At 32.4% G+C, this 57,671-nt stretch carries 50 protein-coding genes, 1 tRNA gene, 8 pseudogenes and 1 riboswitch (1 of these 60 running past the window's edge); of the genes and pseudogenes, 15 read left to right on the forward strand and 44 right to left on the reverse strand.

Features of this window, described 5'->3' with window-relative positions; genetic code table 11:
* Nucleotides 1–33: 33 nt before the first annotated feature.
* A pseudogene (locus HMPREF3046_RS10285) lies at nt 34–345 on the reverse strand (recombinase family protein); the annotation flags it as partial.
* Nucleotides 346–563: 218 nt separating this feature from the next.
* Here HMPREF3046_RS10285 and HMPREF3046_RS10290 point away from each other — a divergent pair.
* Nucleotides 564–1,259 (forward strand): ABC transporter ATP-binding protein, encoded by a 696-nt coding sequence (locus HMPREF3046_RS10290; RefSeq protein WP_070719324.1) that lies wholly within the window; start codon nt 564–566, stop codon nt 1,257–1,259.
* A 1-nt stretch (nt 1,260) separates the two neighbouring features.
* Nucleotides 1,261–2,031: an ABC transporter permease gene (locus HMPREF3046_RS10295; RefSeq protein ID WP_070719326.1), complete on the forward strand. Its 771-nt coding sequence runs from the start codon at nt 1,261–1,263 to the stop codon at nt 2,029–2,031.
* A gap of 108 nt (nt 2,032–2,139) precedes the next feature.
* Here HMPREF3046_RS10295 and HMPREF3046_RS10300 read toward each other — a convergent pair whose 3' ends face one another.
* From HMPREF3046_RS10300 to HMPREF3046_RS11260, 3 genes are all read right to left on the reverse strand, one after another.
* Nucleotides 2,140–2,331, reverse strand: coding sequence for a hypothetical protein (locus HMPREF3046_RS10300; protein ID WP_070719328.1), 192 nt, complete (start codon nt 2,329–2,331; stop codon nt 2,140–2,142).
* A 33-nt stretch (nt 2,332–2,364) separates the two neighbouring features.
* A complete protein-coding gene (locus HMPREF3046_RS10305) occupies nt 2,365–2,571 on the reverse strand; it encodes a TM2 domain-containing protein (protein ID WP_029376785.1) in 207 nt (68 codons plus the stop codon).
* A 732-nt stretch (nt 2,572–3,303) separates the two neighbouring features.
* Complete coding sequence (locus HMPREF3046_RS11260) at nt 3,304–3,399, reverse strand: type I toxin-antitoxin system Fst family toxin (protein ID WP_141755540.1); 96 nt, start codon at nt 3,397–3,399, stop codon at nt 3,304–3,306.
* Nucleotides 3,400–3,898: 499 nt separating this feature from the next.
* Between HMPREF3046_RS11260 and HMPREF3046_RS10310 the strand changes: the two are divergent.
* Nucleotides 3,899–4,048: pseudogene (locus HMPREF3046_RS10310) on the forward strand (alcohol dehydrogenase); the annotation flags it as partial.
* A gap of 83 nt (nt 4,049–4,131) precedes the next feature.
* On the opposite strand, the pseudogene HMPREF3046_RS11660 reads toward HMPREF3046_RS10310, so the two are convergent.
* Together HMPREF3046_RS11660 and HMPREF3046_RS10315 are read right to left on the reverse strand one after the other, a co-directional pair.
* Nucleotides 4,132–4,242: pseudogene (locus HMPREF3046_RS11660) on the reverse strand (winged helix-turn-helix transcriptional regulator); the annotation flags it as partial.
* Between the two features lie 80 nt (nt 4,243–4,322).
* Nucleotides 4,323–6,581 carry an ATP-binding cassette domain-containing protein gene (locus HMPREF3046_RS10315; RefSeq protein ID WP_070719332.1) on the reverse strand — a complete coding sequence of 753 codons (2,259 nt, stop codon included), beginning with the start codon at nt 6,579–6,581 and terminating at the stop codon, nt 4,323–4,325.
* A 572-nt stretch (nt 6,582–7,153) separates the two neighbouring features.
* Between HMPREF3046_RS10315 and HMPREF3046_RS10320 the strand changes: the two genes are divergently transcribed.
* Nucleotides 7,154–7,762, forward strand: coding sequence for a stage II sporulation protein M (locus HMPREF3046_RS10320; protein ID WP_070719334.1), 609 nt, complete (start codon nt 7,154–7,156; stop codon nt 7,760–7,762).
* Nucleotides 7,763–8,457: 695 nt separating this feature from the next.
* On the opposite strand, the gene HMPREF3046_RS10325 is transcribed toward HMPREF3046_RS10320, so the two are convergent.
* Both HMPREF3046_RS10325 and HMPREF3046_RS11580 read right to left on the reverse strand, forming a co-directional pair.
* Nucleotides 8,458–9,078, reverse strand: coding sequence for a hypothetical protein (locus tag HMPREF3046_RS10325; RefSeq protein ID WP_053091519.1), 621 nt, complete (start codon nt 9,076–9,078; stop codon nt 8,458–8,460).
* Between the two features lie 57 nt (nt 9,079–9,135).
* Nucleotides 9,136–9,324, reverse strand: coding sequence for a hypothetical protein (locus HMPREF3046_RS11580; RefSeq protein ID WP_002454655.1), 189 nt, complete (start codon nt 9,322–9,324; stop codon nt 9,136–9,138).
* A 307-nt stretch (nt 9,325–9,631) separates the two neighbouring features.
* On the opposite strand from HMPREF3046_RS11580, the gene HMPREF3046_RS11405 reads away from it, so the two are divergent.
* On the forward strand, nt 9,632–9,796 hold the full coding sequence (locus HMPREF3046_RS11405) for a hypothetical protein (RefSeq protein WP_176746084.1): 165 nt from the start codon (nt 9,632–9,634) through the stop codon (nt 9,794–9,796).
* Between the two features lie 47 nt (nt 9,797–9,843).
* Here HMPREF3046_RS11405 and HMPREF3046_RS10335 read toward each other — a convergent pair whose 3' ends face one another.
* Nucleotides 9,844–10,362, reverse strand: a complete 519-nt coding sequence (locus HMPREF3046_RS10335; RefSeq protein WP_070719337.1) for an immunodominant staphylococcal antigen IsaB family protein — start codon at nt 10,360–10,362, stop codon at nt 9,844–9,846.
* 761 nt (nt 10,363–11,123) lie between these two features.
* Here HMPREF3046_RS10335 and HMPREF3046_RS11410 point away from each other — a divergent pair.
* The gene (locus tag HMPREF3046_RS11410; RefSeq protein ID WP_176746085.1) at nt 11,124–11,267 is read left to right on the forward strand and encodes a hypothetical protein; all 144 of its coding nucleotides are present in this window, start codon (nt 11,124–11,126) and stop codon (nt 11,265–11,267) included.
* Between the two features lie 78 nt (nt 11,268–11,345).
* Here the strand turns inward: HMPREF3046_RS11410 and rarD are convergent, their stop codons facing one another.
* From rarD to lpdA, 10 genes and pseudogenes are all read right to left on the reverse strand, one after another.
* Nucleotides 11,346–12,251 (reverse strand): EamA family transporter RarD, encoded by a 906-nt coding sequence (gene rarD / locus HMPREF3046_RS10340; RefSeq protein WP_070719339.1) that lies wholly within the window; start codon nt 12,249–12,251, stop codon nt 11,346–11,348.
* A 152-nt stretch (nt 12,252–12,403) separates the two neighbouring features.
* The gene (thiC, locus tag HMPREF3046_RS10345; RefSeq protein ID WP_070719341.1) at nt 12,404–14,146 is read right to left on the reverse strand and encodes a phosphomethylpyrimidine synthase ThiC; all 1,743 of its coding nucleotides are present in this window, start codon (nt 14,144–14,146) and stop codon (nt 12,404–12,406) included.
* Nucleotides 14,147–14,343: 197 nt separating this feature from the next.
* Nucleotides 14,344–14,448: riboswitch (TPP riboswitch) on the reverse strand.
* Between the two features lie 187 nt (nt 14,449–14,635).
* Complete coding sequence (locus tag HMPREF3046_RS10350; RefSeq protein WP_002449335.1) at nt 14,636–14,851, reverse strand: zinc ribbon domain-containing protein; 216 nt, start codon at nt 14,849–14,851, stop codon at nt 14,636–14,638.
* Nucleotides 14,852–14,857: 6 nt separating this feature from the next.
* The gene (locus tag HMPREF3046_RS10355) at nt 14,858–15,631 is read right to left on the reverse strand and encodes a hypothetical protein (protein WP_070719343.1); all 774 of its coding nucleotides are present in this window, start codon (nt 15,629–15,631) and stop codon (nt 14,858–14,860) included.
* The gene (locus HMPREF3046_RS10360) at nt 15,621–15,959 is read right to left on the reverse strand and encodes a PadR family transcriptional regulator (protein ID WP_002449459.1); all 339 of its coding nucleotides are present in this window, start codon (nt 15,957–15,959) and stop codon (nt 15,621–15,623) included. The genes HMPREF3046_RS10355 and HMPREF3046_RS10360 overlap by 11 nt, the downstream gene beginning before the upstream one ends.
* Nucleotides 15,960–16,112: 153 nt before the next feature.
* A pseudogene (locus HMPREF3046_RS10365) lies at nt 16,113–17,054 on the reverse strand (dihydrolipoamide acetyltransferase family protein); the annotation flags it as partial.
* A 174-nt stretch (nt 17,055–17,228) separates the two neighbouring features.
* Nucleotides 17,229–17,396: pseudogene (locus HMPREF3046_RS11665) on the reverse strand (biotin/lipoyl-containing protein); the annotation flags it as partial.
* 14 nt (nt 17,397–17,410) lie between these two features.
* Nucleotides 17,411–18,451: an alpha-ketoacid dehydrogenase subunit beta gene (locus HMPREF3046_RS10370; RefSeq protein WP_070719346.1), complete on the reverse strand. Its 1,041-nt coding sequence runs from the start codon at nt 18,449–18,451 to the stop codon at nt 17,411–17,413.
* Nucleotides 18,452–18,523: 72 nt separating this feature from the next.
* Nucleotides 18,524–19,477, reverse strand: coding sequence for a thiamine pyrophosphate-dependent dehydrogenase E1 component subunit alpha (locus HMPREF3046_RS10375; RefSeq protein ID WP_070719348.1), 954 nt, complete (start codon nt 19,475–19,477; stop codon nt 18,524–18,526).
* Nucleotides 19,478–19,518: 41 nt separating this feature from the next.
* Nucleotides 19,519–20,871: a dihydrolipoyl dehydrogenase gene (gene lpdA, locus HMPREF3046_RS10380; protein WP_070719350.1), complete on the reverse strand. Its 1,353-nt coding sequence runs from the start codon at nt 20,869–20,871 to the stop codon at nt 19,519–19,521.
* Between the two features lie 261 nt (nt 20,872–21,132).
* On the opposite strand from lpdA, the gene HMPREF3046_RS10385 reads away from it, so the two are divergent.
* A complete protein-coding gene (locus HMPREF3046_RS10385; protein ID WP_070719353.1) occupies nt 21,133–21,750 on the forward strand; it encodes a CadD family cadmium resistance transporter in 618 nt (205 codons plus the stop codon).
* A 51-nt stretch (nt 21,751–21,801) separates the two neighbouring features.
* Here the strand turns inward: HMPREF3046_RS10385 and HMPREF3046_RS10390 are convergent.
* The 3 genes and pseudogenes from HMPREF3046_RS10390 to HMPREF3046_RS10400 all read right to left on the reverse strand — a co-directional run bounded on the left by HMPREF3046_RS10390 (nt 21,802) and on the right by HMPREF3046_RS10400 (nt 24,106).
* A pseudogene (locus tag HMPREF3046_RS10390) lies at nt 21,802–22,203 on the reverse strand (carboxymuconolactone decarboxylase family protein).
* Nucleotides 22,204–22,219: 16 nt separating this feature from the next.
* The gene (locus HMPREF3046_RS10395; RefSeq protein ID WP_070719354.1) at nt 22,220–23,416 is read right to left on the reverse strand and encodes a 3M3SH-releasing C-S lyase; all 1,197 of its coding nucleotides are present in this window, start codon (nt 23,414–23,416) and stop codon (nt 22,220–22,222) included.
* Nucleotides 23,417–23,593: 177 nt separating this feature from the next.
* Nucleotides 23,594–24,106, reverse strand: a complete 513-nt coding sequence (locus tag HMPREF3046_RS10400; protein WP_070719356.1) for a DUF308 domain-containing protein — start codon at nt 24,104–24,106, stop codon at nt 23,594–23,596.
* A gap of 303 nt (nt 24,107–24,409) precedes the next feature.
* Between HMPREF3046_RS10400 and HMPREF3046_RS10405 the strand changes: the two are divergent.
* Nucleotides 24,410–25,094: pseudogene (locus HMPREF3046_RS10405) on the forward strand (type 1 glutamine amidotransferase domain-containing protein).
* A gap of 74 nt (nt 25,095–25,168) precedes the next feature.
* Here HMPREF3046_RS10405 and HMPREF3046_RS10410 read toward each other — a convergent pair.
* Nucleotides 25,169–25,990: a LysR family transcriptional regulator gene (locus tag HMPREF3046_RS10410; RefSeq protein ID WP_070719359.1), complete on the reverse strand. Its 822-nt coding sequence runs from the start codon at nt 25,988–25,990 to the stop codon at nt 25,169–25,171.
* 114 nt (nt 25,991–26,104) lie between these two features.
* Here HMPREF3046_RS10410 and HMPREF3046_RS10415 point away from each other — a divergent pair, with 114 nt between their 5' ends.
* Nucleotides 26,105–27,100, forward strand: a complete 996-nt coding sequence (locus HMPREF3046_RS10415; protein WP_070719361.1) for a YeiH family protein — start codon at nt 26,105–26,107, stop codon at nt 27,098–27,100.
* A gap of 75 nt (nt 27,101–27,175) precedes the next feature.
* Here the strand turns inward: HMPREF3046_RS10415 and HMPREF3046_RS10420 are convergent, their stop codons facing one another.
* The 10 genes and pseudogenes from HMPREF3046_RS10420 to HMPREF3046_RS10465 form a co-directional block, all read right to left on the reverse strand.
* Nucleotides 27,176–28,033, reverse strand: coding sequence for an ABC transporter substrate-binding protein (locus HMPREF3046_RS10420; protein WP_070719362.1), 858 nt, complete (start codon nt 28,031–28,033; stop codon nt 27,176–27,178).
* Nucleotides 28,034–28,166: 133 nt separating this feature from the next.
* On the reverse strand, nt 28,167–29,510 hold the full coding sequence (locus tag HMPREF3046_RS10425; protein WP_070719365.1) for a dihydrolipoyl dehydrogenase family protein: 1,344 nt from the start codon (nt 29,508–29,510) through the stop codon (nt 28,167–28,169).
* A gap of 17 nt (nt 29,511–29,527) precedes the next feature.
* Nucleotides 29,528–29,968, reverse strand: coding sequence for a MarR family winged helix-turn-helix transcriptional regulator (locus HMPREF3046_RS10430; RefSeq protein WP_064206856.1), 441 nt, complete (start codon nt 29,966–29,968; stop codon nt 29,528–29,530).
* Between the two features lie 369 nt (nt 29,969–30,337).
* On the reverse strand, nt 30,338–32,041 hold the full coding sequence (locus HMPREF3046_RS10435; RefSeq protein WP_070719368.1) for an ABC-ATPase domain-containing protein: 1,704 nt from the start codon (nt 32,039–32,041) through the stop codon (nt 30,338–30,340).
* Nucleotides 32,042–32,141: 100 nt separating this feature from the next.
* Nucleotides 32,142–33,485: a glucose transporter GlcP gene (locus HMPREF3046_RS10440; RefSeq protein WP_064206854.1), complete on the reverse strand. Its 1,344-nt coding sequence runs from the start codon at nt 33,483–33,485 to the stop codon at nt 32,142–32,144.
* A 152-nt stretch (nt 33,486–33,637) separates the two neighbouring features.
* A complete protein-coding gene (locus tag HMPREF3046_RS10445) occupies nt 33,638–33,862 on the reverse strand; it encodes a hypothetical protein (protein ID WP_256278233.1) in 225 nt (74 codons plus the stop codon).
* Between the two features lie 464 nt (nt 33,863–34,326).
* Nucleotides 34,327–35,106 (reverse strand): (S)-acetoin forming diacetyl reductase, encoded by a 780-nt coding sequence (locus HMPREF3046_RS10450; RefSeq protein ID WP_070719369.1) that lies wholly within the window; start codon nt 35,104–35,106, stop codon nt 34,327–34,329.
* 297 nt (nt 35,107–35,403) lie between these two features.
* Nucleotides 35,404–36,798 (reverse strand): YfcC family protein, encoded by a 1,395-nt coding sequence (locus HMPREF3046_RS10455; RefSeq protein WP_070719371.1) that lies wholly within the window; start codon nt 36,796–36,798, stop codon nt 35,404–35,406.
* Nucleotides 36,799–37,102: 304 nt separating this feature from the next.
* Nucleotides 37,103–37,609, reverse strand: a pseudogene (locus HMPREF3046_RS10460) (ArsB/NhaD family transporter); the annotation flags it as partial.
* A gap of 52 nt (nt 37,610–37,661) precedes the next feature.
* Nucleotides 37,662–38,537 (reverse strand): hypothetical protein, encoded by an 876-nt coding sequence (locus tag HMPREF3046_RS10465; protein WP_070719374.1) that lies wholly within the window; start codon nt 38,535–38,537, stop codon nt 37,662–37,664.
* Nucleotides 38,538–38,741: 204 nt separating this feature from the next.
* On the opposite strand from HMPREF3046_RS10465, the gene HMPREF3046_RS10470 reads away from it, so the two are divergent.
* Nucleotides 38,742–39,422, forward strand: coding sequence for a M15 family metallopeptidase (locus HMPREF3046_RS10470; RefSeq protein ID WP_070719377.1), 681 nt, complete (start codon nt 38,742–38,744; stop codon nt 39,420–39,422).
* 126 nt (nt 39,423–39,548) lie between these two features.
* Here HMPREF3046_RS10470 and HMPREF3046_RS10475 read toward each other — a convergent pair whose 3' ends face one another.
* The 4 genes from HMPREF3046_RS10475 to panB all read right to left on the reverse strand — a co-directional run bounded on the left by HMPREF3046_RS10475 (nt 39,549) and on the right by panB (nt 42,346).
* Complete coding sequence (locus HMPREF3046_RS10475) at nt 39,549–40,145, reverse strand: hypothetical protein (RefSeq protein ID WP_064206839.1); 597 nt, start codon at nt 40,143–40,145, stop codon at nt 39,549–39,551.
* 149 nt (nt 40,146–40,294) lie between these two features.
* Entirely contained in the window at nt 40,295–40,678 is a 384-nt protein-coding gene (gene panD / locus HMPREF3046_RS10480; protein WP_002449536.1) for an aspartate 1-decarboxylase, read from the reverse strand.
* A 5-nt stretch (nt 40,679–40,683) separates the two neighbouring features.
* Nucleotides 40,684–41,535: a pantoate--beta-alanine ligase gene (gene panC, locus HMPREF3046_RS10485; RefSeq protein WP_064206840.1), complete on the reverse strand. Its 852-nt coding sequence runs from the start codon at nt 41,533–41,535 to the stop codon at nt 40,684–40,686.
* Entirely contained in the window at nt 41,519–42,346 is an 828-nt protein-coding gene (gene panB / locus HMPREF3046_RS10490) for a 3-methyl-2-oxobutanoate hydroxymethyltransferase (RefSeq protein WP_064206841.1), read from the reverse strand. The genes panC and panB overlap by 17 nt, the downstream gene beginning before the upstream one ends.
* Nucleotides 42,347–42,428: 82 nt before the next feature.
* On the opposite strand from panB, the gene HMPREF3046_RS10495 reads away from it, so the two are divergent.
* Together HMPREF3046_RS10495 and HMPREF3046_RS10500 are read left to right on the forward strand one after the other, a co-directional pair.
* Nucleotides 42,429–43,283 (forward strand): oxidoreductase, encoded by an 855-nt coding sequence (locus HMPREF3046_RS10495; RefSeq protein ID WP_070719378.1) that lies wholly within the window; start codon nt 42,429–42,431, stop codon nt 43,281–43,283.
* 118 nt (nt 43,284–43,401) lie between these two features.
* Nucleotides 43,402–44,277, forward strand: coding sequence for an HTH domain-containing protein (locus HMPREF3046_RS10500; protein WP_070719380.1), 876 nt, complete (start codon nt 43,402–43,404; stop codon nt 44,275–44,277).
* Between the two features lie 26 nt (nt 44,278–44,303).
* Here HMPREF3046_RS10500 and HMPREF3046_RS11670 read toward each other — a convergent pair whose 3' ends face one another.
* The gene (locus HMPREF3046_RS11670; RefSeq protein ID WP_371093864.1) at nt 44,304–45,146 is read right to left on the reverse strand and encodes a hypothetical protein; all 843 of its coding nucleotides are present in this window, start codon (nt 45,144–45,146) and stop codon (nt 44,304–44,306) included.
* 614 nt (nt 45,147–45,760) lie between these two features.
* Complete coding sequence (locus tag HMPREF3046_RS10510) at nt 45,761–46,633, reverse strand: trypsin-like serine peptidase (protein ID WP_070719384.1); 873 nt, start codon at nt 46,631–46,633, stop codon at nt 45,761–45,763.
* Between the two features lie 217 nt (nt 46,634–46,850).
* On the opposite strand from HMPREF3046_RS10510, the gene HMPREF3046_RS10515 reads away from it, so the two are divergent.
* Nucleotides 46,851–46,941: transfer RNA gene (locus HMPREF3046_RS10515), tRNA-Lys, on the forward strand.
* A gap of 569 nt (nt 46,942–47,510) precedes the next feature.
* Nucleotides 47,511–49,811, forward strand: a complete 2,301-nt coding sequence (gene lip / locus HMPREF3046_RS10520; RefSeq protein WP_070719387.1) for a YSIRK-targeted triacylglycerol lipase — start codon at nt 47,511–47,513, stop codon at nt 49,809–49,811.
* Between the two features lie 251 nt (nt 49,812–50,062).
* On the opposite strand, the gene HMPREF3046_RS10525 is transcribed toward lip, so the two are convergent.
* The 3 genes from HMPREF3046_RS10525 to HMPREF3046_RS10535 form a co-directional block, all read right to left on the reverse strand.
* Nucleotides 50,063–50,317 (reverse strand): hypothetical protein, encoded by a 255-nt coding sequence (locus HMPREF3046_RS10525; RefSeq protein ID WP_070719388.1) that lies wholly within the window; start codon nt 50,315–50,317, stop codon nt 50,063–50,065.
* Between the two features lie 336 nt (nt 50,318–50,653).
* Nucleotides 50,654–52,663 (reverse strand): catalase, encoded by a 2,010-nt coding sequence (locus tag HMPREF3046_RS10530; RefSeq protein WP_070719390.1) that lies wholly within the window; start codon nt 52,661–52,663, stop codon nt 50,654–50,656.
* Nucleotides 52,664–52,871: 208 nt separating this feature from the next.
* Nucleotides 52,872–53,492, reverse strand: coding sequence for a nitroreductase family protein (locus HMPREF3046_RS10535; protein ID WP_070719393.1), 621 nt, complete (start codon nt 53,490–53,492; stop codon nt 52,872–52,874).
* 306 nt (nt 53,493–53,798) lie between these two features.
* Here HMPREF3046_RS10535 and HMPREF3046_RS10540 point away from each other — a divergent pair, with 306 nt between their 5' ends.
* Entirely contained in the window at nt 53,799–55,175 is a 1,377-nt protein-coding gene (locus HMPREF3046_RS10540; RefSeq protein ID WP_070719394.1) for an amino acid permease, read from the forward strand.
* A gap of 77 nt (nt 55,176–55,252) precedes the next feature.
* Here the strand turns inward: HMPREF3046_RS10540 and HMPREF3046_RS10545 are convergent, their stop codons facing one another.
* A complete protein-coding gene (locus HMPREF3046_RS10545) occupies nt 55,253–56,554 on the reverse strand; it encodes an NtaA/DmoA family FMN-dependent monooxygenase (protein ID WP_070719396.1) in 1,302 nt (433 codons plus the stop codon).
* Between the two features lie 95 nt (nt 56,555–56,649).
* Nucleotides 56,650–57,671: the 3' portion of a 5-methylcytosine-specific restriction endonuclease system specificity protein McrC gene (gene mcrC / locus HMPREF3046_RS10550; protein WP_070719398.1), read on the reverse strand. 13 nt of this gene lie beyond the right edge of the window; 1,022 of the gene's 1,035 nt are visible here — the last part of the coding sequence; its start codon lies off the right edge, out of view; its stop codon occupies nt 56,650–56,652.

The following is a 57,671-nucleotide window of genomic DNA, read 5'->3' on the forward strand; positions in this document are numbered from 1 at the left end:
TTATACTATAAATTCAACTTTGCAACAGAACCATAATGGATTACCAATGACTTCATTCATCATTGGTAGACTGGTAATCATCAATTGTACTTCTTTCTCTTTAAGATAATTAACGGTATTAATGACTTCATCATAATTACGACCTAAACGATCAATTGATTCCACGACAAAACGATCTCCCATTCTCACAAAGTTCAATGCTTCTTGAAAGACGGGTCTGTTTTCTATAGATTGACCTGATTGTTTTTCTGTAAAAATTTTTTCAGCACCAAATGTTTTTAAATTTTCAAGTTGTCTTTCTAAATTTTGATCTACTGATGATACCCGCGCATAGCCCACAATCATTTAGTTTCACCTCATAATTAATATACACCCTAATCATACATTTTAATTGCTGTAATTTCAACAATTCATTTTGTATGATTAGGGTGTACCTATAACCTACAATATCCCGCAATTTTATATCTATGTTATTTTATGTAAATTTAACTTAGTTCCTTTTTATGATAAATTAAGTTTAGATTTATATTAAAAATTTTAATAACTTAGAAGGAGATTATCATATGAATGTTTTAACAGTAGAACATTTAACCAAAAAGATAGGTAAAAAAACTATTCTTGAAGATGTTTCATTAAAGTTAGATCGGGGTCAAATTGCTGGTCTTGTAGGAGCTAATGGAGCAGGTAAAACAACTTTAATGAAAGTTATATTGGGTTATTCAAGTTATCAAAAAGGACAATTTAATGTTATTGAAAATAAACATAAAAAGAGTAATATTGGCGCGTTGATTGAAAGTCCGGGAATATATCCATTCATGTCAGGCTACGACAATCTAAAGCTTTTAAATGAATCTAAAAATTCTAATGACATTGATACTATTGTCTCACAACTCAAAATGAATGAATATATACATAACAAAGCAAAAACATACTCCCTTGGTATGAAACAAAAATTAGGTATCGCAATAGCTTTCTTGAATCAACCTCAATTAATTATTTTAGACGAACCTATGAATGGTTTAGATCCTAAAGCTGTACGAGATGTTAGAGAACTTATCATTAAAAAGGCACAAGAGGGTGTTACTTTTTTAATTTCTAGTCATATCTTAAGTGAATTAGTAAAAATCACCAATTCTATCTTTATTATCAATAAAGGGAAAATTGTAACAGAAACTACAGAAGAAGAATTAAATAAATACGAGGATAATGATTTAGAAAATGTATTATTAGATATTATAGATAAGGAGGAGCAATCATAAAATGAGTACGCTAATCAAACAAGAGTGTTTCAAGTTATTCAAAAAGAAATCAACATTTATTATACCTATTATTATTATATTATTAATGCTTGCTCAAGCAGTAGTTTCAAAAAATTATGAAGATGTTTTTTCTCCAAAATTAGCTATTTCATCAGCATTTAGTGGGTTTTCATGGTTCATCTTCTTATTAATTATTCAAGCCAGTACAATCATTTCAATGGAATTTTATCATGGTACAATTAAAAATCTGCTTTACCGTAAATATACAAGATCAAGTATCATTATTAGTAAAATCGTAACCTTAGTTATTTTTTCGTTAATTTATTTTATTATTACAATAGCTATAGGTATTATTTTATGGGCTATTTTCTTTAACGATATTAATTTACTTGAGAGTAAAGGTAGTGAATTATCACTATTAAGTAAATTGTTATTAACTGGATTAGGTACATTCGTTGGAACTTGGTTAGTTTTAAGCATTACTTTATTAATCTCATGTGCAATGAAAAGTCCAGGTGTTTCTATTGCAGTCGGCATCGTCTTTTATTTTGCTACTTCTATTTTATCGGGCTTACTAACAATTGTTATTGATAAATGGGAATGGTTAAAATGGAATCCAATTAACATGATGAATATCATGGTTCAAATTATTGATAAAAGTTTTAAAGAAATTACAAAATTAGAATTACATGAATTATTTATTGGTAATATTGTTTATATATTTATTTTCTTAGTTCTTGTTGTATTTGTCTTTAGAAAGAAAAATATCTAAATAAGTTCAATGTATCTTGTGATTAACAAATAATATATTAACCCCCTCACAATAACAATAGTGAGGGGGTTAGAATGTATTCAAATAATACAAAAGTAAATTTAAATGTCATGCTCTATTTTTAGCAATATTCATAGCTTTAACAACTAGATAAACAGCATTTATAAAAGTCAAAATAGTATACGGAATTAAAATATATAAATTTTCTGATTGAACTAAAAAAGTTAACCCAGCTAAAAATAAAATATTCAAAACAGTAGACATAATAAAAGTCATATCGAACTCATTTTTTTTATTCAAAATATCTCCTCCTTTTTTAATTTCACCTTTATTTTAATTTATTTCTATATTATTTTCACTATCGCTCGGACGCATAAGTGTTAAAACACCTTCTACCATACCTATCACACCCGGTATTCCAGTCCAACAAAATAGTAAATAAAGAAGAGCATTTTTATTTTTCTTAACATAAAACTTATGAGCCCCGAAACCTCCTAGAAAAAATGCTAATGCAGAGTAAACATATTTATTAACTTGCATGATTTCCACTCCTTTAATTAATTGATTTATACACAGTACCTTCATCTTGAAGTTTTTTTAACGACTCGGTGTTAGTTGAGCTGTTACCTTGTGCATTTACACTTCCTGTAGTTAAAACTGTTTAAAAAACTTTTATAACAATTTATTGTTAAAAGTAATATAAGCCTATTAGTATTGATATATTCGCAATTTTTTCATTTTTATAATATGTTATAAGTATTAATGAAGGAGGAACCGAATATATTAATAACTATAATAAGCTGGATAATTACATTCCTAATACTTGTAGCTATTGGCTCTTTAATAATGAAATTTAAAAACAAAAAATGAAGCCCTTTAATTTTTTATTAAGTTCCAAGACTATATATATTGGCTCATTTTTTCAGTTATTATATTGTCATTTTTTCTTAAGTTAATACTTTATGATGATATAAACTACCCTTTGTAGTTATGTTTTTAGTTGATATAATTAATCTTAAAAACGAGCTTTAATAATAGGATTACTAAATAGGTTTAAAGCTTAAATCATTAGAACAATTTAGGCATTAAGTAATTCTAATATTTAAAGAAATAACGAATACTTTGAATCATGATAAAATATTTATTAAATACATTTTTGCATTCCTCTACTAACCAGTGTTATAATATGATTAACAAGAATTCTAGTGTGAATGCACCAATCCCCTCACTACGGCAATAGTGAGGGGATTTTTTAGGTGTGGCTATAGTCGCCTATTTATCGTTGCGATTACGTAGCCAATGCGTAAATAACGCAACAATACAACCACTGATGACTGTGATCGTGATGTGAACAAGAATTTCTAGCATGAATAACACCTCCTCTCTGCGTCTGAATTGACGCCTGAGAGATAGGCGACCTGTATATTATATCATCTTCGAATAAGTTAAATTATGTATTATTTTCTGTTTTTCTCTCTCCTTGTATTTTTCAAATTCTTTTATATGGTTCAAAATCATTGTTGGAGTAATATTGATATATCTACTTTTAAGCTTTATTTTGGGGTAAATAATAGAAAAATTAGTTACATTGATATTCTGAGATAGTGAGGCCTATAAGAAAATAAAATTGATGGTGAATGAATGAGGAATATCCTCCTTTTATTATATATACTATTTTTTTAAAAAAATGATTATATTCAATAAATTCACATGATTTATATGTAAATTATGTATATTTAACACAAAATAATAATTACTTAATTTACTCGTTTGAATTTGTATTTTAATAATAGGAGCATATTGGCTAAAAGAGGATGATTGTATGAAATCAGTTACTTATCAAGGATATAAAAATATGGAAGTATGTGAAGTAAATAATCCAACAGAAATTATCACTCATACTATGCCGTTAGAAGATGTAAAAGAAGCTTATGACATCTTTGATCAGAAAAAAAATAATACTATTAAAGTTATTTTAAAACTACAATACCATATAGATAAAGACGCCTTACTTTGAATAACTCGTTCAAAGTTGAGGCGTCTTTTACATATATATTTAAATTTTAGCATTTTTCTATTTAGAAATTTCTTCCAGAAATTCATCCCCCCCCAATCACAAATTGCATAAACTACTTTATCGAGTGTTTTTCCTATGTTTGTTAATTTATACTCAACTTTTGGTGGAACTACTGGATAGACAATTCTTACAATATTTCTATATTGAAAGAACCTATGATAAGAAAAGAGTTGAATGACTATAATAAATATAAACTCATCCAACTCTTCTATTTCTACTGATTGATATAGCGTTTCAAGTGTTTAGATGTCAATGTTTCTGAACTATCAATAAAGTTTTTAGGTGTTCCACTAAATTGGACCTTTCCGCCATCCAATCCAGGACCTGGGCCGACATCGATGATCCAATCTGCTTCACACATAATCGATAAATTATGTTCAATCAAAATAACTGTATTGTTTTGATCAATTAAATCATCAAAACACTCCATCAATATAGGGATATCCGATTCATGTAGGCCTGTGGTTGGTTCGTCAAAAATAAAAATACTATCTTTTATCTCTTCATCTAAATGTTGTCCTAGTTTCACGCGTTGAATCTCTCCACCAGACAAAGTGGATAAAGGTTGTCCAAGTGACATATAATTCAAACCTGTTTTACTTACAGATTGTAATTTTGACTTAATATCATTCTTTTTATCAAAGAAAATAATACCTTCGTCAACCGTCAAATCGAGAACATCGGCGATTGAATACCCATCTATGGTAGCATCTAATACTTCTTGTTTATAACGTTTACCATGACAAACTTCACATGTCTGTGAAAAATCACCCATAAAAGCAAGTTCCGTTTTAATATAGCCCTTTCCACCACAATTTGGACAAGCACCTTTTGAGTTATAACTAAACATAGCTTTATTTAAGCCTGTTTCTTTACTGAAAAAGCTTCTTACACTATCAAAAACACCTAAATACGTTAATAGATTAGATCTATTAGATCCTTGAACTGCTTTTTGATCAATAAAGATGGTATGGTCATTATTTTCAAAACCTGCTTTAACAAGGGTACTCTTACCTGAACCAGCAACGCCCGTTAAGACTGTTAATACGTGTTTAGGTATAGACGTTTTTACGTTATTTAAATTGTTTTGTGTCACAGGACCGATATTATAAAAATGGTTCGCTTCACGAATATTCTCTTTTAAATTATGTTTGTTACGTAATGCGTTACCTGTCGAAGTATTTGAAGATAGTAATTCATTATATGTTCCTTCAAATGTGATTTCACCACCATTTTTTCCTGAACCTGGTCCCATATCTATGATATAGTCTCCTTCTTTAATAACATCGGGATCATGTTCAACAATTAACACAGTATTGCCTTTGTCTTTTAAAGATTTTAAAATTTCATTGATTTTAGCTATATCTTCCGGATGCAAACCAACACTTGGTTCATCTATAATGTAAACTAAATCCGATAAAGAACTATTTAAATGACGTATTAATTTAAGACGTTGCGCTTCACCGCCTGATAATGTCGTTGTGACACGATTAAGCGTTAAATAACTTAATCCAATATATTCTAATGCTTCTAACTGCTTTTTGAGAGGATCAATAATATATTTAGCTGTTGGATCCTCTAATTTATTAAGAAACTCTAAATTTTCCTTAATCGTCATTTGTGTGAAATCAGAAATATTTTTACTCATAATTTTAGAACTTAATATTTTCGAGTTTAAACGTTGACCTTTACATGTGGGACATATTTTATTATTTACTACATTTTTAAGATGTTTGGCGTAGCGTTTCTTATTAAATTCTTTATCGCCTAAAAATATTCTACTGAATCTAGGTATTAGACCTACATATTTAGCTGACTTTCTCCATTCTTTAGGAGGATTTTTTAACGTCATTGGCTCTTGATATAAAAATAATTCTAATTCATCTTTTGTATAGTCTTTTAATTTTTTATTATTATCAAATAAACCACTATCTCGATAGGCTTTACCACGCTCTTTATCTGGGCCAAAAGAAGGAAAGTCTATTGCACCTTCATTTAAAGACTTATCCCAATCTAGCAATTCATCTAAGTTAATGTCTTCAATATATCCTAATCCTTCACAAGTTTTACACATGCCCTTAGGACTATTGAAGGAATATGCATCTGAATAGCCAACAAACGGTTCGCCTATTCTAGACCACAATAATCTAACGGAGGCATATATATCCGAAACTGTTCCTACCGTAGAGCGAGAATTTCCATTGAATCTTTTCTGATTAATTGTCATTGCTACAGGAAGATTTTTAATTTTTTTTACTTTCGGTCTGGGTTGTTGATTTAAATGAAATTGAATATAACTGGAATAACTTTCATTTAGTAGCTGTTCAGATTCCGCAGCAATAGTATTAAACACTAAAGATGATTTCCCTGAACCAGAACGTCCTGTAAATACGGTTACTAAGTGTTTTGGGATATTTACATCTATGTTTTTCAAGTTATTTTGTGAAGCACCTGTAATATTAATAAAATCCATTAAGTATCCTCCCTTTATAATCTTTACAACATTGATTATTGCATATTAATCAATGATTAACTACTCATTCAAAAGACGACAACTTCAAGTCTTTTATATTACAAATTATTCCACCAATTCAATCCGTCTTTCCTAAGTAATTTTTCACTTTCTTTAGGTCCATAGCTTCCAGAGGCATAACTAGGAAACTGCGGCTGTTCTTGTTGCCATACATTTACAATATCAACGAGTACTATAAAAATGTTTTCAAAATTCAATTACACTATATTTATATCAATAGCGTTAATATGTATTAACACTAAAATTTTTGTCATCTACGAACATATTAATATAAATAGAATTATAAAATTTAAAATATGACTCATTTGTCAGTATTGTTTAAAGACAGGAGCTATGTAAAAATGAGTTATATCAAATATTAAAAGATAGATGTCAGTACTTTAAATGTTTATAGAACTTTTAAATAAAATACACTTCAATATATAGTACGTTCTATTATAAAGTTATTAATTATCGGGACAGGAAGAAACTCATGATACTCGTTTCAAAAAACAAAAAAGAAAGGGTTAATTATACTAAATATTAAAGACCAAAATTATTTTAAAAGAGCATTAAATTTCTTTATACTATCAACAATTCTACTACTAATGACAATTCCAATCGCTTTATTTTTTCATCCTTCAGAAGAATTTATAAAACAATTAGGATCCAATTCACCTGAAAGCGTTAGTAAAACACAAGGTCTAAAAAAAGTTTGGGGATTTATACAAAATAATGGCTTTCATGTTCCAATACAAATGTTTTTGTTAGCATTAATACCCATACCATTTTTATATACTTTAAATCTGATAGTATCGCTTATTATTCCTGGAATACTATTTGGTTTTTTCATACATTTTGACACTTACAAAGGTCTAACTAACTTAATCGCTTATATACCACATTACACTTTAGAAATTATGAGTTTTTGTATATTTATTAGTGGTCTTTATATGCTAAATAAATCAATTATAAGAAAAATAACCAATCTATTCAGAAAAGAAAAAAAGCAAAACTACTCTTTCAAAATAAGTTTATTTAATTTATTAAAAGCATATTTATTCGTCTGTTTACCATTGGTTATATTAGCAGCATTTACTGAAACATATGTAGCTGATATGCTTTCAAATTTAATGAATTAAATACAAACAAAAGAATACAAAATCGCAAAAAGTGAGGTCATTTTATGTTTCTTGAAAAATTAAAGTGCAGTAATTGTGATAAGGAAATCGACAAAAACGAAAATATAACAATACACACAAATTTAAAAAATCTTAATGGGGTAACAAATCTAAAAAGTTGGGCTAAAAATCAAAACGTTTTATGTGAAAAATGCTCAAAATAAAAAAGAGCCTGTGTTTAGGCTCTTTTTATCAGTACATCACATACGATTATTAGTATTTCCATGTCTTTGTTTAACTAATAAATAAACACCATTTATTAAACCCAAAATAGTCCAAGCAACTGATAAGTAGACATTATCCAGACTATAAATTGGAGCCATAAAAATTAAAAAGAAAATATTCATAACAAACGAAATACGATGAAATGTACTGAGCTTATTACTATCAATTCTGTTATTTTGAATAATAAATCACCTCATCACTGAATTTCTCAGTATAAATGTTCAAAATTAATAATACTCTATGTCATAATGACAATAAAACAATCGTATATATTAAATGCAGTTTTGTTGCAAATACAGAAAAAATATAAATAATTATCATTTTTACATAGTAGTATTCTCTTAACTGGCAACATGTGACTAGTTACGCAGCATTGTGAAAATCCATAATCATAAATAAATAACTATAGAAATCACCTAGGAAATAATATATTAGTTATTTTCAGATTGATTGGAATTATTTTGTCGTTTTTGTTCTTCCATGACTTTATCATTAGGACGACTGAAGTCGCGTCCATATATCTCTTTATTTTTACTGTTATTTCCTTTATACATTGAACTTTCATTAGCATGTTGAATGTGATTTTGTTTATCTGCTTCAGTTCTGTCATCAATGAGATTTCCTACTTCTCCTGATGTTTTATTAACTGTTGTTGCAGCTTTCATTGGAAATCCTACTGCATCATTAAGTAAAAATGTGACAACATATTCTTGATCGTTTGTTCTATTTCGATCAATGTTGAACTCATGATAGGCCCCACTACTAAAAACGTTTTTTGCTTTTTGAATTGCCTGTGCTTCACTTAGCTCTTGAGTATTATTATGAGTAGATTGGTTATCTTTAGTTTGTTGTGTTATTTCGTTATTCTGTGTAGATTGATTAACTTCATTTTGTTGAGTATTTTGATTATGGTTTTTATTATTATGTGATTCTTGTGTCTGTGTCTGTTTCTTATCCTTATCCTCTCGATTTTTATCATCCTGTATAATGTTTATCGAACATGCGCTTAATAATATAGTACTAATTAATGCTATACTTAATATTTTTTTCATCATGAAAACCTCACAACTATCTAAGATATTTAACTTCTTAGATGATCTCTTTATTTATCATTTCCAATATTTACTTTTAGAATTATAAATTACAGACGCTATTCCAAAGCTGGCTATAATAAAAATGAGTATGTATATAGAAAAGTTATCAGTCTGTATGTAAAATTTAAAAAGAAGAAACAATAAGAAAGCCACAATGAAATACACAGGAATAAATGCTTTCTTCCAAAAGATAGAATCTTTCATGAATATCCTCCTTTAATAATATTTTTTTATCTATATATTAATCTATTTCTAAAACTATTTGTATCATTATATTTTATTCTCATATGTAAAAACTTAGAACATAAATAGGTGTCTTAGGTATGTTTAAATTATAGTTTTAACAAATGATATACGTAGCTTTCTAATTATACTTTTAAAAATTCAGCTATAATAAATAATTGTAATGCTTTTTATCATCATTGTAATTGTACAAAAATGATAGTTGATTGTTATTTTAAAACACGTTATGTTTGAAACAAGAATTCTAGATGTACAAGGAGATCATTACATGAAATTTATTAGTATTGTTTTAGGATTGCTAGTTATCATTTCATGGTTATTTGTTTTACGAGAATACCAACATGGACATGAGAAAACTGAAAAAGGAAAGTTAGTCATTATCATTGCTTGTATATTGACTTTCATTATGACATTAATCAATATACTCGATTAACAAAAAACAGCACCTCACAATGAGGTGCTACTCTTTTATATATTCTATTATGACACAGCAACATGATCCACATAGCCATCCGTGACATGGAATGTAATATGACCTTTACCTACTGTGTAACCGTATAATCCATTTGTTTCATCTGTTTGTTTCTCAGTCAGTGATGGTTGATATTGATAATGATCTCCGTAAACGTCTTTCACTTGTTCTAAGCTTACTGTTTTAGGTGCGACCTTAAAATCAACCATTGCAGCCGTGTTGCCTTTGACTTGATTAAATGTTTGGTCATACTTCGTTGTTGTTGATGTACCGTTTTGATACTGATCATTCACTTTAATTCCGTTAAATGTCACATTTCCAGCTTTTAACGCATTATAGAACGTGTAATTTAATACAAAGTCGCCACCTGATTTTGTATAACCATGATAATTATAATGATAGCCTTGTGACGTTTGTGTTTGTGCATGTGCTTCATTTGATACACCGTTATGCTCAGTTACATTAAACCCTAATACTGTTCCTAAAGTAATACCACCAACGACCATTGCTTTTGCAAATTTCTTCATTATGGATCACTCCTCTTATAGAATTATAATGAACTTCCACCTTTAATATATAATATTACACTCATACATTCAAACTTTTTATAAATTAAAATATAAATTTATTTAAAAACAATTAATTGAAACTCTAATTAATTATATAATACTTATAATATTACTCTACTTTTTTATTCTTTCATTATTTTTAATTTATATTTAATACATGTTAGCATTAAATCATACATGTTTTAATTGATAAGGAGATTACTAATGAAAACAATACGTTATTTCCTATATTTTTTTATCGTTTATTTTATAATCTTTTACTTAGCACAACGACTATTAAAATTAGATTTAGGTATTGTGCGTTGTTTCATTTCATCCGTCATTTTCGCTATAATGATGAGTTATTTTGCTTACTTTGCGAAGAAACTTAATAGATAATGTCTATGTTTATTTGTCATACTTCTGCTTCATGCTATTAACGGTACTTCTTTCTATATCAATAGTCATTCTATAAAAAGTTAAAAAGCATCAGGACATTGTATCAATTGCTAGAAATGTAAATCATAAAAAAATGAAGACTATGTAGCATGGAAATGTGTAGGCTTTTTAGATTTAAATGAGGTAGGGTCTGTAATGAAAATCATTGGTGTAGCTATGTATCTTGTTCACTCCACAATACCTTTATCAAAATTAACAGTGGAAATGTTTTTTAAATTTAAAAACGGGAATACCTTAATATGCGAATTCATTACGTAAAAATGATAAATGGAGGTCATATTATGACTGGATATAAATCACCTGGACGTAAAATTGTTGAGTATGTAGGTGTTGTAGCAATTGCTACAGTATTCTTAGGTGTTCTATGGAAAAATATAAATAACGCTGAGGAAGAAAGTGCTGGCGCTAATGGATCATTAGGCTAATTTAAATCAATTTTTATCAATGATAAATAAAGTATCCCTTTGCTATACAAGATAGTAATAGTAAAGGGATACTTTTTTCTATTCTGGTCTAGGACTATGTTTCATTTTAATGTATTGAGAGATACTATAAAGCGCAATACCAATCCAAATAAAGATAAATGTAATAAATTGATGGATATCGAATGTTTCTTTAAATACGAAGATACCTAGTAAAAAGATAATCGTTGGACTGACGTATTGAATAAATCCTGTCAGTGATAACGGAATGCGACGAGCACCCGCTGAGAATAAAATAAGTGGTACAGCTGTCACCGCTCCAGAGAATAAGAGTAAAAATGTACTCATATTTAAACCGACTGATGATTGGTGTGCTTGCCATAAATAAACGATATAAATCAGGCCTGCTGGTGCTGTCACAATACATTCAATCGCAATACCACTCATCGCTTCAACACGTACCAATTTCTTTAGTAACCCATAAATCCCAAATGAGAATGCCAATAATAAAGAAATCATAGGAAATTCTCCTATCTTTATTGTCATGTAAATGACGCCAATTGCAGCTGATACAATCGCTAAAGTTTCAAATGTATTGAAACGCTCTTTTAAGAAAATAAATGCGAGTAAGATACTCACTAACGGATTAATGTAATAACCTAAACTGGTTTGTAACACATGACCATTAGACACTGCCCAAATGAACGTTCCCCAATTAATCGTGATGACATAACCGGCAATGATAATCGCAACAAGTTGAATTGGATGTGCTACGAGTTGATTGATATCATGTTTAAGCACTTGTGATTTTTTTAATACAAAAATCATTAGAATCATAAAAATCATCGCAAGGATAATGCGATACGCTAAAATTTCAAATGCGCTAATACCGTGAATGAATCTCCAATAAATAGGTAGAATTCCCCATAATAAATGCGCCCCTAACGCAAATAAAATTCCTTTTTTAAATTCTGCATGATTATCCATGCTAAACCCTCCTAGCAATATTACCCTGGAAATATGTATAAGTCTATCGTATCAGTAGTTAGACGAAATGGGTATATCTAAGGGGTTTTTTCTATTAAAAAAGGTAGCGAGATATAATCGCTACCTTTCTTCATCATCTATCTACTTTCTAGTTAATGATAAATTTGATTACCGCCTTCTCTAAATTCTTCGGCTTTCTCTTTCATGCCTGCAAGTTGTTCTTTGTAGGAATCGCGAATATCGTGTGATAAGCGCATTGAACAGAATTTGGGCCCGCACATACTACAAAAATGTGCAATTTTTGCTGATTCTGCTGGTAATGTTTCATCGTGAAATTCTCTTGCTCGATCAGGATCTAACGCGAGGTTGAATTGATCAATCCAACGAAACTCAAAGCGTGCTTTACTAATTGCATCGTCGCGTTCTGTTGCGCCTGGTAACCCTTTAGATAAATCTGCTGCATGTGCTGCAATTTTATAAGTGACCACACCTTCACGTACGTCATCTTTATTTGGTAAACCTAAATGTTCTTTAGGTGTCACATAACATAACATCGCTGTGCCATGGCTTGCAATTTGTGCCGCACCAATGGCAGACGTAATATGGTCATATGCTGGCGCGATGTCTGTTACAAGAGGCCCTAATGTATAAAAGGGTGCTTCTTTACAATAGAAATCTGCTAAATCTTGGTTTTCTTTAATTTTATGCATTGGAATATGCCCTGGACCTTCAATCATAACTTGTACATTATGTTTCCAAGCAATATCCGTTAACTCACCTAATGTTTTTAACTCTGCAAATTGACTTTCATCATTGGCATCGTAAATTGAGCCAGGACGTAAACCGTCACCAAGTGAAATCGCAACGTCATATTGACTTAAGATTTCACAAATTTCATCAAAATGTGTGTATAAGAAACTTTCCTCGTGATGTGCTAAACACCATTGTGCAATGATTGAGCCACCACGAGAGACAATCCCAGTTAAACGATCTACGGTTAATGGAATATAGTGAAGACGTAAACCAGCATGAATGGTAAAGTAGTCAACCCCTTGTTCTGCTTGTTCAATTAATGTATCTCGATATGCTTCCCATGTTAAATCTTCTGCTACTCCATTTACTTTTTCTAACGCTTGATAGATTGGCACTGTTCCTACTGGTACTGGTGAGTTACGTAAGAGATACTCACGAGTGGTGTGGATATTTTTTCCTGTAGATAAATCCATCATCGTATCTGCACCCCAGTGTGTTGCCCATACTAATTTTTCAATTTCTGCTTCAATAGATGAAGATACAATAGAGTTACCAATGTTCGCGTTGATTTTTACAGAGAAATTTTTACCAATAATCATTGGTTCAGATTCAGGATGATTGATATTATTAGGGATAATCGCGCGTCCTCTCGCAATTTCTTCCCTTACAAATTCTGGTTCCACTTGTTCCCTAATTGCTACAAATTTCATTTCTTTAGTGATAATCCCTTGTTTAGCGTAGTATATTTGTGTCACAGGTGTCTCTTTACTGCCACGTCTTGGTTGGTATTCAAATGGATGAGCTACATAGTTTTTATGACCTTCTTTTGAAAAACCATTATCAATCGATTGAATACGGCGACCTTCATAATGTTCAACGTCTTCACGTGCTTCAATCCATGCATCGCGAACCTTTGGAAGTCCATGATTGATATCAACCTCATAACTGTCATCATGATAAGGACCTGCTGTATCGTACACTACGACAGGTTCATTTTGAAAGCTACGTTGTTCTAATTGGGTGTCAGAAAGTTCAATTTCTCGAAATGGTACAAAGATATCACTATCCTTACCTTCGCCTTTTTTAAAAATACGTTTACTTGCTGGGAAAGTTCTTTTAAAATTGATTTTTTCTTGCTCCATTGACATTGCCTCCTAAATACTAGAAGGGTCTAAATATCACTGATTATATGATTCATAAAAAAAGCATTCAGCTTAATACTGAATGCATAAGAATAAGTGAATATATACGAAAATATATGTAAGTATCATAATGAAGAAAATGATTAATAGTTAAATTGACCTTTTCATCAAATTATGAAATCATCCATATGTCATTGTAAAGTGACTCACTGGCTTCCCTACGCTAGTATTAACTAGATCAGGTTCAAAGGGTTGGAACATGATGTTCCTTTCAGCAATATAAAGCACCCCTAGCAGAGATTATTAAATTATAGGTTATTTAACCTACACTTATACAATGACTTAAAATTCCATAAATATCAAGTCAATATATTAAACAGTTTTTACAACTTTTAGACATCCGAAAGTCTAACTTCATACAACCCGAAGTCTTACCTAAAGATTAAAAAACAGCAACCACAAGGGTTACTGTTGTTCTATTCTTTTGACTTATCCTCCAAAGAACAAATCAATAAAATCTCTACTTCTGTTTCTATCTTGTTTATAAAATTCGGTATATCCACAATTTTTACAAGTTATCGTCTTAAAATTATTATGTTGTACATCTAAAAATTTAGACAATCCTGATCCTGTTGCTGATAACGTTCCTTCTTCTATTTCTGTATGCCCACATTTTATACAACCTTGATTTTGATTTTCTGACATAATACATCACTCCTTCAATTTATTTTTACGTTTTTTAAATGTAGAGATGAAAAACGCAATATTCAATATTAACAATAAAGCAATAGCTACGATCAGTGAAACAATAATAGATTGAGATTCTGAGCGACTGTACATTTTAACTACCCACCCAATTATATCTGGCAAACAAACAATAAATATCACTAAAGCGAACAAACGTTGTTTCAAAATAAAACATAAAATCATTACAATTAACAACAGAATCAGTCCTATAATCACACTTTTTGATTCAGTTAGTGTAATGATATGATAAATGGGATAGTATTTTGTAAGGTACGTACTTAATAGGATGAAACCAAAAATAACTGCTCCCCATATAAAAGCATAAATATATACTCGTCGTTGCTCTCCATACTTTACGAGACCCTTTCTAATTAAGAAAAAAGGTAAAATCGTAGTTATACAAAAGATAAATAAGATATTAATAATAAAACCAATTGTTACATTAAGTTGTTCTGTAAAAAAGTTTGGGATAATAAAAATAGCTAGCATAAATGCTGAAAATAAAGCTAAGTATTTAAATAATCCCCTAGTTAAAATTATACATTCTGAGAATTGATCAGCATAATCTTTTACTGGAGTATTTAGAATATCACTAACATCACCTTGATTCTTTTCGGCAAGTTCAAAATAATCTCTTAACTCTTCTATAATATCATTAACCTCATGTTCATCTTTACCTCTAAATAAGAGTTCAGCCTTTAACTTAAATAAGTAGTCTTCTTTTTCTTTACTTATCATCATTATCACTCCTAAATATATGGTTCATACCTTTATTGAGAGCTTGCCACTTTTCCTTAAATTGCTGTAATTCTTTGAGTCCACTTTCTGAAATGGTATAGTACTTACGATTAGGTCCACCATTATCCGATTTACGCATGGTTGTATGTACATAACCTTTTTTATCTAGTCTTAAGAGCACTGGATAAATACTGCCATCACTGATTTCAGGGAATTGATGTTCCTTTAATTTCTCAAGAATTTCATATCCATACGTTTCTCCTTTTGCAATAAGACCTAAAATTGCTCCATCTAAAAGTCCTTTCATTATTTGATTAGATATTGTCATGTGATCACCTTTTACTAACTATCTTATAATATAAGATAGTATAAAATAATAGCTACGTCAACTAACTTATAATGTAAGATAGTCGGATATAAATAAAGCCCCAGAAGTACTTTAGACTCCTGGGGGTCTTCATGATAAAAAGTTATTTATTATCTATAACATCAATAGATATGGATTTTCAATATATTTAGCAAGTACTTTTAAGAAGTCAGCTGCGCCTGCGCCATCTAAGATTTGATGATCGAAAGTTAAACTTAATGGGATACGAGAGACTTGTTTTACATGATCCCCTTCAAGCACTAGTTCTTTAGCTAAAGCACCGACACCTAAGATACCTGTTTCACCTAAGTTTAAAATGGGTGTGAAATATTCGATGCCACTTGCACCCATATTCGTAATTGTAAATGTCGCGCCACTCAGTTGAACATCACCTGTATTTCCTTCACGTACTGCTTCAGCTGATGTTTTAATTTCTTTTGCTAAAGTGCCAATACTTTTAGTATCTGCATTGTCAATGACTGGCACCATAAGGCCATCTTCAAGTGATGTCGCAATACCTAAATGTACCTCATCATATTCTGTTAATTCACCGTTTTCATAACGAGCGTTCATTGCACCATATTCTTTTAATGCTAGAACTACTGCTTTAGCTAATAACGCTGTGACTGTCAATTTTACATCTTGATCTGCATCTTTTAATTCCTCAGATAATCGAGCTTTAAAGTCTAATAAACGATCTGCATTGACTTTGCGATGTAATGTTAATTGAGCAGTATGATGAAGACTTTGTCTCATATTTTGAGCAATACGTTGACGCATTGGGTTTAGACCTTCACCAATGCTAGACACATCGACATTTTGTGCCGTTGAAGATGCGCTTTCGTTAGACGTACCCGCTTCACCTTCGTAATCATAACCTTCTGATTCTACACGTTGAATATCGAGTTTTGTAATCCGGTCATTTCCACCTGTACCTTTAATTCTTGTGATATCAAGATCTTTATCTTCAGCCATATTACGTGCTAACGGAGAGATAAAGATACGGTCCCGTTGTTCAGGCTTCGCTTCTTTTTCTATATCTTTTTTATCAGATTGTTCTTCATTTGAAGATGCTTGTTGATTTTCAGACGTTGTGTCGTTATCTTTTTTCTCTTGGGTAGTTTCTTCAGAATCATCGTCATCGCTTCCTATGTCTTCGCCTTCTTCTCCGATGACACCGAGCACTGCTTTTACTTTTGCATCTTCGCCTGCTTGTACTTTGATTTTTAATAACGTACCACTTGCAGGTGCTTCGACATCATTTGTTAATTTTTCAGAGCTAATTGTGACAATGCTTTCGCCTTCTTCTACTGTATCGCCTTCTGATTTAAACCACTCTTCTACAGTACCTTCTTTCATTGTCATACCGAGTTTTGGCATAATAATATTTTCACTCATTGTGATACACCTCCCTACGCGTTAGCCTTTTTTAAGTCATCAATCAATTCTGATGCGACATCTAATACTTTATCTGCATTTGGAATATATGCCGCTTCTAAGTTAGATGCAAATGGTACTGGTGTATCTGGTGCTGTTACTTTTTTGATTGGTCCATCTAAATAATCGAATCCGATATCACCAATCACAGAAGCGACGTCACCAGCAATGTTACATTGTGGACTTGATTCATCAATAACAATTAAGCGTCCTGTTTTTTTCACTGATTCTAACACTGTATCTTGATCCCATGGAGACACTGAACGTAAATCGATGACTTCCACTGAAACATTATCTTCTTCAAGTCGGTCAGCTGTTTCTTCAGCCACCGCAACCATTTTACCAATTGCGACAATCGTTAAATTATCACCTTCGCGTGTGACATTGGCTTTACCAATCTCAATCGTATAAGGTTCTTCAGGCACATTGTTTTTTTGACCAAGTAATGTTTTATCTTCAGAAAAGACAACTAAGTTATCATCTTGAATCGCTGACATTAATAATCCTTTTGCATCATATGGATTTGATGGTACGACCACTTTAACACCCGGAATCGTTGCGAACATATTGTATAAAGATTGAGAGTGTTGGGCTGCGGCACTTGCGCCAGCGCCATGAACGGTACGTACAACTAATGGAATTTTAGCTTTACCGCCAAACATATATCTCATTTTTGCACCTTGGTTTAAAATGGGATCTAAACCAAATCCGATAAAGTCGTTAAACATAAGTTCTGCGATGGGACGTAATCCTGTTGCAGCTGCCCCTACAGCTGCACTTAATGTAATATGTTCAGAAATAGGTGTATCGATGACACGTTTACGACTATATTTTTTAGCAAGCCCTTTTGTTACTCCGAACACACCACCAAATGTATCATCGTCTTTAATATGTTCTACCTTAGCGCCACCTGAAACATCTGTACCAATTAAGATGACATTTTCATCTTCTTTCATAGATTGGTCAATGGCTTCATTAATCGCGCCCATGAATGTTAATTTACGTTCTTCACTCATCGTAAAAACCTCCTTATATGGTTAGGTCATTTGTCCTTATCTATTCATTCGTTTTAGTGTTTTAAAGGTTTCTTATGCAAAAACATCTTTGTATAGTGAATCTTCATCTGGTAAGTCACTTTCATCAGCGAATGTCACAGCATCTTCTACGGCTTGTTCAGCTGTTTTTTCAATATCGTCCGCTTCTTCTTCAGTTAACCATCCTTCTTCAATCGCTTGTTTTCTGAATTCTACAGTAGCATTTTTATCTGCATTACGGTCATCTGGTGATTTTACTTTTTGTTCGTCACCTTCAAAGTGACCATATTTACGATACGTATCACATTCGATTAATGTAGGACCTTCACCTTTTTTAGCACGTTCTACTGCTTCTTGTGTCGCTTGATAGACGTCTAAAACATCCATACCATCCACACGTACGCCTGGCATATTATATGCAGAAGCACGTTCTGCAATCGTTTCAGATGCACTTGCATAGTCGTGTGTCGTACCTTCAGCGAATTGGTTGTTCTCACAGACAAAGATAACTGGCAAGTTTAAAATTGAAGCGAAGTTTAAACCTTCATGGAATGTTCCTTCATTGGCGGCACCATCACCAAAGAAGCATACCGCAACATTGTCTTTACCTTGATTGATAATTGAAATACTTGCACCAATTGCAAGACCAAAGCCACCACCTACGATACCGTTCGCACCGAGCATCCCTTTGTCAATTTCGGCAACATGCATTGAGCCACCTTTACCATGACCTAAACCATCACGTTTACCCATGATTTCTGCCATCATACCGTTTAAATCGCAACCTTTTGCGATAGCATGTCCATGACCACGGTGTGTACTTGTAATATAATCATCGTCAGTTAGTTGTGACATGACACCTGTGGCAACGGCTTCTTCACCGACATATAAATGTACAAATCCTGGGATTTGACCATCACTAAAAATTTTGTGTACCTTCTCTTCAAAAAATCGAATTTCATTCATTGTTTTATAAATCCAACGTGCTTGTTCTTTTTCCATTTTCATTGTCAATTCCTCCTATCTTTCATAGGGCGTAAATTTATCGACTACATATGAATTGCAGAACCAAAGTATGCATCCGCACCTTCGCCAATCGCTTCTAATAATGCTGGATGTGGTTGAATTATTTCAGATAATTCATAGATTGTACCTTCTGACGCTTTTACTCCTAGGACTTCGCCAATTAAGTCTGTCGCATGAGGACCTACAATAAAGGCGCCAAGTATTTCTCCATATGTTTGATCAATAACTAATTTTATAATTCCTTCATTTTCCCCTTTAATGAGCGCCTTCGCATTACCTTGAAACGCTGATTGTGTGACTTTCACATCATATCCCGCTTCTTTGGCTTGCTCTTCTGATAAGCCAATGGATGCCGCTTCAAGTCGTGTATAAATACAACGTGTAATGTTCTCTTGACGAACAAGTGGTGGGTGCTTACCAGCAAGTGTTTCAGCTACATGAATACCATGTGCACTTGCAGCATGTGCAAGTTGATAGCCTTTGATTAAATCACCAATCGCATAAACGTGTTTTTGACTTGTTTGATAATGGTCATCGACTTTAAAGAACTTGCCATCCATCTCTAAATTTAAATCTTTAGCTACTTGTGTATTCGGTTGTCTGCCTGTCGCGACAAGTAACGTGTCGAAGCTGACGTCATCATGACCATCAAGTACAATTTTAGTTTGATCTACTGTTTTAATTTTCGCTTTTGTAATAATATTAATGTCTTGATTTTCTAAATGAGATTTTAATAACTCACGTGTATCATCAATTTCAGTAAGTAAAATATCATCTGCCACTTCAACAATGGTTACGTTCACGCCAAGATCAGCCATTGATGAAGCGAGTTCTGTTGCGATGACACCACCGCCAATCACTGCTAATTGTTTAGGTAGTTGTTTTAAATCGAAAAATGTATCTGTTGTTTCATAATCGACGTTCTCTAATCCATCAATAGGTGGTACAAATGGTTTACTACCTGTCGCTAAAATAATATCTTTACCTTGATACGTTTCATTATTTACTTTTACGTTTAAGTCTTTTGAAATGCTTGCTTCTCCCTCAATATAAGCTACTTTATTTTTCTTTAGTAACTGTTTAACGCCACCCGTAAGTGTTTGTACTACTTTCTTTTTACGTTGTACAAATTTAGGAAAATCGATATTTAATTCTTTCGTCGTAATTCCCCAGTCATTAGCAACTTGAATGCTATGTGCTTTTTCACCGTGTTCCAATAATGTTTTAGATGGAATACAACCGACATTTAAGCAAGTGCCTCCAGCATTGAATTTTTCAATGACTGCCACCTTTTTACCTAATTGTGCGGCACGAATGGCTGATACATAGCCTCCAGGTCCTGCACCAATCACAATCAAATCATATGATTCACTCATGAATGAACGCCTCCTTCCATAAGAGAACTTTTATTATTTTTAATATAAAGAGATTTTTTGTAAGCGCTTTCTAATCTCTTCATTTTCATTCTACACCATATATTTTGAATTTTCAAACTATTTACTATTTAGTGTTTTTTATTTTTACATACAATGTAGATATTAATAATTTGGTAAAAATTTTAAAATAAAATCTATATAATTCTTATTTGAAATACGTTATACTTTATTCAATATCACTTTTAAAAGGAAACTTAAACTATGATTCAAACTATCATTACTGCTGCGATATTATACATCGCAACTGCAGTCGACTTACTTGTTATTTTGCTTATTTTTTTCGCGCGAGCACATACAAAAAAAGAATATAGAAATATTTATATTGGTCAATATGTAGGATCTGTGACATTGATTGTCGTAAGTTTATTCTTTGCTTTTGTCTTAAATTATGTACCTGAAAAATGGATTTTAGGTTTACTTGGTCTTATTCCTATCTATTTAGGATTAAAAGTAGCCATTTTTGATGATTGTGAAGGAGAAAAAAGAGCGAAACAAGAACTAGACAAACATGGATTGACTAAACTAATTGGTACTGTTGCGTTAGTGACGATCGCGAGTTGCGGAGCAGATAACATCGGATTATTTGTCCCTTACTTTGTCACATTAAACGTCTCTGAACTCATTGTGACATTAATCGTCTTTTTAGTTTTAATCTATGTCTTAGTGTTTACTGCACAGAAGCTTGCATCTATTCCTGAAATTGGAGAAACTGTAGAGAAGTTCAGCCGTTGGATTATGGCAGTGGTTTATATTGGACTTGGTTTATTTATTATTATCGAAAACCACACCTTGCAGACGATTTGGGGAATGTTATTTTAAATGAAAATTATAAAAGGACTCTAACCTAAGCTAGAGTCCTTTTATTTAAGGTTATAATTTCATTATCGCACCAAATTGTTGTTGGGCATTTGTAAATGTGATGAATGTAATAAGTTCGATAATTTCTTTATCTGATAAATGAGACTTTAAGATCTCTGTGTACGTTGTAGGTATTTGATCTCCCAGTTTGATATAGACTTCTGTAAATCCTATACATATTGCTGATTTTTCATCTGTTAGACTCCCGGTAGGCTTGCCTTTTGCTTTACAATATTGACAACCATTTTTCTGAGCTAGCATACGGCGTATATCTTCTTTAAGTTCTGCGCTTAACGCGTTAGTATTTTCTAGTATGTCACTCAATGCTGACCACGTCTTCATAATGTCCTCGTGATGACCTAATAATCATTGAAATGGTGTATGACCTATGTGTGAAGGTTCAATAATAGCCATGATATGTCACTCCTATTTAAACTAAAGCCGCTTTTATTTTCTGTAGTCCCTTTTTCATCACTTCTCTAGGAACTGCAATATTAATTCTAATATGGCCCTCTGCGTTATGAACAAATTGCTCTGCACCTTCAATGATAACACCAGCGTTTTTAATAAAGAATTTCGCCATTGATTCATCAATATCTTTTTCTTTAATATAATAGCTTAAATCTACCCATGCTAAATACGTCGCCTCTGGAATTTTAAATTCTGCATGTGGCAGTTCTTTTTCTAGGAAATCTGCTAAATAGTTAAAGTTATCATCTAAATAATGATTCATTGCTTGTAACCAATCTTCGCCTTTTTCATAAGCAGCTTGCGTGGCAACTACACTTAAAGGATTTTCCGTACCAAAGTGATGTGCGTTCCAAATCTTTAGAAGTGATTCATTTTGAATAATGATATTTGAAAACATTAAACCTGCAATGTTGAAGGCTTTACTTTGAGACATAGTTGTAATGATTTTGTCGTAATCCGGGACAGCTTTGGCAAATGGGATATGTGATTGACCTGAACGTTTGATATCACAATGGATTTCATCTGAAATGAGCCATACATCATTGTCTTTCATAATTTGACCTAATGTGGCTAACTCTTCTTCTGACCAGACACGTCCCGTTGGATTATGTGGATTCGCAAAAATGCATAATTTAATATTTTCTGTTTCTACTTTTTTACGTACATCATCAAAATCAATCTCATAATATCCATAATGATTGATTAGTGGAGAATATACTGTTGAAATATGATTTTTATCACATGCCATTTTAAATGGTCCATAACTCGGCGTAACAATTAATGCTTTATCATCCTTATCACAAATATAACCTACAAGTTCAATTAACCCAGCTACAATACCGTGAGAGAATACGAGATGCTCTTGAGGGAAAGTGAAACCATAACGTTTCTTTGTCCAAGATACAAAAGCTTCATAATATTCAGAACCGAAGACGTTTGTGTAACCTAAAATTTTCTTATTTAAACGTTCACGAATCGCATTTAATACGACTTCTGGTGTACCAAAGTCCATATCTGCTACCCACATACGAATCAGTTCATCATTATCTTTTAAATCTGACGTATCTGCATCACCAAAAAGATAGCCTTTATAGCCTTCCACATTCATTGCATTTGTATAACGACGATCAATGATTTCATCAAAATTGTAATTCACGAGATTTCCTCCTAAACATGTTCATGTGTTTTATCAATTATCATTTTAATACTTACGCCATATTCTGTATATTAACTTTACTTTTCATTCAACGCAGTAGACACACTTTTTAAACGAAAAACTCCTCACTATTACAGTAGTGAAGAGTTTAAAATTTAATATGTTTGAATACATATATTATGCTAGACCATCAATGACGTATGTCACACCCAAGACTGCGAATGTAAATGCGATTAAGGTTGAAACAAAAATCATACCCATCATTGGATTAAATAATAAGATAATCCCTAAAATAATCCCTAAGATATTTACGATAATTGATAAACCGCGTAATTGATGTTGTTGTGATAGTGTAAACAGACCGATAACCGAACTGAAAATAAACCAAAACGCAAACATAAATACAAAAAATACTGAACTTGCTCCAACATTAAATACAACAAGAATACCAAAAATTAAATCGATAATACCATTAATTAAAATTAATTTTGTATTTACTCCTACGAGTTTTTTTGCTGTACGACGGAATAAAAGTTGAATGACACCGCCTATCATAATGAGTAAGCCAATCAGCCAAGTCAGTGTATAGAAGTTTTGAACTGGATTACTAAATATAACCACGGCAATAATCAGTAATAGCGTACCAATGATTAAACTTGACCAATTTAATTTTCCATTATCATGGGCCATTATTATCTCTCCTTTTTATATTTAAAATTATATTTAAAGATTACTACAAGTATAATTTATCTATCATTAGAACACAAAAAACCTCACTAATCGATTGACTAGTGAGGATACTTTTACGAATTCATAGAATTGGTAAATTGTATATTAGTATGTACCACCATTAAGATTTTTCAAACAACTTTTGTAAAATGATTTTCAATCAAATGAATTTATAATTTTAATATAAAAAATATACCTGGTATGTGTTACTCCTCTTTAAAATTGGGTAATTATGAATTACGTAAACAATTTAGGAGGTATACAATGAGTAAAGCATTAGTTGTAGTTACAAGCGTTTCAAAATATCCTAATATGAATCGTCCAACTGGATTATGGTTGGGTGAAGTCGTTCACTTTGCAGATGTATTATACAAAAATGGCTATGATATCGATTATATTAGTCCAGAAGGTGGCTATACAGCTATCGATCCGGCAAGTCTACAAGAAGATATGATGTCTGAATTAGATTGGAAATATTATCAAGATAAAGACTTCATGACACGTCTTGGTAGTACACTTACACCAGATGCCGTACGTGCTGAAGATTATGATATTATCTATTACGCAGGTGGTCACGGAACAATTTGGGACTTCAAAGATAATAAAGATTTACAAGAATTAACACGTAAAATTTATGAAAATAACGGTGCAGTTTCTTCTGTATGTCATGGTGCTATTGGTCTATTAAATGTTACAGATAGTGAAGGTAATTCTATTATTAATGGTAAAACTGTAACTGGTTTCTCTAATACTGAAGAAGAAGCAGTTGGCTTAGCAGATTAAAGTTCCTTATTTAACAGAAGATGAACTTAAAAATCGTGGTGCACATTACGAAAAAGGTGACAACTGGAGTCAATTCGCTGTTATTGACGGTCATGTGATTACAGGTCAAAATCCACAATCTGGTAAAGCTGTAGCTGAAAAATTCTTAGAATTAAAAAAACAATAAATAAGACACTCCGCAGTGTTAATAAAAAAGTTGAATCTTTCAATCTTTAGAAAGATCCGGCTTTTTTATTTACTCTATTTCATAATCATTTCAATGACAGCTCTAATATTTTTATCAATATATTTATCAACATGTTGAGCAAGGTAATAGTGACGTTTCACATTTAAAGTTGTTATCATTAATTTTTCATAATCCTCGGGATGAATTGCTGATTTTGAAATAATCGCAAACCCATTTCCATCCTCTACCATTTGTTTGATAATCTTAATATTATTAATTTCTACCAAATATGGATTTAATTTCAACTCAGAAAGACCTACTTCCTGATAAAACCTTGTTCCAGACCCTTTTTCTCTAACGAAACATATATCCATTCTAGGTTTAACCGACTTTTTGTAAATATACACCATTTCGTCTTCCATTATTTTCTTACATTCTATTGCATTATCTTGAATTTCCTTTTCTACAATACCTATATCTACTCTGTTGTGTTTAATATCATTTATAACAGAATCTGAATTATTAACACGTAAATGAATATGTAACTTAGGATATTGTTGCATAAGACTAGTAAGTTGTTCTGATAATAAATATTCACCATATGTATAACTGCTTCCAATTGTTAAAGTACCTGAGATGATTTCAGATTCCGATGTTAAGTTTTGCCATAATTCTTGTTCAATACTTTCCCGCTGCAATGCATATTGTAATAGCTTTTCGCCATCTCTAGTTAATTTTAAATAGGGAGACTTAAATTCAAATATTTTAACATGATATTTTAATTCTAAACGTTTAATATCACGACTCACAGAAGGTTGCGAAGTATATAAATGTTCTGCTGCTCTAGTAAAGCTTTCTGTTTTCATTACTTCAATTAATACCTTGTACGGATCCATGCATCATTCTCCTTTAAGTTTAATATAACATTTTTGATATATATACTATACTAATAATTTATTTAACGTTATAACAATAACATGCTAAGATTTCATATTGAGGTGAACGTACATATGAAATCAATAACGCAGCCTTCATTTATGAAAGGTATTATGTTTACATTTATAATCGCAATGATCAGTTATATATTAGCTAAATTTCCTATTTTACATACGATTGGGGCATTAGCTATTGCTATCATTTTTGCGATGCTATATCGCCAAGTGATGGGATATCCAGAACACATTCGTCCAGGTATTACGTTTGCATCGAAACGTTTATTAAAATTTGCGATTATCTTATATGGATTAAAATTAAATATGGGGGATATTCTAGGTAAAGGCTGGAAATTACTACTTATTGATATCGGTGTTATTCTTTTTGCTATAAGTCTAACTTTAATTCTTAATACATTGATTAAAGGAAGTAAGCCAATATCTATATTACTTGCCATCGGAACAGGTGTATGTGGAGCTGCAGCTATTGCAGCAACGGCCCCTATTCTTAAATCTAAAGAAAAAGATATTGCAATGAGTATCGGTATTATTGCTCTAGTTGGAACAGTTTTCGCTCTTATCTATACCGCGATTGAGACTACTTTTAGACTACCTGCTATGACTTATGGTGCTTGGGCAGGTGTGAGTTTGCATGAAATCGCTCATGTCGTCTTAGCTGCCGGAGTAGGTGGACCAGACGCTATGAAGCTTGCCTTAATTGGAAAGTTGGGGCGTGTTTTTCTACTTATTCCATTAAGCATTGTCTTAATTTTGTATATGCGTTATAAGTCACATTCAAGTCAAGTACAACAAAAAGTCGATATTCCTTATTTTCTCATTGGCTTTATCTTAATGGCTTGTATCAATACATTTATTCCTATTCCTTCATTACTTATAAATATTATAAATGTTATTACAACGGTATGTATGTTAATGGCGATGGTTGCTCTAGGATTGAATATCGTTTTAAAAGAAGTTATTTCAAAAGCACTTAAACCTTTCATAGTGATATGTATAACTTCAATTTGTCTGTCTGGTGTGACTCTCTTAGTTACTTCTATAATATTTAAATAAGTCAACATGTTATATGTTTATATTTAAAATAAAAGCGTGCATTTCACTATTTTGAAATGCACGCTTTTTCAATTATTATTCTTCAATATTTGTTAAGTCTTCTAAGATTAATTCTGATGCGATTAAGCCTCTGTATTTCGCCCAACGTTCACGATTGACGTCATGCACACGTTGATTACGAACCGCTTCAATATTTGACCAATCTTCAGTTTCTTTTAATTTTTCATAATCTGTTTTGTTATCTTCATCTACCATAATAAATATACGTTCTGGATTAAAGCTTGCAAATCGGTCTGTATCTACTTTTAAGTAATCTGCGCCCATATATTCAGGTAGATGGTTTTCCATATCTTCAGGAACAGAACCATTAAAACCAACTTTTTGCAAGAATTGTCCAACGTATGAATGTGATGCATGAACATATAAGCCATCATGTGTTGGTACAGCAGCAATAGTTGATAAGTCTTTATCAAGTTTAATATCTTTGCTTAAGTCTTCAACTTTTTCATTGTGTTGAACAACAAGTTCACGGCCTTTATCTTCTTTAGATACGAGTTCTGCAATTTGTTTAAATGTTTCAATACTTTGGTCGTAGTTAGCATCAAAGCTTTCTAATAATACTGTTGGTGCTGCCGCATTTAATTTTTCAAATATTGATTCATGTCTTGTCTTATCTGCTAAGATTAATTGTGGTTCTGCTTTTTTAATTAATTCTGCATCAGGCTCTAAACGTGAACCAACAGATGTGTAGTTACCTACTAAGTGTTTAATAGAATTTTCTAAGTTATTTTTATCTTTGTCATCAGCAATACCTGTGACATTCAATTCTAATTTAGCTAATGCTTCTACAAAAGAATATTCTAACGCAACAACTGATTCTAATTCATCTGGTATTTCTACTTTAACACCATTCGTTTCAAATTCTTTAGCCATAATATAAATCCCTCCAAATAAGATGACATTTCATTTTTCGTACAATATAGTTATTTACGTTTTAGAGAAATTTAAACATTTCATTCTTTTATAAAAAAACGATTAGCCACATGGACTAACCGTTTTTAAATTCTTATAACATGTTCATTTTTAATAAATCAATCACACCACTTGAAGCACCTGGAAATGCAAAGATAAGTTGATTTAAATCTTCCGCTGTCATACGTTGATTAATAATAAATACAAGTAAGTTTACTAAATCATTGGCAGCATCTGCATAGATTTCAGCACCTACTAAGTGTTTATGTTCATCTAGTACAATATACATTTCAGCTTCTGCTTCATTTTTATACTCAAAGACCATTTGTTTACCAAATGGAACATGTTTCACTGTATATTGTTCATTTTCTTTTGCGTCTTCTACAGTCACACCAATTTGTGATAAGCGGGGAAGTGAATAAAGTACTGAAGGAATAGCTGGATATTTAATTTCATCTTGTACCATACCTAAAATATGTGCAGCAATGTAGTTTGATTCAAACGTCGCAGTTGGCGTTAATTTAGGAACTGTTTTATTTAATACATCGCCACTTGCATAAATATTTTTAACATTTGTTCTTAAATAGTCATCCACTTCGATTCCTTTTTTACTATAATTGATACCGACATTCTCTAATCCAATACCTTCAACATTTGGCACTCTTCCTGTTGCATCAAGTACATATTCCGTGTTGATTGATAATCCAGATTCAGTTGTAAGTGTAAACGCGTCTCCTTCTTTTTTAACTGCATTTGTATTTTCATTTAGATAGAATTTAACGCCTTCATCTTCTAATTTTTTAACTAATTTATCGACATGATTACGGTTAAATCCTGGTAAAATCTCATCTGTATGATGAACCACATAAACGTCAGCGCCTGTTTTAATCATGATAGACGCAAATTCGATACTGATAATACCGCCACCGATAAATGTGATACTTTTTGGTGCTTCTTCCATTGATAAGAAGTCACGACTATCATGTGTATATTCTTTACCTTCAATAGGTAATTGATTACTGTGTTGACCTGTCGCAATCACAATATTTTCTGTTTCTAATGTATCGCCATTTACTTCAATTGTATGTTCATCTTTAATAACACCCGCGCCCATATAGACATCAATATCTTGTTTTTCGAACATTGATTTTAGAAAATCTGCCATAGGATGGATCACTTGATGTTTATAATCCATTAAGTTAGACCAGTTTACTTTAAGATCTTTTGATTCAATAATACCTGGATAATGTGTTGCTTCTTCTAATACTTCAAACGGATTCTCAAGTAAAATTTTAGCGTTACAACCCCAATTCGTACATGTTCCAGCAATACGTTCTTTTTCAATAATGGCTACTTCTTTACCTGCTTGTTTTAAAGTTAAAGCTGCGTGCCATGCTGCATGTCCACTACCAATAAATGTAACATCATATTTTTTCATATAACTCATCCTCTTCTTTATTTTTTAGTGAGTTGTTTCAACGTATGTTCTAATTGATTTAATATCTCTTTCGCTTGGCTATAATCTGCTTTGTTCATATTCGAAGGTAAACAATCGGCTACCGCTTCAAAGATGGCATCTTGTTGCTGATAGGATTTATCAGTTAATGTCACAATTAATTGACGTTTGTCTGTTGCTGCACGAGTTCTTGTCACCCAACCGGCTTGTTCTAATCTTTTTAGCAGTGGTGTTAATGTATTACTTGATAAGTCAAGTTGCTTACCAATGTCGTGTAATGTCCGTTTATCTTCTTCCCATAGAGCAAGTAACACTAAATATTGTGAATAGGTTAATCCAAATGGCTTTAGTTGTTGTTCATAAAATTGAGCAAATAAGCGACTCACATTATATGCAGAAAAACATAATTGATTTGCTAAAGTCATCTCGTTCTTGTCCAATACAACACCTCTTTTCAATCGCGCAAGATTTATTTTAGTATAAACAATCGCGCACGATTAATAAAATGATAAATATCCAAACATTTCTAAACTATTGAAGATGCAGGGTAGAATTTATTTTAAATTTGTTGTTTCACTCCCCTAACACTTTTGCTATTTTAATTAGAAAAGACTCACTTTCCTTTAATAAAAAGAAAAATGAGTCCATGATTTACTTATGTTCAATCTACAAATATTTATTTTTTAATCTTCTTTTTGTGGTTTTCCGTATTCTTCCGTTATTAATTTAGATGCTTCACTATTAAGCAGACTTTTAATTTTTTAAAAGTAAGACTACCCGCCTACTAAAAAAGAGAATATATACTCTTTTTACTTCACTTTCAATCCTCTATATCGATTTAAGGTACCGATAAATTCTTGTTTACGAGGTAAGGCAAGATGTCCAGGATGTCCATTAAAATGAGAGAGCGCTTCTAACCCTTCATGCTCAATTAAGTGATACATCTCATTTGTTGCTTGAATTATGGAATTCTGATTATTGATGCCATGACGTCTAAAGTAATCTAACATCATCGTAATAGCGTTTGTCTGACTATCATCCACAAGTTGTTCTAATCCTGTTAGATTAATACGGTCATGACCATACATAATAGAATGTAATCCTTTTGCTTTAAAACGATTTTCTTTTCCTTTTTTAGAGAAAGAATCCGTTAACGGTATGCGGTGAGATAGCACTCCAAATGATTGATCACCCTCAATTTCTCGCTTATAGCCCTCAGTATTCGTTATTTCTTTTGCTTCTTCTGTTACATCTTTTAAATGATATTCATCCATCATTAACACTTGGTCAGCAACGTCAAAGTAATCTCCTGAACCCCCAACAATAAGAATAGTAGAAACATTATAATCTTCATATAATGATTTTACTTTATTAGAAAATGGAGTAATTGGTTCTTTTTCAGGAGCAATCAATTGTTGCATACGACCATCACGAATCATAAAATTAGTAGCTGATGTATCTTCATCGACTAATAATAATGAACTTTCTGCTTCTAAAGCTTCGATTACATTTGTGGCTTGAGATGTACTACCACTTGCGTTTTCTGTAGAAAAGTGTGTCGTATCTTTCTTTCCTGGAAGATTATCAATAAATGGACTAATATCGACATTTTCAACGTTTCGACCATCCTCAGCACGTATTTTCATCGCATCATGTTGAGTCACCACGAATTCTCGACCGTCATGTTGAATGTGATCATATACACTACGCTCAAGCGCTTCTAATAGTGTCGATTTACCATGGTAACCCCCACCGACAATAAGTGTAATCCCTTGTGGAATAGCCATCCCTGTGACTACCTGACCACTTGGAAGATTGAATGTATGTTCAAATTTCTTAGGACTTGTGAATTGAATGGCACCTTTCATTGGAGCGTCTGAAACACCACTTTTTCTTGGCAAGATTGAACCATTTGCCACAAATGCGACTAAATGTTCTGTTTCAAGCTGTTGTCTAATATAGGTCTGATCTAGTTTTAATGCGACTTGTTCGTTCAATGCTTGTTGATTTAAATTTTCGTATTGTATCGCTTTTTCTACCATTTGAGGAATGCCATGTATTATCGTATGTGATGCTACTTTTCCTAGAATCTTACGTCCAGCTGCTGGTAGTCCAACTTCAATACGTATTTCAATATCTTTATCATTAATCACTACAGATGTACGTTCGAGTATTTCTTGTCCTGGATGATCGATAAAGATCTTCCCATTTTTACCTGAACCTTTCACTGTACGATTGAAATGTTTTAACTGGGTCTCCACTGTTCGAGTTAAAAAGTCTGAAGTCGCTATACGTTTATCTTTAGTATCTAATAATTCATTAGGAATTTCAGTCTCATGTTTCCCAATAATGACACGCATTTTTGAAGGTGACGCAAAAGGATCGACTTGAACATGATCTATAGCTAGACGGAATTGATCAAATTGATATATCCCTTTCGTTCGTTTATAAGCGCCATATTTTTGTCCGTCTAAAGATTTAAGTAATCGTTCTAAATCTTTTGACTGTTTCATCTTAATTCCTCCGTTCATAGTATTGCTTGTTTATGTTTACCCTTTTTTAAAAAAATAAAAAATCACTACTCCAAATCATTGAAGTAGCGATATACATACGTTATTCAGATTTAACACCTGTACGTAATCGTAACTCATGTTCAATTTCAGCTAAACTGCGACCACGTGTTTCTGGAAGATACTTAATTACAAAGGACATCGCTAGTACGCCAATAGCAGCAAAAATTAAGAATACCCATTCTGTATCTAAATGATGATTTAAAATTGGGAATAATTGTGCAACGATTAACGTACCAAAGTTTAATACTAATGCTGCAATGCCTGTTGCTGCTCCTCTTGCACGTGTTGGGAATAATTCAGGTAACATGACCCATAAAACTGGGCCCCATGAAATTCCAAAGAACACGATGAATAATGATAAACAAATGATAATAACCCAAGCTGATGATTGAATACCGATTGACCAGATAAGCATCGCCATAATGACTAATGAAGCAATCATTCCAAGGTTCCCTACAACGAGGAGTTTTTTACGATCCACACGGTCAACGATAAATAGTGCTAAAATCGTTACTAATACGTTTACCACACCAATACCGACTGTACCGATAATTGAAGCAGAACCACCTAGACCTGCTTTAGTAAAAATCGTTGGGGCATAGAAAATAACTGCATTGATACCGATAAATTGTTGAAAAATCGCAAAGATACATCCAATAATCAGTGTTGGACGTAACCAAGGTGATTTAATCACTGAGAATGTTGACTCTGAATTAGAAGCTATTTCTTTCATTTCCTTAATTTCAGCATCAATTGCATCTGGATTATATGTAATTTTCATTACATCACGCGCTGCTTTCTCACTTTTATTTTCAAGTAACCAACGTGGACTTTCAGGCATAAATGCTACCCCGACTAATAAAATAAGGGAAGGAACCACAGCTAAGCCTAACATCCAACGCCAAGCGCCCATATCTGCAAAAGCATAGTTCACCAAATAGGCTGATAAGATACCAATGGTAATCATTAATTGGTTAAGTGAACCTAAGGATCCACGTAGTTCTGTAGGAGCCATTTCAGTAAGATACACAGGTACTGTTGACATTGAACCCCCTACGGCAAGTCCAACTATGACACGACCAATAATAAGCATTGCAATATTAGTCGAAAACGCTAAAACAAGTGAGCCTACAATAAATACTAACGCAATAAATAATACTAAACGACGGCGACCAATTTTATCTGATAATGGTCCGCTTCCCCCTGCACCAACAATCGCTCCGAAAAGCATTGATGATACGACTAATCCTTCCATCACACTATTATGTAAAGGGATATCTTTAGGAATATAAAGTAATGCGCCGGAAATAATGCCGTTATCATAACCGTAAAGCAAACCTCCTAAAGCACCCAAAATAAAAATCAAATATTTATTTACTTTCATATAATATCCTTCCTTTTTCAAACTAGTAAATATTATACGTACTAATTGAAAGCGTTTCAATATTTTTTTAATTTAATTTAAAAAAGCAATCTTCACATTATAGCTGTAAAGATTGCCGTTCATATTAGTATGATATAAAATCGTTTTCTTTTCTAAGCAAGTAATAATGGACTTGAAAAAATAAGAAAGAAAATAATTGTTAAAAATAACGTGATACTATTAAATACTTTGCTGCCACTCATTAGACCTACAACACTTGAAACCACTGACAATAGCATGACAAAAAAGCCAGGTAAATACCAAAACATATCTGTAAATGTAATCGAAACTGCAAGTAGAAATGATAATACACATAAGATACCAGAAACTATATTCATATTGTTTAATCTCATTGATGTCTTCCTTTCTGTAAGATATTAATAACATTATATACTATATTTACATTTAAATTTACTATATATCATTATTTTTTTAAAATATAAAACACCCTTATTGATAAATATCTAAATAAGAGGATTTTATTTTTGATTGCGTCTCTAAATATTTTTGTTATTTATAGGTGTATTAGCTTCTATTGTTTATTATTTTTTACTAAATACTCATTTTTAATGAGTTATACAATTACGATGGGTCCAATCATTATTGGTATGTATTTATAGGAAAGGTAACGTTGTCATCAATTAGATCACTACATAAAAAGCAATAAGATTAAGTATTTCACCAATATGCAGATATTATCTGCTAAAAGAATATAAAAACGCGCCCCAAAAGTTAGATTTTAAGTCCAACTTTTGGAGCGCGTGTCAGTTTTAAAAATAATAATATATATTTGTTATTTAAATTAGTGGAATCTCATACCGCCGTCGACAATAATAGTTTGACCAGTAATATAATCAGAATCACTGCTAGCTAAGAAACCAACTACATTGGCTACATCTTCTGGTTTAGATAAACGTTTTAATGTGATTTGATCAGTGAATTGTTTCCAACCCCATTCTTCTGGTTGATTATTTTCTTCGGCTAATTTTTTAGCAATACCTTCCATCATAGGTGTTTCAACGATACCTGGTGCAAATGCATTTACTGTAATGCCTTTGTCAGCTAAATCACGCGCAGCAACTTGAGTTAATCCACGAACTGCGAATTTCGTACTACTGTATAACGATAATCCCGCATTACCTTCAACACCTGCTTGAGATGTTGCGTTTATAATTTTACCGCCATGACCTAATTTTTCAAATTGTTCTAAAGCCGCTTGAATGCCCCAGAATACGCCTCCAACATTTACTCCAATAACTTGATTAAATTGTTCAGGTGTGACTGTATGGATAGGTGTTGTTGGTCCTAGGCCAGCATTATTTACGATTACATTTAACTCTCCAAAATGTTCTACAACTTTACGTGTCACATCAAAAACATTTTCACGGTCAGATACGTCAGCTCTAAACGCTACTGCTTCTTGACCTTCTTTTGAAAGTGCTTCAGCAGCTTTTTTTGCGCCTTCTTCATTAAAATCGACGATAGCAACGCTAAAACCGTCGTTAAATAAACGTTCTGCTATTTTGAAACCAATACCTTGTGCTGCACCTGTAACAAGTGCTACTTTTTTAGAATTGCCCATTTATTACACCTCTTAAAGTAATATAACTTTCAATTATTATGTTAGCACTTTGTATGTAAAATACTATGAAAAGTTTGTGAACTTTTGAACAAAGTTTTAACTTTACTCCTTTATTCCATAAATAGTGGCACAGAAGAACAATTTATATATTTTATTTACTAAGGCTATAAACGATCTTTAATGATTAAAACAAGCATCTTAAAGGTAGACATTATTTAATACCTTTGCTATTTATATCTTTTTAAGACATCCTTCTCACTAACTTCATACAACCGTTAGTCTTACCCTATTTCTTTTTTAGTGTCCTATTACTAAAGCAATAGACATAGCAACGCTACATATCATTATCCATATTAATATAGGTTTCCATACAAACTTCACCCATTCCGTATAAGAAATTTTACCTACAGCTAGGGCTCCCATTAAAATTGCTGATGTAGGAAATAGAATATTACTGATTGCATCACCATATTGGAAGGCAAGCACTGTCAATTGTCGATTAATGTTAAGTAAATCTGAAATAGGCACCATCAATGGCATAGTCGTTAAAGCTTGACCTGATCCTGATGGGATAAAAAAGTTAAGCATAAATTGCAATATGAACATTGCGATAATGACTAATGACGAGGGTACATCTGTTAGTAACGTCGTCATTCCATGAACAATAGTATCAATAATTTTTCCATTCTCTAATAAAACGATAATTCCTTTTGCAAATCCAACAATCATCGCGCCAAATAGAATATTTTGCATTCCTTCAACTAAGGCATCAAATGTTCCATTGAAACCAAGCCCACCTACAAATCCCGCTAAAATACCTGCAAGTAAAAAATTGGCACTCATTTCGTTAAAGCCCCATCCGAATTTAAAAATACCAAAAACATTAAATATTATTGTGGCCATAATAATGATTAAACTACCTGCTTGTTTTTTACTAAAGTGTTGATATTCAATATCTTGTTGAATAAGTCCTTCTTCTTGTTCTAAATGATATACAATACTCTTCGTCTTATCTTGTTTGACTTTATTTGCATAGACCATGACAGTTGTAATAGCAGTGATTAGTATAAGGAGATATATGATGGTACGAAGCCCCCAACCAGAGAACATCGGAAGTTCCGCAACAGTTTGAGCGACCCCTACTGTAAATGGATTTAACATTCCTCCACTAAACCCACTCGAGGCCCCTAAAATCACCATAGCTGCTCCTGTCAATGCATCATATCCTAATGTTCGTGCAATAATAATACCAATTGGAACAAAAATAATCGTTTCCTCTGCCAAACCAATCGTAAAACCTAAAATTGAAAAAGCCGTCATAGTTAAAGGAATCATTAAAAAATTCGCTTTTCCTAATGTTCTCATAGCTTTATTGACGCCATTTTCAAATGCACCTGTCTTATGCACAATCCCAAATGCACCACCTACTAAAAATACATAAAATACAATTTCGCCTCCACTTATAAGTCCTTCTGGAATTGCTCTAAAAATATTTAAAAAATTAATGTGTTCTGACGAAATAGTGTGATATGTACCTGACACCACTAATGTTTGTCCATTTTTCTTTTCTCTAACATATTCTCCTGCTGGAATAATATATGTCATAAGCCAAGCAACTAGAATAATAAACATTAATATTGCATAAGTATGTGGCGTCTTTAATTTAAATTTCCCTTCTTTCTTTTGTTCCATAGTATCCCATCCTTTTTTATATGAACTTTGAATATAAAATATATTTATTATCATACCTTATTTATAATTAAATGATAAGATTACAATTTTTATAACTATTTATTAAATGCATCACGTACTGTTATTTCAAAGAAGATTATGCAATATTTACTATTAAACATGACATACTTCATGATATCCCTACGAATGTCATGCTAGATATTGATTGTCAATGCCTTATTCAGAAAAAGTTATCGCGGTAATATTATATTTTATCGTCACTTAAATGATTAAAAACCAGAAATCAAAAGATTTTTGGCTTTTTTTATAAGAGCTGTAATGTAATATATAATCCTAATAAAGTTATAAATAAGACTGGAATCGTTATGATAATACCTGTTTTAAAATAAGTGCCCCGCGATATTTTAATTCCCTTTTGTGATAAGACATGAAGCCATAATAGTGTTAACCAATAGGTGTAATCTTAGGGCCCAAATCAGGTCCAATCATATTAGCATAAATCATATCTTCTTTAAGTATATGCATTGCTTGTGATTGATAAGTAGCAATCGCATCAATGAGTACGGTCGGTAAATTATTCATCATATAAGATAATATAGCCGAGATGAAACCTACGCCCATGATAATTGTAAACAGTCCGTAATTGGATATTGCTGAAAATATCTGTCCTAACATACTTGTAATACCAATGTTCTTCAATCCAAAGACCACTAAATACATACCAATTGAAAAAATCACAATATTCCATGGTGCTCCTTTAATCACTTTTCTAACTTACAGCGTTTGATTGTGCTGCTAAAATAAGAAAAACGTTATGACAAGATTTAATTTAATCCTCTCACAACGTTTTATTAAACGATGATTTATTTTTCTTCTTTTACAATGTTACCTTTTTCATCTAACTTTTGAATCTTTCCATGTTTTGTTCTATAAGTGCCTAGAATTTCACCTTTTTTGTTACGATAATTCACAATCCAATTCCCATTATGATCTGTCATTTTCACATCATCCCATAAATATCCTGATTTTTTCAATTCTACTTCATCAAAATCAGAAATAAGTTGATACACTTCATTACGATAACGTGTATTTACACTTCCAGATTTTTCCAAATCATTTGAATCTAATGGGTTACCTTGATTCTTTGCACTATGAGGTAATGAATTCGAAATGTGTATTTTGCTTGTAAGTTCTGGCAAAGCTTTGTTTTCTTTATTATCTTTATATACGTCTTCTAAGCTAGCTTCTTTCCCCTTATTAAGTAAATCATTATAATCCAATGTCCCTCTTTGCATACGTCCCACGTAAATGGTATCTTTATTAACCCCAATCAGTGATTGTTTTGTACTTTTATCTGGATAAACCATAAAAAACTCCATATGTTTCGGTGCATGCTTTACTGGTTGTTTCACTTTGACTAATGTAAAATCAACTAATTTATAATTATGTTTGCCCGTAGGTAATCTATATTCATAAATTCCAGTTAAAATTTCATTTTTAGTCAATGTATATTGATCGACACCATCAATACAAAATACTAATGCTAATCGTTCTTTCGTTGATAATTTAGACGTATTGGTCGATGAAGTTTCATCTTTTTTATCTGATTCGTTCTTTTTAGCTTTTTGAACGTTATTTTGATTTGATTTTGATTTATGATCTTCTTTTGAAGATTCATGCGTACTACAAGCAGCTAATAACATCATCATGATACTACCCAAAAATAAAATTTTTTTCATCTATTGGCCCCTCATACATTCTTCTCATTTTATTAATATACTATACATTATTTATACATTATTTGAAGGGGAAGATAAATATAAATTTTGTTAAAATACCACTTTTTCATAAAAGTTGCGTCTTATATAATTAAAAAACTATGTTATACTGTGTACAATGTTTCATTATTGTTTATAGCAATTAAAGTTTAAAGGAGTTTAAGCATGAAAAAATTCTCTGCAATCCTAATAACAAGCGCTTTATTACTTTCAGCTTGCTCACATAGTAATGATAATAATGGTAAAAATGAAAATAATACTAAACAAACATCTCAAACTAATAAAAGTTATGACAATCAACAAAAACACACAAAAGTCATTAAAGACGGTCGTACGTATGTCGATGGTGTCTTAATTGTAAACAAAGATATTGGTCTTCCTTCCAATTATAATCCTGGTGAAGATCCAAAAGCCCAACAAGCCTTACAACAATTATTTAGTGCTGCACAAAAGGATGGAATCCAATTATACAAAATAAGTGGTTACAGAAGTTATTCTACTCAAGTACAACTATATAATCGCTACGTTGCACGTGATGGTAAAAAAGCTGCAGATAAGTATAGCGCACGTCCTGGCTACTCAGAACATCAAACAGGGCTTACATTTGACGTTGGTGGTGTCAATTCAGATAAAAATTTATATGCCAGTTTCGGAAAAACAAAAGAAGGTCAATGGATTGCGAAAAATGCACACAAATACGGTTTTATTGTGAGATATCCCAAAGGAAAAGAAAAAGTAACAGGTTTTCAATATGAACCATGGCATTTACGTTATTTAGGAAAAGATACTGCAACCAAAGTATATCAATCTGGTAAAACATTAGAAGAATATGTAGGATTAAAATAATTGATTCATCAAGAAACTTATTACAAAAAACCATGAGTAGGATAAGGCTCACTCATGGTTTTTTTATATGCATCTAAATGTTTCACGTTGAACATCTTAGTAATCTAACTTTAATTTATTGAGTTATTATGAGTGTAATTGTTGATCAATATACTCCCAAACTAGTTTACTGACTTTATTATATTGCTCAACTGTTACTGGCTTATCAGCATAATGGTAAACTGGATCTCCCGATCTATATACATAATTATTGTAATATTTAACTAGCTGATTATAAACTTGATACTCAACTTTTCCATTTTCAGAACGTATCGGACCATCTTGTGATGGTGGCCCTCCATCTTTTTCAATTATTTTTCCATTGTTTCTGTTAATCATAACATGCTGTTTAACAGAACTATTGATTCCAAACAATGGTGTTTCAAAAAATGCTTGATTAGCATTACTTTTATCTTTTCTATAAATCAAATCTTCAGTTGTATAAAAACTACCATTTGCATTAAGTTCATCACTCGCAATTGCTCTCGCCTTATCCAGAGTGATTGTTTTATTTCGTTGTTGCTGATTTCGATTATTATATTGTTGTTGCGTTTGATGTTGCTGCTTTGAAATGTTAGAGTTATCACTTTTGTCATCTTGAACAACGTTAATATTAATATCTTCACACGAGGCTAACAAAAAACTAGAAGACAATATTAAAATAGTTAGTTTCTTAAAATACATTATGTACTTCCTTTATAACAAATTACAAAATAGTTGTTTAAAATATTATGTATTAATTTATTTTTAACATTTTGTAATAGTTTATTAAAGAGAAATAAAGAATTTTATAAATAATAAGTACAAATTTTTTAGCCTACCTACACTCTTAATTACTTAATTATTGTATTTTCTTTTTCATGAATCATTTGAATTATTTCATTATTTTCGTTCATAATCGCGACTTTAGGTGCATGATCGATTAATTCACGTTCGTCCAACTGTACATAAGTCATAATAATAACTATATCATCGACTTCTACTAAGCGAGAGGCAGCACCGTTTAGACAAATTTTCCCACTGCCACGTTCGCCTGCAATCACATATGTTTCAAAACGTGCCCCATTATTATTATTTACTATCGCAACCTTTTCATTTGGAAGAATATCAACCGCATCTAAAATATCAGCATCGATCGTAATACTCCCTACATAATTTAAATTGGATTCTGTGACACGTGCTCTATGAATTTTACTATTCATCATTGTTCTAATCATTTTCTCTATTTACTCCCTAAAATAATATTATCTATTAGACGTGCTTTAGAAAATTTGACAGCTAAAGCAATAAAAATTTGACCCTTTATTTCATTAACGACTTCTAGTTCTGGATAACTATAAATTGCGACTTCATCGATGTGACCACTTGTATGTTCTTGTAAGTATGTCTTTATTGCACCTACGAGCATATGACTTCGACGTTCACCTTCTTCATACATATCTTTAGCTAATGTTAAACTTTTACTTAGATGAACCGCTTCTTTACGTTCTTCATCAGTCAAATAGACATTCCGAGAACTACGCGCAAGTCCATCGTCTTCACGTACTATATCGACGCCAACAATTTCAATAGGATGATTAAAATCTTTTACCATTTTCTCAATAATTGCTAACTGTTGTGCATCTTTTTTACCAAAATAAGCCTTATTAGGAGTTACGATATTAAATAATTTATTCACTACTGTAACGACACCATCAAAATGTCCAGGACGTTGTGGGCCTTCTAAGACTTCCCCTAGACGTCCCACCTTTAATGTGACGCCTAATTCATCTGGATACATCTCTTGAGCGGAAGGGTGGAATACATAATCGACATGAATATCTTTAACTAAAGAAACATCCTTATCAATTTGACGAGGATATGCATCATAATCTTCATTTGGTCCAAATTGTAATGGATTTACAAATACACTAATGACTGTCACATCGTTTTCTTCAACTGAACGTCGCATCATGCTTAAATGTCCTTCATGAAGTGCACCCATTGTTGGAATGAAACCTATTGATTGACCAGACGCTTTTATGTGTTGTGCGATCGCTTGCATCTCTTTTACAGTATTAATTACTTGTGTCATTTTTATCAACCTCATCTAATACTTTTTTCTTATACGTATGTGCTTCTGTAGGAAATTCTCCTGCTTTCACTTCTTTATCATATTGCTTAATACCATCAATGCCTACTGATAAATCTGCAAACTGTTTTACGAATTTAGCATAACGTTCTACGCCATAATTCAACATATCGTGATACACCAATACTTGTCCGTCTGTATCTTTGCCTGCCCCAATACCAATAACTGGAATGTCTAATTGTTTACTAATTAATCCAGCTAAGTCACTTGGAATAGCTTCTAATACTAACGCCACGGCACCCGCTTCTTGAACAGCATGTGCATCGCGAATAAGTTGTTCTGCTGCGTCTTTTGTACCGCCTTGTAACTTGTAACCCATCACACCTACGCTTTGTGGCATTAAACCAAGATGTGCAACAATTGGAATACCAATTTGTGTCGATTTTTTAATGAAGTCAGTTAAATGGGCACCTTCTGCTTTTAATGCATTCGCATTGGTTTGTTGATATAACGTTATCGCATGATTTAAATCATGCTCCGCACTTACGCCTACCGCTCCGATAGGTAAGTCTACAACGATAAATGTATCATCGGCGCCTCGACGAACAGCTTTACCATGATGAATCATATCATCTAAAGTAACTTGAGTGGTTGTATCATAACCTAAAACTGTCATTCCTAGCGAATCACCAACTAGAATCATATCAATATTGGCTTGTTGCGCTTGTTTTGCACTGGGATAATCGTATGCTGTAACCATTGAAATTTTTGTACCATTTTGCTTCATTTCCATAAGTTTTGACAAATTTTTCATTATTTTATCAATCTCCTATAACATTATCTCAATAATATCACGTATAATTATATGTAATATTTTAAAGAAAGGAAAGTTATAAATGCGTATTGCGATTATTGGACCAGGCGCTGTAGGTACGACGATTGCCTATGAATTACAACAAGTATTACCTCATATCACATTACTTGGAAGAACAAATAAGTCCGTTCACTTTCGACCTGCAAATCAATATGTCATTGTTAAAGATATTAAGTCTATGACTAACTCCTTCGATGTGATTATCGTGGCAGTCAAAACGCATCAACTTGAATCTTTAGTTCCAGACTTAAACCGTCTTACTCATGATGAGACAACCATTATCTTAGCTCAAAATGGATATGGTTTGCGTTCAACTTTACCATTTAAACATGTCTACCAAGCTGTGGTCTATATTAGTGGGCAGAAAAAAGACGATGAAGTGATCCATTTCAGAGATTACCGTTTGCATATTCAGCATGATCGTCGGACTGAACAACTTAAACGCTATTTAGAACATACTAAAATAGAACTTATATTAGAAGATCACATAGAAACAACGATTTGGTATAAATTACTTGTCAATCTTGGTATTAATTCGATTACTGCATTAGGTGGCAATACTGCACAAATTTTAAAAATTTCGGAAGTCTATCAATTATGCACGCGCTTATTAGAAGAAGGTAAACAAGTTGCTATGGCAGAAGGTATTACCTTGCCTGACACGATTGTTGCAGATATTATGCATATCTATGCTGGTTATCCAGATCATATGGGAACAAGCATGTATTATGATGTTATGAATCATCAGCCCCTTGAAGTAGAAGCAATTCAAGGTTTTATTTATCGTAAGGCTAGAACACATCATCTTTCTACCCCATCGTTAGATACAGTTTACGCATTATTACAGTCTCACCATTCTTTATCCATTGAATATTAATGTTAAAATCAATGTTTAACCATTAATATTTTGTCAAATTATATAGTAATAAACCATATTACAAGCTATATAATTATTTTCAAAAACTTTTTTACTTTAATAAAAAGGAGATATATCTTTGGATAAAGCAACACGTATACTTAATATTTTGACATTATTATTAAATGGTCATGTTGTCACTCAAGAAGACTTAGATCGCTTTACAAATGTCAGCAAAAAATCCATTCAACGTGATATTAATACAATTAATACATTTTTTTATGAAAGTCATTTTTGGAGAAGCAATCATACTAAAGTTGTCTATAATTATCAATTAGGCGGTTATGAACTCACACATGATACTACGAACAAACAAAGCCTTGGTGTACTAAGTTTACTCATTAAGTTACAAAGTCTCACACCTATTCTTCATTATGATATTTACAAATTTTTCTTAAATGCGATGTCGTCTGTCAGAATAGAAGATAAACATATTTTGATGACGATGTTACATCAATTCAAAGTACGTGATGATTTACTTCCTGGAAAAATATTAATGGATCTTCAAAAAGCAATCGTCAATAAACATAGAGTACGTATTGAGGTAGATCATAACAAAATAACTATTAAACCGTTATCTATTTTGTATATGCATTATGATTATTGGTTTACTTACGAATTTCAACATAAAATACATACTGTTTCTTTGAAATCGATATCATCCTTACACGTTCTAGATACAAAATTTTCTAAAGACTTCGCGAACAATGCAGTATTATTTGAAATGAGTACCACCATTTGGAATCAATTTAAACAACAATTTTCAATTAAAGAGATTGTTTCACGTAATGAAGACACCATTTTGGCATGGGTAAATTGCACGCGATTTGATGCTTATTATATTGCTTATCAACTTGCTCCTCTAGCAAAAATCATTGCTCCGGAATCATATATCGATAGTTTTATTGAGCGTTTAGATGAAATTAAACGTACTTACACAGAAAACAACAGCTGACTATGAAAATCAGCTGTTGCTTTTTATTAATCGATTGGATCTCCATGTTCATCATATTTTGTTACTACACCGTCAGAAGTAACAATATATGAGCCAACTAAATCTCCACTTTTATCTAAAATTGAGAAGCCCCAATCTCCGTTTTCATCTTGTTCTGGTTCTTTATATGTGTAGGTATCTGTATCTAATTGGTGCCCCTCATAATCTTCTACCTTATCAATGACATTTGCACGTGTTACTTTTTCATCACTTGAGGTATCTTTCTCACTCGATGTATCATCAGAACTTGATTCTGTGTCAGTATCAAATTCTTCTGGTTGTTCTGGTGTATCACTAGTGATATGATTTGCAACTTCGTCTAACTTGGCTTCTGAAGGATTAGCAAGTTGTTTCGTTTCTCCATTATTTAAAATACGTGTCGTTTCATTTTTAGTATAATCATCTTCTTCCCAAAGACGGCCTTGGAAATGACTTGGTACATCGTAGAAAGTCACAGTTCCATCTCCGTTATCTTTAAAAGTAACATGACCTAAAAATGTATAATTTGGAGATAGTACAATCGTTCCATCTGGGTATACTTTTGAAGCTTTTTTATTATATGGATTAATAGGCTCACCCGACATATCTATAGGCGTATAGTTCATACTATCTTCTTTAAAAATATTGTCTACATCATTTCTTGCTGTGAGCCACACTCTAGCAAAGTACTCTTTTGAATTTTTATTATCCATATTAGAAGCGTGGTTACTTGTTGATGATTTACTACCACTAAATGAAATTTGTTTTGCAATTTCTTTATAATCAATACTTTTACTATATTTATCAAATAATGTATCTACATCTAACTCATGTCCTGTAGAAGAATTCATAAATTGTTCATACGTACCCGAACTTTGCGTGGCAGCAATAAAGACTTTGTCGCTTCCAACACCAATGATTGTCGCAAATGAACCCTTTGCCGGTTGTGCATTGTAGAATTTCATATCACTTGGTGCACCTTCTAGCTGTTCTGTAGTCTCTAATTGATAGGTATCTATGTTTTTTTGTTCGCCGCCACCGTTATAATTCGCAAAATAAGAGTGATTTTTTAATTCATTAGCGTTGATGACATAATCTGAAACTGACGGATCATTTAATGCTAACGCTACTTTTTCACCTTGCGTTAAGTTATCTATGTTATCCTTAGATTTGTTATGTTTATTAGAATTTGAATGATTTTGATTTGATGAGTGAGTGGATTTTGATGTCTTATGTTCAGATTGCTTATCCGAGTTATGATTACCAATAACATCTCCTAAATCACAACCTGCAAGTAAAGTTGTCGCCGTTATTGCGCCGATAGCTAAGTAATGTTTCTTCATTTATTTCGCTCCTTTTAAAATAAAAAAATATATATTCAACTGACAATATTAAACAGACTCTGTATGTCGTTATGAAAAAGTACACACTTCATTATCTAAAGCATGTACTTTTTTTATATCAATTACTTAATATGTTGACGTACGAAACGACCAGCATATCCTTTAAACGATTCACCACCAGACATTTCTTGTTTAGCATAAGCATCCGTTGAACCACCCATTAAGTTATATCCATACGTTCTTAAGCCATACATTTTTGTAAATGTACTATTTAACATTGGTGAGCCTGAAGCGCCTGATCTAAAAATATCTTTCGTTTGAATCTCGGTACCATTTGTTGAAAATTGAGTTACACGAAGTTTATTAAAATACGCTTTGGTGTTGTCGTTATATTGCCATGGATATCCTAATGAATAAAGTGGCGAATTGAATTTCAATTGTTTAATCTCTGAATCCGTTGCAATTTTAACTGGTTTCACATATTTAGACATATTTTGTTTTGTGTGAACCACTGCAATATCATATTGTGGTACTTTAATTACTTCTGTTGCTTGGAAAACATATGGCATACGACTTCCATCACGATTCATTTGAAATTTAATATATTTCGGAGCCGCTGCACGACCATATTGATCATCGATCACGTGTGCATTTGTTACAAATGTATGTGCCCCAATCACTGTTCCTGTTCCCATAGAATCTTGTTTTCTTACAGATGCATCGCGAGAACCTTTTTTCCAACCATTTAAATTAGATACACGACCAATCGCCTTTAAATTATTTTGCGAGGCATTTGGATAGCGTTGAATTGAAATACTGCTGTTACTAATTTTTTTCGCTTTTAAATAGGCTTGATATGATCCTCTTTGTATACCGTCATAATAATAGTTGGTTTCTACAGCTTTAGCCTCTTGATGTTGGGATGAATATCCGAGTACACTGGCACCAATAACGACACTCGCTACTAATGATTTACCAAATTTAGATTTTAGCATTAATTTGTCCCCTGCTTTCTTCAATTTAGAAATGAATTGTTTTATGTTTAAAATAAAATATGTACATCAATATTATAAAACAAACAAAGGACAGTATGCGTCTTTTTTATAAAACAATTTATTTTTAACTTTAATGTACATTTATAAAGTATTTACATAGAAAATATTTTTCTTTACAAACTTCAAAATATATAGTATAGTATTAAAGTAAAATTATGGAGGGATACTCAAGCCTGGCTTAAGAGGCTAACCATTTTATGGTTAGTAGGAGCTTTTAGCTCGCGTTGGTTCAAATCCTTCTCCCTCCGCTATCTAAGAAACCTAAGATTCAATTCTTAGGTTTCTTTTTTATTTCACTTTTTATATTAGCATTCTCTATTATCCAAATGCCTCTTGGAAAAGGGAGACGTATTACGCCACCTCGTTCTCCTAGAAACCCCGAGTTACATTTGAATACACACAAGTAATAATTTTTAAGGAACAGTCTACTTTATTAGGTTTTTGCCCCTTAATTTACAATTTTATTACACATTTCACGTTTATATATACTTAAAATGTACGTTTACTCTATGTAATTGTGACAGATTATTGACAACACTTTCATATAGCGTTACTATCTATTTACATTCAATTTACATTCAATCAATCGACAACGTTGATGGTTAAATCTCGTATGTGGCTCCGTTCTACATACGACAATTTTTTCGCTATGTTTGTAAACGCTTTCTAAAATGTCGGTTAAGAAAGGATGATGACGTTGGAACATATTAAAGCGATATTTAGTAAGTTTTTCGGTTTTATACCACGATCAATTATTAATATTTTTATTTAATCTATATACTTTATAACAAAAAAACAATTAATAGAGGTGCTATTTATGAAAACAAGACAAAATAGATACAGTATTCGTAAATTCAGTGTGGGCGCATCATCCATTTTAGTAGCAACATTGCTATTTATGGGAGGCGGTGCTGCACAAGCAGCAGAAGCACATCAGGAAGCAGAAAATCCTGACTCAGCAGTAGCACAATCTATTGGAGATCATAAAAAACAATCTGATAATCAAGAAACACAACAAGACAATGTTCAACCTGACGAACAAGCTACTGCTACATCTCAGTCAGTAGCTAACAAAAATGAAAAACAACAAGGCTTACATAATGAAAATACGACCTCAACTCAAACTAAAAACGCCAATCATAAAACGAATACAAAAGAAGAAGCAACTGACAACAATGTAACCCATCAAACTACAAAATATTCAACAGCTGAAACTGAAGAGGCAGCAGCTGAAACTAAAGAAACATCATCTACAAAAACATCTTTTGATGACTCTGAGTCAGTTTCAACTAAAGAGGAGCACCCTTCTCTTGAAACACAAGAATCGACTAAAAACACAATTCAAAAAGACACACCAACTTCAAATAAAAAAGAGAATACAACAGAAGACACACCAGCAAGTGAGTTATCTGTGAACGAACAACATTCTCAATCTTCAGAAAGAGCAACAAATGAAAATCCAACGACAGAGAAAGCGACAATTCATGAACACTCAACTAATGAAGCAAAAACACCATCTACAAAAGAGAATACATTAAAAACAACTGGTAATCGTTCAGCAGAAACGAATCAATCAGAGCTAAACAAAAAAACAACGCCATCCACATCATCTGAGTCTGAAGAAGAATCAAATGTTAATGACAAGCATGAAGCGAAAACACCGTCCACTGAACAAAACAATGATACAGTCGAGACTACTGAAACAAAACAAACTGTGACAGCAAAACAATCTACAGATTCTACTACACCTATAGAGAATACTTTAAACACTAAAGATGAAGCGATCTCAATTGATGGTACAACAAATGAAACTGTTGGAAATAAAGATGCTAAAGATCAAAAAAATTCACAGGCTGGCTTAGAGACATTAGCTAATAATGCAGTAGCAACAACAAATAATACATCTCAACAACAAGGTACGGCAGAAACAAAAGATCAAACCAATAAAGTTGCTAAACAAAGTCAATATAAAAATCAAGATCCAATTATTCTCGTTCATGGTTTTAATGGATTTACTGATGATATTAATCCTAATGTCTTATCACATTATTGGGGTGGCGATAAATTAAACATTCGTCAAGAGTTAGAACAAAATGGTTATAACTCTTATGAAGCAAGTATTAGTGCATTTGGTAGTAACTATGACCGTGCCGTTGAACTATATTACTATATTAAAGGTGGTACTGTAGATTATGGTGCTGCACATGCAGAAAGATATGGACATGAACGCTATGGTAAAACATACGAAGGTGTTTATAAAGATTGGCAACCTGGTCAAAAAGTGCATCTAGTTGGTCATAGTATGGGAGGACAAACTGTTCGTCAATTAGAAGAATTATTAAGAAATGGTAGTCAAGAAGAAATTGAATACCAAAAAACACATGGTGGTGACATTTCTCCTTTACTACAAGGTGGACACGATAATATGGTTTCTTCAATTACAACATTAGGCACACCGCATAATGGTACACATGCCTCTGATAAGTTAGGTAATGAAGCTATTGTTCGTCAAATCGCTTTCGATATAGGTAAACAACTAGGTAACAAAAACTCTCGAGTAGACTTCGGTCTGTCTCAATGGGGTCTAAAACAACAACCTGGAGAATCTTATTTATCATACCTTTCACGCGCTAAAACATCTAAATTATGGCAAACGAAAGACAATGGTCTATACGATTTAACACGTGATGGTGCGACAGATCTTAACCGCAAAACATCACTTAATCCAAATATCGTTTATAAAACATACACAGGCGAAGCAACACACTCTACATTATTTGGTAAACATAAAGCAGATTACAATCTCTTCTTACCATTCACAGTGACAGCAAATCTAATTGGTAAATCCACTGAAAAAGAATGGAGAGAAAATGATGGTCTTGTATCTGTGATTTCATCTCAACATCCTTTCAATCAAGCTTATACAGAAGCAACAGATACAAATCAAAAAGGCATTTGGCAAGTAACACCTACTAAACACGACTGGGATCATGTCGATTTTGTAGGTCAAGATAGTACAGATACAAAACGCACGCGAGAAGAATTACAACAGTTTTGGTATGATTTAGCAGATGATTTGGTTCAAACAGAAGCGTTAACTTCAACTAACAAAGCTTAATATAATTTTTTACGGAAAGGTGGTTGTCTAATGTCTGGTGATATCTTTCAACTATTTTCTTCATTTTTTAGAGTTATGACATCGTTATTTTTCTAATTAAATATACTAAAATCACCCCTAGTGAGATGATCGTGTACTTATCATCTCACTAGAGGTGATTTTTTATTGTTCAAGAATTAGAAAATAATGGTTTATTAAAGCGTCGTATAGTTTACATTTTAATTTTGTGTATCTATATGAGTATTACTTACTTAAAACGTATCTTCATTTGCTGAAAGTGTTATCTTTTTAGAATGGTTAGAAGCTTTGACTTCATGACGTAATGCACTATTCAATCCTAATAAATTATTTGCTTGAGTTTCTTCACTATTGTAGTCTTCTAATCCATTCACAATTTCAGTCGCTAAATATCCACATGCATCTTGATTTTCAACTTTGACTTTTTCATTGATTATTGATTCAATTACTTCAATTAAGTCACATTTTTGAATTTGAATATCAATCATTTGTTCTACTCCCTTAAACTGTCATTAAGTCATTTGCTAGACTTTCTAGTTTATTACCCTGTTTCTAGAAAAAGTACACAAAATCGTCACTGTCGGAAAACTGAATGTATTGTATTAGAATGTAGTTCATGAGGTTGGCATGTTAACACTAGAGTCATAATCAAATACCCTCATGCGTTTGTGAATAATTGAAGTATCTTTTTCTAGAACTAAGATATGCTCGGTATATTGGACGCATCTTTTTTTAGTTTGACTATCATATGTAATGTTTCTTTCTTAACTAAATAAAAAGAGAGGGATAGTACACTATCCCTCTCTTTTCCAAAATAACACTTATTATTTTCTATCAAAATATCTGTAACGTTTGAATGCGTCAAGGATGGCTTGTGGTTCGCTAGATACTACAACGCCAGGCGCATCTAAATCAATACGATTGCTTTGTAATACATTTTTCGCTTCCTCAGTGATTACAATAGGTTTTTTATGATTATAGCTCATTTCAACAAAATCTATAGCATCTGGTAACATTTCTTTACCGTCTGAAAGAACGATTACACTATCAAATACTGTTGAACTTGCTGTGCTATAAGTTTCAGTAATACCAATTTCGTCATCATTAAGGTTTTTAGCTGTTTGTCCAACAAATGCATAGTTTAAGTCGTTGTTAACAAATACTTCTGCATATGATTTTAATGTTTCAGCGCTAATATCACCATTTACAAGCACTGCTACAGAGTGTCCTTTTAATGGGATGTCAAATTTTTCCAATGTTAATTGGCTATCTTTAGCATCTGATTGCACTTCTTCGTTTTCTGCTGGAACCTCTACGCCTACATTATTTGCTACGTATTCAGCTAATTTACGATCAACTTTATTAATTTGATTAACAGCATTTTGTTTTACTTCTGTTGATTTACATTTACCAATTTCAAATGAAAATGCATCAGCTAAGTGTTGTTGTTCTGCTTCAGTTAAGCTGTTTTTATATAATTTAGCTTGAGTATAGTAATCTTTGAAGCTATCACTACGTTGACGTACTTTATAACCTTCTACTTTTTCATGATAATGCTCGAAACCACCTTGTTCTTTAGGTGTCGTATGAGGGTCATTATTGTTCAAGCCATTTTTATGGTAGGCTGTTTGACCTTGATGAATATATGATTGATGCATTGCATCGCGTTGATTATTGTGAACATCTGCAACTGGGCGGTTAATAGGAATTTGGTTAAAGTTTGGTCCGCCAAGACGAGAGATTTGTGTATCTGTGTAAGAGAATAAACGACCTTGTAATAATGGATCATTAGAGAAATCAATACCTGGAACAATATGTGCAGGGTGGAACGCAACTTGTTCAGTTTCTGCAAAGACGTTATCTACATTACGGTTCAACGTCATTTTACCAACAATTTTCACAGGTACTTGATCTTCTGGCCATAATTTAGTTGGATCTAAAATATCAAAATCAAAGTCAAATTCTTGTTCAGGTTTGATAATTTGTAAGCCTAATTCCCATTCAGGATAGTCGCCTTTATCAATTGATTCATATAAATCTTTACGATGGAAATCAATGTCTTTACCATGTAAGATTTGTGCTTCATCCCATACTAAGCTTTCTAAACCTTGTTTAGGTTTCCAGTGGAATTTAACAAAGTAAGATTGACCTTCTTTATTTACAAGTCTAAATGTGTGTACACCAAAACCTTCTTGTTGACGGAAGTTTTTAGGAATCCCTCTATCACTCATTGCCCAGAATACTGCGTGCATAGATTCAGGGTTTTGACCAATGAAATCCCAGAATGTATCGTGCGCTGAACCACCTTGTGGCATTTCATTATGTGGCTCTGGTTTTAATGCATGTACGAAGTCAGGGAATTTAATTGCATCTTGAATAAAGAATACAGGTGCGTTGTTACCTACTAAATCGAAGTTACCTTCATCAGTATAGAATTTAGTAGCAAAACCACGAATGTCACGTACTGTATCTGGAGATCCTTTAGAACCTTGTACAGTAGAGAAACGCACAAATACAGGTGTTGTTTTTTCAGGGTGTGTTAAGAAGTCAGCACTTGTATATTCACTTAAATCTTCATACACTTGGAATTCACCATGTGCACCGAATCCACGTGCGTGTACCACACGTTCAGGAATACGTTCATGGTCAAAGTGCATCATTTTTTCACGGAAGTGGAAGTCTTCTAGTAAAGTCGGACCTCTATCCCCTACTGTCAGTGAATTTTCATCTTCACTTACTTTCATACCACTATTTGTAGTCATTGCTGTACCATCATTATTTTTTCTTAGAGCATCTAATTGTTGTTGTTTTTTGTTTTCATTTGATTGATCCATACTTATCTCTCCTAGATATAGATTGGTATCGTAAATACATTGTTATGTATATTGTTTCCTTATTACGGAATATAGTTAGTTATTCCCATTTATAAAAGAATTAATCATTTTAAAGAAAAAATATATTTCCATAAATTTTTATTTAAAGAACTTTCTTTTATAATCATTTATGAAAATATATTTTTTGATATTTTATATTAAACTTTAATTATTGATAATCTACTACCTTATCAACTGGCATTCTATATGATGTATGCGGTTCTTTTTCTTTCTTACCAATCGCAACGATTAACACTGGAACGTAACGATCTAAATTATATCCGAATGCTTTGCCAATTTTGTCATGCTCAAAACCACCAATAGGGTTCGTATCATATCCATATTGTTTTGCAACTAACATTAGTTGCATTGCAGCTAAACTGCTATCTATTTTTACGATATCACTCATGACCTCACGTGAACTATTTTTGTAAGTATCCATTACAAAAGGTAACATTTGATCTTTTACTTCTTGAGGCATATGTCCTTCCTCAACCGCTTTGTTATAGATAAATTCGCCTTCCTCATAACATTGTAAATCACCGAAAATAACAATCATCGCTGAAGATGTATCATTTTGTGACGTATTAAAACGAATTAATGGACGTAATTTTGCTTTCGCTTCATCACTTTCTACAACAACAAAACGCCACGGCTGCATATTCACTGATGAAGGTGCTTTTGTTGCCTTTCTAATGATTTCATTCATTTCTTCATGTGGAATTTTATAATTTGGATCAAATCCTTTCACAGATTTTCTACTTTCCAATATTTCGTTAAAATCGTTCATTCATTTCCCTACTTTCATATTTTAATTACGTAACCTAGATTATTAAATACATTGAAAATAAATAGAAGTAATTTGCTTATAGATTTAAAAAAACACTCAATTTAATACATTATTAATTATAGTTAATAATGTATTAACATTTATCTATTAGACTATTATTTGATTAACATTAACTAAATAGGGTATCCTTAACCTTAACAAATAAATAATTTGAAATTTAGAAAAATTATTTATGTTATAACAAAGGGTATTGGATTCAGTCATAAAGTTTCAGTCATAAGGTTACTCATGAAAGGGAAGAAAATTATGGCAGAAGATAAACTGCAAAGAGAGTTGAGTAATAGACATATTCAACTTATCGCTATTGGTGGCGCAATTGGTACAGGACTGTTCCTTGGATCAGGTGAATCTGTACATTTAGCCGGACCGTCTATTTTATTGACTTATGTTATTGTCGGTTTTGTATTATTTATGTTTATGAGAGCAATGGGTGAAATATTGTTATCAAACTTAGGATTTAAATCATTTGGCGATATCGCCCATCATTATATTGGACCAATTGCTGGATTTATGGTCGGATGGACGTATTGGTTAACTTGGATTATCTCAGGTATGGCTGAGGTAACTGCAGTAGCGAAATATGTAGGGTATTGGTATCCTACAGTACCAAACTGGCTAACAGCTGCATTTACTATCTTAGTATTAGTCGCTTTGAACTTATTCAGTGCAAAGCTATTTGGAGAGTTAGAATTCTGGCTGTCAATTATTAAAGTGATAACAATTGTAGCCTTAATCATTGTTGGTATTGTGATGATTGTGCTTGGAATGAAAACATCATATGGACAAGCAAGCGTAACGAACCTTTGGTCTAGAGGTGGATTTTTCCCGAATGGTATTCAAGGTTTCTTGATGGCATTCCAAATGGCTATCTTTTCATTTATTGGTATTGAGTTAATCGGAATTACAGCTGGGGAAACTAAGAACCCACACAAAACGATTCCTCAAGCAATTAACAATGTACCTGCGCGTATTTTAATTTTCTATATTGGCTCATTAGCAGTGATTATGTCTGTCGTACCTTGGGATAAATTAAACCCTGCAGACAGTCCTTACGTAAAATTATTCGGACTGATTGGTATTCCATTTGCTGCCGGTATTATTAACTTTGTCGTTTTAACAGCAGCTGCTTCATCATGTAATAGTGGTATTTTCGCAAATAGTCGTACAATGTACGGTTTAGCAGGTCGTAAACAAGGCCCACCATTCTTGCATAAAACAAATAAACATGGTGTACCTCACTATGCTATTTTAGTCACATGCGGCTTATTAAGTATTTCAGTTATTTTAAATGCAATATTTAAAGATGCAACAAAAGTGTTCGTTCAAATTACGATATTTTCAACAGTATTGAATATTTTAATTTGGACACTTATCATGATTGCCTATCTAAATTATGTCAAACGCAATCCAGAATTACACAAAGATAGTAAATTCAAAATGCCCGGTGGAAAATATATGGCATTTGCGATTCTAGCTTTCTTCGCCTTTATCTTTATTATCTTACTCATTAATAGCTCAACAAGAATTGGTGTATTATTTATACCAGTATGGGGAATTATTCTTTGGATTATGTATCAAAAGTATAAAAAAGAATCTGATAAAGCAAAAGTTAAAATGGAATAATATGAAGAACATTTTAGACTTCCCCCTAATGGAGGAAGTCTTTTTTTATGATATCTATTGAATAAAAGGAAGTTTAATTATACTTTCTCTGTATTTATATTTAAATGGTCTTTTAACATATGACTTTCATATTCTTTTCTAAACACGCCACGCGCTTGAAGAACTGGAATGACTAAATCAATAAATTTTTCAAATGCGTTTGGATATGTTGGTGACATTAACATAAAACCATCGCACGCTTCTTTTTCAAACCATTCAATCATTTCATCCGCTACTTGTTCCGGTGTTCCCACTATCGTTTTATGTCCTACCCAAGTACCAAATCGATCTAATAGATCGCGTAAGGTAAGTTGCTCGGTCATAATAGCACGCTGTACGGCTTCATACACAGATTTTACAACTTTTTTCTCTAATGCATCATAAGGTGGTAATGATGGTACGACTTCATCTAGTGTCCATTCACTTATATCTAGACCAATGGCTTTAGATAATTGTTTCTTGCGTTTTTCAAGTGGGATCATATCATCTAATTGTTGTTTAAGTTTATAAGCGTCCTTCTCATTCTCATCAACATAAACGGTGAGACCTGGTAATACAAGAGGTGGTTGACGATTTTCTTCCATGGCACGTTGATGAATGTCTTGTCTGAACTGTTGGCCATCTTGTAAATTCCATGCAATTGAAAAAATAGCATCCACGTGTCGTACTGCTAAATCACGACCTGGAATAGAAGTTCCTGCTTGAAATAAACGTGGTCGACCATATTTTGGTGTTGGAATGTTAATAGCTCCGGCAACTTGAAAATACTTTCCTTGATAATGAAGTGGATGAATATACTGATGATTTAAACCTATTCCTGAGTTTTTGTGATTAACGATAGCCTCTGCAGTAAATGATCCCCATAATTTTTTCATTACATTAATAAATTCATCTGCTCGTTCATAACGTTTTTCAAGATGTGGTAAAGCTTTCATCGAGTAGTTTTGTGCTTCTAAATCAAATTGAGATGTTACAATATTTGCCCCAATACGCCCATGAGACATTTGATGTAAACTTGAAAGCATACGTGCTGCAAGATAAGGTTCATAAAAAGAAGAAGAAATGGTACCTATCAAACCAATTGAATGTGTTTCACGTGAAATGGCAGCAAGCGCCGTTAGTGGTTCAAAATAATAAGAAATATGTCCCGTTTCTTCTCCAGAAATATATTGACCATCACCTAAGAAGAATGCATCCAGTTTACCTTTTTCGGCTAATTTCGCTAACTTAATTTGAAAATCAATATCTCCAACTTCTTCAACATATGAATGTGGTAGTCTCCAAGAGGCAGGATGTAGACCTGTACTATAAGCTAAAACAGATAAATGCATGTGTTTCATTGTCATTAACCCCTTTGTTATAAGTCAAAATTGTCATTTTAATTTGCATATATCGTATATGAATTGTTGAAATTTTACAATATCTACTAACTATTTTATATCTTAAAATAATTATATACAATATCATCTAGTTGTTTAGCAATATGAATAAAATCTTGATTTAAATCCACTGTTTTGACACTAATCGTATTGCCACTCATCTGAAACGTATTATCAGGTACAAGTTGTTCATCCGTTTTCGCATACAGTAACATCCCCGCAACATTTATCTGTTTCGATTTTAAGTGAAATGCTTCATTTTTTACATACGCAAATATTTGATATAAATTTCCAGAATGAATCGTTCTTGTATCAAAATACTGTTGTAACGTTGACGTATAATACTTTGTATCAATAATTAAACATTGTTTGCCATAAGTGAGCATGACATCACTTCTCATTGTCGGTAACATGTGACGATAATCATCATCAATGGCCCATGGAATATAAGACGCGGTGACTTTTAACTGTGGAAATTCCTTTTTATAATAAGCCCTAACAAACCGTTCATATAAACGCGCCATCTGTTGTTCATCTTCGAACATCATCGTTTCTCTTGAACCGCTTCTTTCTGACTGAATTCGTCCTTGCGTAACAAGGTAACAAATAGCCATTAACATACGATATGTTTCGTGATGACGATCAAATCGTAACTGCCAATCAATATGTCGATAATCTAATATATCTACTTGTTCAAAATATATCAGCAGTCGTTTTAACGCTTTTTTACGTGTGCGCGAAATATCTAATTTTAGAACATTAAGCATTGTTGTTTTTAGAATTTGATTCATATACGTATTAATTGAAAATTCATCATACGTGCAATTTAACTGTTTATGCATCATTGTTCCTTGTTGTATGGATGCTGTGACATTAATCTTTCCTCGTATCACATTAAGCGAGTCATTGTGTTCTAAATAGTCATGTTGAAGACCATATTTTAATTGACTCGATACGCCTTTAATCAGGAGCGCACTATATAAATCTGCCACATTATTAAATGATTCTGTTGCTATATGTTGATAGCCTTTCTTATTCAAAACTGTAAACGCGTAAGACAACATATAATAAATATTAT

This window comes from Staphylococcus sp. HMSC070D05 (assembly GCF_001815595.1).
GTDB classification, from domain to species: domain Bacteria; phylum Bacillota; class Bacilli; order Staphylococcales; family Staphylococcaceae; genus Staphylococcus; species Staphylococcus hominis.

Coding starts and splice junctions, on each gene's coding strand:
- HMPREF3046_RS10290 (WP_070719324.1), top strand. CDS start 564: ATGAATGTTTTAACAGTAGAACATTTAACCAAAAAGATAGGTAAAAAA.
- HMPREF3046_RS10295 (WP_070719326.1), top strand. CDS start 1,261: ATGAGTACGCTAATCAAACAAGAGTGTTTCAAGTTATTCAAAAAGAAA.
- HMPREF3046_RS10305 (WP_029376785.1), bottom strand. CDS start 2,571: ATGCAAGTTAATAAATATGTTTACTCTGCATTAGCATTTTTTCTAGGA.
- HMPREF3046_RS11260 (WP_141755540.1), bottom strand. CDS start 3,399: ATGCTAGAAATTCTTGTTCACATCACGATCACAGTCATCAGTGGTTGT.
- HMPREF3046_RS10315 (WP_070719332.1), bottom strand. CDS start 6,581: ATGGATTTTATTAATATTACAGGTGCTTCACAAAATAACTTGAAAAAC.
- HMPREF3046_RS10325 (WP_053091519.1), bottom strand. CDS start 9,078: ATGAAAAAAATATTAAGTATAGCATTAATTAGTACTATATTATTAAGC.
- HMPREF3046_RS11580 (WP_002454655.1), bottom strand. CDS start 9,324: ATGAAAGATTCTATCTTTTGGAAGAAAGCATTTATTCCTGTGTATTTC.
- HMPREF3046_RS11405 (WP_176746084.1), top strand. CDS start 9,632: ATGAAATTTATTAGTATTGTTTTAGGATTGCTAGTTATCATTTCATGG.
- HMPREF3046_RS10335 (WP_070719337.1), bottom strand. CDS start 10,362: ATGAAGAAATTTGCAAAAGCAATGGTCGTTGGTGGTATTACTTTAGGA.
- HMPREF3046_RS11410 (WP_176746085.1), top strand. CDS start 11,124: ATGACTGGATATAAATCACCTGGACGTAAAATTGTTGAGTATGTAGGT.
- rarD (WP_070719339.1), bottom strand. CDS start 12,251: ATGGATAATCATGCAGAATTTAAAAAAGGAATTTTATTTGCGTTAGGG.
- thiC (WP_070719341.1), bottom strand. CDS start 14,146: ATGGAGCAAGAAAAAATCAATTTTAAAAGAACTTTCCCAGCAAGTAAA.
- HMPREF3046_RS10350 (WP_002449335.1), bottom strand. CDS start 14,851: ATGTCAGAAAATCAAAATCAAGGTTGTATAAAATGTGGGCATACAGAA.
- HMPREF3046_RS10355 (WP_070719343.1), bottom strand. CDS start 15,631: ATGATAAGTAAAGAAAAAGAAGACTACTTATTTAAGTTAAAGGCTGAA.
- HMPREF3046_RS10360 (WP_002449459.1), bottom strand. CDS start 15,959: ATGACAATATCTAATCAAATAATGAAAGGACTTTTAGATGGAGCAATT.
- HMPREF3046_RS10370 (WP_070719346.1), bottom strand. CDS start 18,451: ATGAGTGAAGAACGTAAATTAACATTCATGGGCGCGATTAATGAAGCC.
- HMPREF3046_RS10375 (WP_070719348.1), bottom strand. CDS start 19,477: ATGAAAATGGAAAAAGAACAAGCACGTTGGATTTATAAAACAATGAAT.
- lpdA (WP_070719350.1), bottom strand. CDS start 20,871: ATGAGTGAATCATATGATTTGATTGTGATTGGTGCAGGACCTGGAGGC.
- HMPREF3046_RS10385 (WP_070719353.1), top strand. CDS start 21,133: ATGATTCAAACTATCATTACTGCTGCGATATTATACATCGCAACTGCA.
- HMPREF3046_RS10400 (WP_070719356.1), bottom strand. CDS start 24,106: ATGGCCCATGATAATGGAAAATTAAATTGGTCAAGTTTAATCATTGGT.
- HMPREF3046_RS10410 (WP_070719359.1), bottom strand. CDS start 25,990: ATGGATCCGTACAAGGTATTAATTGAAGTAATGAAAACAGAAAGCTTT.
- HMPREF3046_RS10415 (WP_070719361.1), top strand. CDS start 26,105: ATGAAATCAATAACGCAGCCTTCATTTATGAAAGGTATTATGTTTACA.
- HMPREF3046_RS10420 (WP_070719362.1), bottom strand. CDS start 28,033: ATGGCTAAAGAATTTGAAACGAATGGTGTTAAAGTAGAAATACCAGAT.
- HMPREF3046_RS10425 (WP_070719365.1), bottom strand. CDS start 29,510: ATGAAAAAATATGATGTTACATTTATTGGTAGTGGACATGCAGCATGG.
- HMPREF3046_RS10435 (WP_070719368.1), bottom strand. CDS start 32,041: ATGAAACAGTCAAAAGATTTAGAACGATTACTTAAATCTTTAGACGGA.
- HMPREF3046_RS10440 (WP_064206854.1), bottom strand. CDS start 33,485: ATGAAAGTAAATAAATATTTGATTTTTATTTTGGGTGCTTTAGGAGGT.
- HMPREF3046_RS10445 (WP_256278233.1), bottom strand. CDS start 33,862: ATGAATATAGTTTCTGGTATCTTATGTGTATTATCATTTCTACTTGCA.
- HMPREF3046_RS10450 (WP_070719369.1), bottom strand. CDS start 35,106: ATGGGCAATTCTAAAAAAGTAGCACTTGTTACAGGTGCAGCACAAGGT.
- HMPREF3046_RS10455 (WP_070719371.1), bottom strand. CDS start 36,798: ATGGAACAAAAGAAAGAAGGGAAATTTAAATTAAAGACGCCACATACT.
- HMPREF3046_RS10465 (WP_070719374.1), bottom strand. CDS start 38,537: ATGAAAAAAATTTTATTTTTGGGTAGTATCATGATGATGTTATTAGCT.
- HMPREF3046_RS10470 (WP_070719377.1), top strand. CDS start 38,742: ATGAAAAAATTCTCTGCAATCCTAATAACAAGCGCTTTATTACTTTCA.
- HMPREF3046_RS10475 (WP_064206839.1), bottom strand. CDS start 40,145: ATGTATTTTAAGAAACTAACTATTTTAATATTGTCTTCTAGTTTTTTG.
- panD (WP_002449536.1), bottom strand. CDS start 40,678: ATGATTAGAACAATGATGAATAGTAAAATTCATAGAGCACGTGTCACA.
- panC (WP_064206840.1), bottom strand. CDS start 41,535: ATGACACAAGTAATTAATACTGTAAAAGAGATGCAAGCGATCGCACAA.
- panB (WP_064206841.1), bottom strand. CDS start 42,346: ATGAAAAATTTGTCAAAACTTATGGAAATGAAGCAAAATGGTACAAAA.
- HMPREF3046_RS10495 (WP_070719378.1), top strand. CDS start 42,429: ATGCGTATTGCGATTATTGGACCAGGCGCTGTAGGTACGACGATTGCC.
- HMPREF3046_RS11670 (WP_371093864.1), bottom strand. CDS start 45,146: ATGAATTCTTCTACAGGACATGAGTTAGATGTAGATACATTATTTGAT.
- HMPREF3046_RS10510 (WP_070719384.1), bottom strand. CDS start 46,633: ATGCTAAAATCTAAATTTGGTAAATCATTAGTAGCGAGTGTCGTTATT.
- lip (WP_070719387.1), top strand. CDS start 47,511: ATGAAAACAAGACAAAATAGATACAGTATTCGTAAATTCAGTGTGGGC.
- HMPREF3046_RS10525 (WP_070719388.1), bottom strand. CDS start 50,317: ATGATTGATATTCAAATTCAAAAATGTGACTTAATTGAAGTAATTGAA.
- HMPREF3046_RS10530 (WP_070719390.1), bottom strand. CDS start 52,663: ATGGATCAATCAAATGAAAACAAAAAACAACAACAATTAGATGCTCTA.
- HMPREF3046_RS10535 (WP_070719393.1), bottom strand. CDS start 53,492: ATGAACGATTTTAACGAAATATTGGAAAGTAGAAAATCTGTGAAAGGA.
- HMPREF3046_RS10540 (WP_070719394.1), top strand. CDS start 53,799: ATGGCAGAAGATAAACTGCAAAGAGAGTTGAGTAATAGACATATTCAA.
- HMPREF3046_RS10545 (WP_070719396.1), bottom strand. CDS start 56,554: ATGAAACACATGCATTTATCTGTTTTAGCTTATAGTACAGGTCTACAT.